42 protein-coding genes and 3 pseudogenes (2 of these 45 running past the window's edge) are annotated in these 57,671 nt (G+C 59.8%); 12 read left to right on the top strand and 33 right to left on the bottom strand.

What is annotated here, in order from left to right; genetic code table 11:
- The 6 genes from selB to fdnG all read right to left on the bottom strand — a co-directional run.
- Positions 1-132, bottom strand: the start of a protein-coding gene (selB, locus tag QMK55_RS27015; protein ID WP_320330229.1) for a selenocysteine-specific translation elongation factor. It extends 1,785 nt beyond the left edge of the window; 132 of the gene's 1,917 nt are visible here — the first part of the coding sequence; its start codon is at positions 130-132; its stop codon lies off the left edge, out of view.
- Positions 129-1,541: an L-seryl-tRNA(Sec) selenium transferase gene (selA, locus tag QMK55_RS27010; RefSeq protein ID WP_320328180.1), complete on the bottom strand. Its 1,413-nt coding sequence runs from the start codon at positions 1,539-1,541 to the stop codon at positions 129-131. Before selA ends, selB begins: the two co-directional genes overlap by 4 nt.
- A 112-nt stretch (positions 1,542-1,653) precedes the next feature.
- Positions 1,654-2,580, bottom strand: coding sequence for a formate dehydrogenase accessory protein FdhE (gene fdhE / locus QMK55_RS27005; protein WP_320328179.1), 927 nt, complete (start codon positions 2,578-2,580; stop codon positions 1,654-1,656).
- Between the two features lie 3 nt (positions 2,581-2,583).
- A complete protein-coding gene (locus QMK55_RS27000; RefSeq protein ID WP_320328178.1) occupies positions 2,584-3,249 on the bottom strand; it encodes a formate dehydrogenase subunit gamma in 666 nt (221 codons plus the stop codon).
- On the bottom strand, positions 3,246-4,181 hold the full coding sequence (gene fdxH / locus QMK55_RS26995) for a formate dehydrogenase subunit beta (RefSeq protein WP_320328177.1): 936 nt from the start codon (positions 4,179-4,181) through the stop codon (positions 3,246-3,248). The genes QMK55_RS27000 and fdxH overlap by 4 nt, the downstream gene beginning before the upstream one ends.
- Positions 4,182-7,247 carry a formate dehydrogenase-N subunit alpha gene (fdnG, locus tag QMK55_RS26990; RefSeq protein ID WP_320328176.1) on the bottom strand — a complete coding sequence of 1,022 codons (3,066 nt, stop codon included), beginning with the start codon at positions 7,245-7,247 and terminating at the stop codon, positions 4,182-4,184. It lies immediately after the preceding gene.
- 325 nt (positions 7,248-7,572) lie between these two features.
- On the opposite strand from fdnG, the gene QMK55_RS26985 reads away from it, so the two are divergent.
- The 6 genes and pseudogenes from QMK55_RS26985 to QMK55_RS26960 all read left to right on the top strand — a co-directional run bounded on the left by QMK55_RS26985 (position 7,573) and on the right by QMK55_RS26960 (position 12,464).
- Positions 7,573-8,727, top strand: a complete 1,155-nt coding sequence (locus QMK55_RS26985) for a PatB family C-S lyase (protein ID WP_320328175.1) — start codon at positions 7,573-7,575, stop codon at positions 8,725-8,727.
- A 155-nt stretch (positions 8,728-8,882) separates the two neighbouring features.
- Positions 8,883-9,008 (top strand): annotated as a pseudogene (locus QMK55_RS26980) (aminotransferase); the annotation flags it as partial.
- A 155-nt stretch (positions 9,009-9,163) separates the two neighbouring features.
- Positions 9,164-9,289 (top strand): annotated as a pseudogene (locus tag QMK55_RS26975) (aminotransferase); the annotation flags it as partial.
- A 484-nt stretch (positions 9,290-9,773) separates the two neighbouring features.
- A complete protein-coding gene (locus tag QMK55_RS26970) occupies positions 9,774-10,631 on the top strand; it encodes a glucose 1-dehydrogenase (RefSeq protein WP_320328174.1) in 858 nt (285 codons plus the stop codon).
- A gap of 6 nt (positions 10,632-10,637) precedes the next feature.
- A complete protein-coding gene (locus QMK55_RS26965; RefSeq protein ID WP_102356196.1) occupies positions 10,638-11,981 on the top strand; it encodes a cation:proton antiporter in 1,344 nt (447 codons plus the stop codon).
- A gap of 186 nt (positions 11,982-12,167) precedes the next feature.
- Positions 12,168-12,464, top strand: coding sequence for a hypothetical protein (locus QMK55_RS26960; RefSeq protein ID WP_102356195.1), 297 nt, complete (start codon positions 12,168-12,170; stop codon positions 12,462-12,464).
- A gap of 53 nt (positions 12,465-12,517) precedes the next feature.
- Here the strand turns inward: QMK55_RS26960 and QMK55_RS26955 are convergent, their stop codons facing one another.
- From QMK55_RS26955 to QMK55_RS26935, 5 genes are all read right to left on the bottom strand, one after another.
- Positions 12,518-13,054 (bottom strand): hypothetical protein, encoded by a 537-nt coding sequence (locus QMK55_RS26955; RefSeq protein ID WP_320328173.1) that lies wholly within the window; start codon positions 13,052-13,054, stop codon positions 12,518-12,520.
- Between the two features lie 77 nt (positions 13,055-13,131).
- The gene (locus tag QMK55_RS26950) at positions 13,132-15,054 is read right to left on the bottom strand and encodes a PAS domain S-box protein (protein WP_320328172.1); all 1,923 of its coding nucleotides are present in this window, start codon (positions 15,052-15,054) and stop codon (positions 13,132-13,134) included.
- Positions 15,055-15,150: 96 nt separating this feature from the next.
- A complete protein-coding gene (locus QMK55_RS26945) occupies positions 15,151-16,059 on the bottom strand; it encodes a zeta toxin family protein (protein WP_320328171.1) in 909 nt (302 codons plus the stop codon).
- Positions 16,060-16,247: 188 nt separating this feature from the next.
- Entirely contained in the window at positions 16,248-18,533 is a 2,286-nt protein-coding gene (locus tag QMK55_RS26940) for an ATP-dependent DNA helicase (protein WP_320328170.1), read from the bottom strand.
- Positions 18,530-20,182: a VRR-NUC domain-containing protein gene (locus QMK55_RS26935; protein WP_320328169.1), complete on the bottom strand. Its 1,653-nt coding sequence runs from the start codon at positions 20,180-20,182 to the stop codon at positions 18,530-18,532. Before QMK55_RS26935 ends, QMK55_RS26940 begins: the two co-directional genes overlap by 4 nt.
- A 205-nt stretch (positions 20,183-20,387) precedes the next feature.
- Here QMK55_RS26935 and QMK55_RS26930 point away from each other — a divergent pair, with 205 nt between their 5' ends.
- The gene (locus QMK55_RS26930; RefSeq protein WP_320328168.1) at positions 20,388-20,612 is read left to right on the top strand and encodes a YgdI/YgdR family lipoprotein; all 225 of its coding nucleotides are present in this window, start codon (positions 20,388-20,390) and stop codon (positions 20,610-20,612) included.
- A 46-nt stretch (positions 20,613-20,658) separates the two neighbouring features.
- Here the strand turns inward: QMK55_RS26930 and QMK55_RS26925 are convergent, their stop codons facing one another.
- From QMK55_RS26925 to QMK55_RS26860, 14 genes are all read right to left on the bottom strand, one after another.
- A complete protein-coding gene (locus tag QMK55_RS26925) occupies positions 20,659-21,033 on the bottom strand; it encodes a hypothetical protein (protein ID WP_102356189.1) in 375 nt (124 codons plus the stop codon).
- 239 nt (positions 21,034-21,272) lie between these two features.
- Positions 21,273-23,126: a polyurethanase gene (locus QMK55_RS26920; RefSeq protein ID WP_320330228.1), complete on the bottom strand. Its 1,854-nt coding sequence runs from the start codon at positions 23,124-23,126 to the stop codon at positions 21,273-21,275.
- Positions 23,127-23,328: 202 nt separating this feature from the next.
- Complete coding sequence (locus tag QMK55_RS26915; protein ID WP_320328167.1) at positions 23,329-25,017, bottom strand: polyurethanase; 1,689 nt, start codon at positions 25,015-25,017, stop codon at positions 23,329-23,331.
- A gap of 57 nt (positions 25,018-25,074) precedes the next feature.
- On the bottom strand, positions 25,075-28,161 hold the full coding sequence (locus tag QMK55_RS26910; protein ID WP_102356186.1) for an autotransporter serine protease: 3,087 nt from the start codon (positions 28,159-28,161) through the stop codon (positions 25,075-25,077).
- Between the two features lie 237 nt (positions 28,162-28,398).
- Entirely contained in the window at positions 28,399-31,350 is a 2,952-nt protein-coding gene (locus QMK55_RS26905) for an autotransporter domain-containing protein (protein ID WP_320328166.1), read from the bottom strand.
- 116 nt (positions 31,351-31,466) lie between these two features.
- Positions 31,467-32,840: a TolC family outer membrane protein gene (locus tag QMK55_RS26900; RefSeq protein WP_102356184.1), complete on the bottom strand. Its 1,374-nt coding sequence runs from the start codon at positions 32,838-32,840 to the stop codon at positions 31,467-31,469.
- A gap of 2 nt (positions 32,841-32,842) precedes the next feature.
- Entirely contained in the window at positions 32,843-34,192 is a 1,350-nt protein-coding gene (locus QMK55_RS26895; RefSeq protein WP_102356183.1) for an HlyD family type I secretion periplasmic adaptor subunit, read from the bottom strand.
- Positions 34,189-35,964 (bottom strand): type I secretion system permease/ATPase, encoded by a 1,776-nt coding sequence (locus QMK55_RS26890; protein ID WP_102356182.1) that lies wholly within the window; start codon positions 35,962-35,964, stop codon positions 34,189-34,191. Before QMK55_RS26890 ends, QMK55_RS26895 begins: the two co-directional genes overlap by 4 nt.
- A 205-nt stretch (positions 35,965-36,169) precedes the next feature.
- On the bottom strand, positions 36,170-36,598 hold the full coding sequence (locus QMK55_RS26885) for an AprI/Inh family metalloprotease inhibitor (RefSeq protein ID WP_320330227.1): 429 nt from the start codon (positions 36,596-36,598) through the stop codon (positions 36,170-36,172).
- Positions 36,599-36,691: 93 nt separating this feature from the next.
- Entirely contained in the window at positions 36,692-38,155 is a 1,464-nt protein-coding gene (locus QMK55_RS26880) for a serralysin family metalloprotease (protein ID WP_320328165.1), read from the bottom strand.
- A 477-nt stretch (positions 38,156-38,632) separates the two neighbouring features.
- Entirely contained in the window at positions 38,633-39,718 is a 1,086-nt protein-coding gene (locus tag QMK55_RS26875) for a polyamine ABC transporter substrate-binding protein (protein ID WP_320328164.1), read from the bottom strand.
- A 55-nt stretch (positions 39,719-39,773) separates the two neighbouring features.
- The gene (locus QMK55_RS26870; protein WP_102356178.1) at positions 39,774-40,118 is read right to left on the bottom strand and encodes a cupin domain-containing protein; all 345 of its coding nucleotides are present in this window, start codon (positions 40,116-40,118) and stop codon (positions 39,774-39,776) included.
- 31 nt (positions 40,119-40,149) lie between these two features.
- Positions 40,150-41,556: an FAD-dependent oxidoreductase gene (locus QMK55_RS26865; RefSeq protein WP_320328163.1), complete on the bottom strand. Its 1,407-nt coding sequence runs from the start codon at positions 41,554-41,556 to the stop codon at positions 40,150-40,152.
- Between the two features lie 52 nt (positions 41,557-41,608).
- Positions 41,609-42,424, bottom strand: a complete 816-nt coding sequence (locus QMK55_RS26860) for a helix-turn-helix domain-containing protein (RefSeq protein ID WP_102356176.1) — start codon at positions 42,422-42,424, stop codon at positions 41,609-41,611.
- A gap of 263 nt (positions 42,425-42,687) precedes the next feature.
- Here QMK55_RS26860 and QMK55_RS26855 point away from each other — a divergent pair, with 263 nt between their 5' ends.
- Positions 42,688-42,960 (top strand): DUF1652 domain-containing protein, encoded by a 273-nt coding sequence (locus QMK55_RS26855; protein WP_102356175.1) that lies wholly within the window; start codon positions 42,688-42,690, stop codon positions 42,958-42,960.
- A 59-nt stretch (positions 42,961-43,019) separates the two neighbouring features.
- On the opposite strand, the gene QMK55_RS26850 is transcribed toward QMK55_RS26855, so the two are convergent.
- Entirely contained in the window at positions 43,020-45,494 is a 2,475-nt protein-coding gene (locus QMK55_RS26850; protein ID WP_320328162.1) for a UvrD-helicase domain-containing protein, read from the bottom strand.
- Positions 45,495-45,772: 278 nt separating this feature from the next.
- Here QMK55_RS26850 and QMK55_RS26845 point away from each other — a divergent pair, with 278 nt between their 5' ends.
- A complete protein-coding gene (locus QMK55_RS26845) occupies positions 45,773-46,468 on the top strand; it encodes a pirin family protein (RefSeq protein WP_320328161.1) in 696 nt (231 codons plus the stop codon).
- Positions 46,469-46,654: 186 nt separating this feature from the next.
- Here the strand turns inward: QMK55_RS26845 and pgm are convergent, their stop codons facing one another.
- From pgm to QMK55_RS26825, 4 genes are all read right to left on the bottom strand, one after another.
- Positions 46,655-48,301 carry a phosphoglucomutase (alpha-D-glucose-1,6-bisphosphate-dependent) gene (gene pgm / locus QMK55_RS26840; protein WP_320328160.1) on the bottom strand — a complete coding sequence of 549 codons (1,647 nt, stop codon included), beginning with the start codon at positions 48,299-48,301 and terminating at the stop codon, positions 46,655-46,657.
- Positions 48,302-48,397: 96 nt separating this feature from the next.
- Entirely contained in the window at positions 48,398-49,798 is a 1,401-nt protein-coding gene (locus QMK55_RS26835; protein WP_102356171.1) for a PLP-dependent aminotransferase family protein, read from the bottom strand.
- 48 nt (positions 49,799-49,846) lie between these two features.
- Positions 49,847-51,322, bottom strand: a complete 1,476-nt coding sequence (locus QMK55_RS26830; RefSeq protein WP_320328159.1) for a hypothetical protein — start codon at positions 51,320-51,322, stop codon at positions 49,847-49,849.
- 546 nt (positions 51,323-51,868) lie between these two features.
- Positions 51,869-52,891 (bottom strand): zinc-dependent alcohol dehydrogenase family protein, encoded by a 1,023-nt coding sequence (locus QMK55_RS26825; RefSeq protein WP_102356169.1) that lies wholly within the window; start codon positions 52,889-52,891, stop codon positions 51,869-51,871.
- A gap of 270 nt (positions 52,892-53,161) precedes the next feature.
- Here QMK55_RS26825 and QMK55_RS26820 point away from each other — a divergent pair, with 270 nt between their 5' ends.
- Both QMK55_RS26820 and QMK55_RS26815 read left to right on the top strand, forming a co-directional pair.
- A complete protein-coding gene (locus QMK55_RS26820) occupies positions 53,162-54,076 on the top strand; it encodes a LysR family transcriptional regulator (protein WP_320328158.1) in 915 nt (304 codons plus the stop codon).
- Positions 54,077-54,362: 286 nt separating this feature from the next.
- The gene (locus QMK55_RS26815; RefSeq protein WP_156422789.1) at positions 54,363-54,521 is read left to right on the top strand and encodes a hypothetical protein; all 159 of its coding nucleotides are present in this window, start codon (positions 54,363-54,365) and stop codon (positions 54,519-54,521) included.
- Between the two features lie 3 nt (positions 54,522-54,524).
- Here the strand turns inward: QMK55_RS26815 and QMK55_RS26810 are convergent, their stop codons facing one another.
- From QMK55_RS26810 to QMK55_RS26800, 3 genes and pseudogenes are all read right to left on the bottom strand, one after another.
- Positions 54,525-55,478, bottom strand: coding sequence for a hypothetical protein (locus QMK55_RS26810; protein WP_320328157.1), 954 nt, complete (start codon positions 55,476-55,478; stop codon positions 54,525-54,527).
- A 389-nt stretch (positions 55,479-55,867) separates the two neighbouring features.
- Positions 55,868-56,170 (bottom strand): annotated as a pseudogene (locus tag QMK55_RS26805) (IS66 family transposase zinc-finger binding domain-containing protein); the annotation flags it as partial.
- 105 nt (positions 56,171-56,275) lie between these two features.
- Positions 56,276-57,259, bottom strand: coding sequence for a 5'-nucleotidase (locus tag QMK55_RS26800; protein ID WP_320330226.1), 984 nt, complete (start codon positions 57,257-57,259; stop codon positions 56,276-56,278).
- 302 nt (positions 57,260-57,561) lie between these two features.
- Between QMK55_RS26800 and QMK55_RS26795 the strand changes: the two genes are divergently transcribed.
- On the top strand, positions 57,562-57,671 hold the beginning of the coding sequence (locus tag QMK55_RS26795; protein ID WP_060549957.1) for a type II toxin-antitoxin system ParD family antitoxin. It continues 181 nt past the right edge of the window; the window shows 110 of its 291 coding nt (coding positions 1-110); the start codon lies at positions 57,562-57,564; its stop codon lies beyond the right edge, outside the window.

The raw sequence follows: 57,671 nt of genomic DNA, 5'->3' as shown, positions 1-57,671 counted from the left end.
ATACAGATAACCGAGGTCGATGGTCATCCCGCGTTCGCGTTCCTGCGGGCGGCGGTCGCCGGATTGTCCGGTCAGGGCCTGCAGCAGCGAGGTTTTGCCGTGATCGATGTGCCCCGCAGTGCCGACAATCACGGGTCGACCTGCAACTGCGGCAATTGCGCGAGCCATGCGGGTTCATCGTCGAGTTGGCGCAGATCCAGCCACAGTGCGTCGTCATCGATGCGCCCGAGCACTGGAATTGGCAGTGCGCGCAACGCCGCCTCCAGATTGAGCAGACAGCGCCCGCGCAAGCGTTTCGACACTTGCGGGCGCAGGCACAACGCGGCACTCGGCAGACGCGCCACCGGTTGGCTGCCGCTGCCGATCATGCCCAAGGCTTTCACCGCGCTGACATGCCAAGGCTCGCCGATGACGTGTGCCAGCGCCGGTTGCAGGCGCTCGGCCTGGGCGAAAATGTCCGCTTGCGGACGAGTCAACAAACGCAGACTCGGCAGGCGCTCGGCGAGGCGATCCGGATCGCGATACAGGCCGAGCACCGCTTCCAGCGCCGCCAGGGTCAACTTGTCCACCCGCAGCGCGCGTTTCAGCGGATTTTTCTTGATCTTCGCGATCAATTCTTTGCGTCCGACAATCAACCCGGCCTGCGGCCCGCCAAGCAATTTATCGCCGCTGAAGGTGACGATATCCGCGCCGTCGAGCAGCGCCTGCCGCACCGTCGGCTCGGCCGGCAAGCCCCAGCGGGTCAGGTCCAGCAGGCTGCCGCTGCCCAGGTCCTCCAGCAATGGCAAGCCATGGCGATGAGCCAACTCGGCCAGCTCGGCGGTCGGCACCCGGGCGGTAAAGCCTTCGATGCTGTAGTTGCTCGCATGCACGCGCATGATCAAGCCGCTGCGCGGGTTGATCGCCGCTTCGTAGTCTTTGGCATGGGTGCGATTGGTCGTGCCGACTTCATGCAGACGCACCCCGGCGCGGGCCATGATGTCGGGGATGCGGAACGCGCCGCCGATTTCGATCAGCTCGCCGCGTGAGATGATGCCTTCCTTGCGCGCGCCGAGGCTGTTGAGCGTCAGCAGCACCGCAGCGGCATTGTTGTTGACCACGGTGACCGCGTCGGCGCCGGTCAACTCGCGGATCAGGCCTTCGATCAAATCATCGCGATCACCACGCTTGCCGCTGGCCAGATCGAACTCGAGATTGAGCGGATAACGTGCGGCCATCTGCACCGCGTCGATGGCTTCTTCAGGCAACAAGGCGCGGCCGAGGTTGGTGTGCAGCACCGTGCCGGTCAGGTTGAATACCCGGCGTACGTTGCTGCGCTGTTGCTGGGCCAGACGCTCGCCGACGCGGCCGGCGAGCACTTCGGGGCTGATTTCAATCGCCGACAATTGCCCGTTCAACACGTCTGCACGCAGTTCATCCAGCAACTGGCGCAAACGGCTCAGCAACGCCTCACGACCGTAACGCTCAAGCAGCGGCACACAGGCCGGATGACGCAACAAACCATCAATGGACGGTAAACGCGGGGCAACACTTGCGGACATCAGCCACTCCCGAAAACAAAAGTCTTTCCGGCATGACCTGACGCAACGCGTCTAAACACAGCACACCGGCCCCCCAATTGTGGGATGTTTTTCAGGAGTGTAGACGCTCTGGTCATTCGTCTCCCGGCGCCAGCAACAGATTCGGTGCCAGACGCTGATAACCATCCTGCGCAAGACGCATGTCGAGCAACAGGCTGGTGAGATCCGCTGACAGCGCTTCGCCTTCGGCATCGTTTTCCAAATAGACCAGTTTCAAATAGCTGTTGCAGCCCGGGCAGACCTCCGCCCGAATCGGCGCCTGATTGGCCGCATGGCGATCGTCTTCAAGGCTCAGGTAATCCAGGCCTTTGCTCGACTCGCAATACACGCACTTGACCCGCACCACATGCCATTCGCAGGCACACAGCGAGCACACCAGATAACGCAGACCGTTATGTTTACCGCGATGGCGGATCACCCCGGCCATCGCCGGTGAACCGCAACCCGGGCACTGGCTGAGGCTGTCGCCGGGTTTCAGTTGCAGGTTGGGTGCGCTGAGCAGCCAGTGGCTCCATGCCGCTTGCAGCCCGGCGCCGAGAAACGGCACCAGTTGCGCCGGCACCATCGAGTACTGGCCGCTGACCAAGGCCACGGCCCACGCGCGCAACTGGCCCGAACTTGCGCCCTGCAGAGCATTGACCGCCTCAACAACGGCGGGCTGTTCAACCGGCTCATAGCGTTTTAGCAGGGCGCCGAGATACGCCTGCCAACCCTCTTCGCGCACCAGCGTGTCGGCAGCGAACGGCGGCAAACCGTGTTGCTGACAGGCTTCAATCCTTTGCTGATCAAACGGTGCCGTCAGCGGTGGATCGTCGAAAACCTGCTGCTGAGCCCGGCACAACCCGGCGATCAGACGCAGGTACTCGACCAGCGGATGCCCTTCGGCCAGGTGTTCCAGGCGTTGCGCGCGCAAGGTGAACAGATTGTGCGGTGGCAGGTGCAGAAACGGCGGCGAACTGGCCGCCGCTTCGATTTCCCCGGGTTCAAGAATGGTTGCCAAAGGTCAGCCCTTTTTGGTGATCGGTCGCTCCGGCACGTCCGGACGATGTTCATCGCTGGTGATGTCGCGGTACCAGAGTTCGTGGTGTTTCTTCGCCCAGGCGCGGCTGACCCAACCATGCAGCATCGCGTCCACCGAACCCTTGATCCACAGACCGGCGTAGATGTGAATGATGATGCTCAGGATCAGCACAAACCCGGCCAGCGCATGCAGGAGCATCGCCCAGCGGATCACGGTGATGCCGAAATATGCGCTGAAATACACGCGCCAGATCACCAGCCCGGTGAACAGCAAACCGAGCATGCACAGCAGTAAAGTCCAGAACAGCATCTTCTGCCCGGCGTTGTACTTGCCCACCGGTGGCACGCTTTCTTCATCGTTGACCAACACCCGATCAATGCGGCGCATCCATTTCCAGTCATTGTCGATAAAGAAGTTCGCACGCCAGAAACGAAACACCAGGCCGAGGAACAACACAAACATCGCCACACCCATGAACGGATGCAGAATCCGCGTCCACGGCCCGCCGCCGAACAGGTTGCTCAGCCAGAAGAGCGACGGATGAAACAACGCCAGTCCGGACAGCCCGGCCATGAAAAACAGAATCGCCACCAGCCAGTGATTGGTGCGCTGGTTGGCGGTGTAGCGCAGGATCGTCTTGTTGCTCATGGCCGGTCCTCCCCGCGTGGATCGAAGGTGTGCACCGCCGGGTCAACGACATGCACCGAAGTGTCCGGTGGCGTCGGCTGCTCATCCTCTTCGGTGCGGTTCGGCCCGATACGCACGTAGTGGAAGAACCCGGCCAGCACCGCCACACCCATCGCCAGCAGGCCTAGCGGTTTGCTGATGCCTTTCCACAGGCCCACGAGCGGACTGATGGCCGGCGCATCCGGCAACCCGGCGTAGATCTTTGGCGTATCGGCGTGGTGCAACACGTACATCACATGAGTCCCGCCGACGCCTGCCGGGTCGTACAGACCGGCGTTGTCGAAGCCACGGCTTTTCAAATCGACGATGCGCTCGGCGGCGTGTTCCTTCATGTCTTCCTTGCTGCCGAAGACGATCGCGCCGGTCGGGCAGGTTTTCACGCAGGCCGGTTCCAGCCCCACCGCTACCCGGTCCGAACACAAGGTGCATTTGTAGGCCTTGTGGTCCTTCTGCGAAATCCGCGGAATATTGAACGGACAACCGGTGATGCAATAGCCGCAGCCGATGCAGTGGTCCTGATCGAAATCGACGATGCCGTTGGCATGCTTGATGATCGCCCCGGGACTCGGGCAGGCCGCCAGGCACCCCGGTTCGGCGCAGTGCATGCAGCCGTCCTTGCGGATCAGCCATTCAAGGTTGCCGGCGTCGGTTTCGTGTTCGGTGAAGCGCATCAAGGTCCAGGTTTCTGCGCTGAGGTCCTGCGGGTTGTCGTAGGTGCCGTGGTTGTGGCCGACCTCGTCGCGCAGCTCGTTCCATTCCGAGCAGGCGACCTGGCAGGCCTTGCAGCCTATGCATTTGGTGGTGTCGATCAGCTTGGCGACTTCCTGCTGATTCCTCACCGAGGGCGGCACCGTGGTGGTGGCCGAGCGGGCAATGATGTCTTGGCTGGCCATTTATAGTTTCTCCACGTTGACCAGGAATGACTTGGATTCCGGGGTCTGTGTGTTGCCGTCGCCGAGGAACGGCACCAGGGTGTTGGTCAGGTAACCGTGACGCGTCTGACCGGTGAAACCCCAGTGCAGCGGGATGCCGATCTGATGCACCACCTGGCCGTTGACCTGCAGCGGCCGGATCCGTTTGGTCACCACCGCAACCGCCTCGATGAACCCGCGTTTGCAGCTGACCCGCACCCGATCCCCGGCGGCGATGCCCTTCTCCTTCGCCAGCACTTCGCCGATTTCGACGAACTGCTCGGGCTGGGCAATCGCATTCAACTTGCAATGCTTGCTCCAGAAATGGAAGTGCTCGGTGAGCCGGTAACTGGTGCCGGCGTACGGAAAGTCCTTGGCTTCGCCGAGGCTTTCCCAGACCGAGTCGAAGATCCGCGCCGCCGGGTTGCTGGTGGCTTTCTTGTTTTGCGGGTGCAGCGGGTTGATGCCGATCGGCGTTTCGAACGGCTCGTAGTGCTCGGGGAATGGCCCTTCGTTCATCTTGTCGACGGCGAAGAACCGCGCCACGCCTTCGGGGTTCATGATGAACGGGTTCATCCCGGCTTCCGGCGGCACATCGGCCTTGTAGTCCGGCACGTCGGTGCCGCCCCAGGCCTTGCCGTTCCACCATACGAGGCGTTTTTTCGGATCCCACGGTTTGCCCGAGACATCCGCCGATGCACGGTTGTAGAGGATCCGCCGATTGGCCGGCCACGCCCAGGCCCAGCCCAGATGCTGGTGCATGCCATACGGGTCGGCATTGTCGCGCCGGGCCATCTGGTTACCGGCCTCGGTCCAGCTGCCGGCGAAGATCCAGCAACCGGACGCGGTGCTGCCATCGTCCTTGAGCTGAGCGAACGCCGCCAGTTGCGAGCCGGCCTTGACCATCGCGCCACTGGCATCGGTGAAGTCGACCATGGCGCTGCCGTTGATTTCCTTCGCCAGTTCCTCCGGCGATGGCTCGTCGGGGATCTTGTACGGCCACGACAGTTTCAGCAGCGGATCGGCGAATTTGCCGCCCTCGGCCTGATAACGCTTGCGCAGGCGCAGGAACAGTTCGCTCATGATACGAATATCGGTCTGCGCTTCGCCAGGGCCGTCGGCGCCTTTCCAGTGCCATTGCAGCCAGCGACTGCTGTTGACCAGCGAACCGTCCTCCTCGGCAAAGCAGGTGGTCGGCAGGCGAATGACTTCGGTCTGGATCTCGGCGCTTTTCACGTCGTTGTACGGCCCGACGTTTTGCCAGAACTCCGAGGTTTCGGTCGCCAGCGGGTCCATCACCACCAGCCACTTGAGCTTGGCCAGCGCGCCCATCACCCGGTTCTTGTCCGGCAGCGCGGCGATGGGGTTGAAGCCTTGGCACATGTAGCCGTTGACCTTGCCCTGGCTCATCAGGTCGAACATCTTCAGGACGTCGTAGTTGGGAATGTCGAGTTTCGGCAGATAGTCGTAATTCCAGTTGTTCTCGACGGTGGCGTTGGCGCCGTACCACGACTTCATCAGGCTGACGTGGAATTTGCTGTAGTTCTGCCAGTAGGACAACTGACCCGGACGCAGCGGCATTTGCGTGCGTTTTTTGATGAAGGCGGTGTACTCCTGTTCGGCATCGCCACCCAGGGTCAGATAGCCCGGCAACGAGTTGGACAACAACCCGAGGTCGGTCAGGCCCTGAATGTTCGAGTGTCCGCGCAGAGCATTGACGCCCCCGCCCGGCATGCCGACGTTGCCCAGCAGCAATTGCACCATCGCCGCACTGCGGATGATCTGCGCGCCAATCGAGTGCTGCGTCCAGCCGAGCGCATAGAGAATGGTCATGGTCTTGCCCGGCGTGGAGCACGTGGCAATCTCATCCCAGATTTTCTGCATGGCATCGACCGGCATCCCGCAGATCTGGCTCGCGAGGTCGATGTTGTAACGGCTGTAATGCTGCTTCATCAGTTGATAGACGCAGCGCGGATCCTGCAGGGTCGGGTCGACCTTGGCAAACCCATCCTCACCCAGCTCGTAACCCCAGCCGGACTTGTCGGTATAAGTGCGCTTGGCCACGTCGTAACCGCTGAAGATACCGTCTTCAAAGCCATAGCCTTCTTTGACGATAAACGAGACGTCGGTGTAGTTGCGCACGTATTCGTGCTGGATCTTGTCCTCGGACAGCAGGTAATTGATCAGCCCGCCCATGAAGGCGATGTCGGTGCCGGTGCGGATCGGCGCGTAATAGTCGGCCACGGACGCGGTACGGGTAAAACGCGGATCGACCACGATCAGCCGGGCGGCGTTGTGCGCCTTGGCCTCGGTCACCCATTTGAAGCCGCACGGATGCGCTTCTGCTGCGTTGCCACCCATCACCAGGATCAGATTCGCGTTAGCGATATCGGTCCAGGTATTGGTCATGGCACCACGGCCGTACGTCGGGGCAAGACTTGCCACCGTCGGGCCGTGTCAGACACGCGCCTGGTTATCGAACCCCAGCATGCCGAGACTGCGAATCACCTTCTGGGTGATGTAGCCCGCCTCGTTGGACGCTGCCGACGCGGCGAGGAACCCGGTGGTGAGCCAGCGGTTCACCGTTTGCCCGGTGGCATTCTTCTCGATGAAGTTGGCGTCACGGTCGGTCTTCATCAGATCGGCGATGCGATCCAGCGCTTCATCCCAACTGACGCGGGTCCATTCGCTGCTGCCGGGCTTGCGCACCTGCGGGTATTGCAGGCGGCCCGGGCTATGAATGAAGTCCAGCAGGCCCGCGCCTTTTGGACACAGGGTGCCGCGGTTGACCGGGTGATCGGCGTCGCCCTCGATGTGAATGATATTTTGCGCGACGTTCTTCGCGGCATCGCCCTGGCTGTACATGATCAACCCGCAACCGACCGAGCAATACGGACAGGTGTTGCGGGTTTCATGGGTGTGGGCAAGCTTGAAGTGGCGCACCTGCTCGGCGAAGGCCAGCGTCGGGGCCATGCCCAACGCGCCCAGGCTAGAGCCTGCAAGGCCGATACCGGCGACCTTGAAGAATTGACGACGGCTGAGATCCATCGTGCACTCCTGATCAGGTGGAACCCGGTACTGGTGCCGGGTTTTATCTGGACAATCACGGTTGCGGCAGAATGGCTGCCGACTTTTTCACTGTAGACAAAGACCACACACTCTGTGTGAAAACCGACCGTCGGCGACAATCGGTCATGCGCTGAGAAACCTGTGGGAGCGAGCCTGCTCGCGAAGAGGCCCTGTCAGTTGAGACAAATATTGACTGACACACCGCCTTCGCGAGCAGGCTCGCTCCCACAGGTTTTGTGTGCTCCCACCGGGCCATGGGCTTAGAATGCCCGGCAGGACCCATCCCGCCTTCACGAGACCGCGCATGACTTTCGATTTTGATCAGGTATTCGACCGCCACAACACCGGCAGCACCAAGTGGAGCCGCTACCCGGCCGATGTTTTGCCGATGTGGGTCGCTGATATGGATTTCGCCGCGCCGCCGGTGATCATCGAGGCCTTGCAACAGCGTCTGCTGCATCCGCTGGTGGGTTACAGCGTGGCCCAGGACAACCTGCGTGAAGCCATCGTCGCCGACCTGTGGAACAAGTTCGCCTGGAAGGTCAAACCGCAGGAGCTGATCTTCCTGCCGGGCGTTGAGTCCGGCTTCAACATGGCTTTGAAAGCCTTGGTGCAACCGCAACAGAACGTCGTGGTGCAAGTGCCGAACTACCCGCCGCTGCGGCATGCGCCGGGCCATTGGGGGCTGAACAAGGTCGAACTGGAATTCGTCGCCCAGGCTGACGGCACCTACGCCACCCCGCTCGACACCTTGCGTGACGCGCTGAACGGTGGCGGCGCCCTGCTCCTGAGCAACCCGCACAACCCGATCGGCAAGGTGTTCGGCCGTGAAGAGCTGCAAGCCGTGGCCGATATCTGCGCGGCACAGGACGCCTGGATCATCTCCGACGAGATCCATGCCGAGCTGTGCTTCGATGGCCGCGTGCACATTCCGACCGCCTCCCTGAGCCCGAAAATCGCCGGCCGCACCATCACCCTGATGTCGGCCAGCAAGGCTTACAACATCGCCGGCCTCAAGACATCGTTCATGATCATCCAGGACACAGCCCTGCGCGAACGCGTCAACCACGCCCGCTGCGGCATGGTCGACAGCGTCAACCCGCTGGGCATGGAAGCGACCCGCGTCGCCTACAGCGAAGGCGCACCGTGGCTCGCCGAATTGAAAACCTACCTGCAAGCCAACCGTGACTGGCTGGTGGACGCCGTGCGCAGCCGCTTGCCGGGCCTGACCATTAATGTGCCGCAAGGCACATACCTGGCGTGGCTCGATTGTTCGGCGCTGGGGCTGGACAATCCGCAGCAGTTCTTCCTTGAGCAAGCCAAGGTCGGCCTCAGCGCCGGTGTGGATTTCGGCGATCAGCACCAACAGTTCGTACGCCTGAACTTCGGCTGCCCGCGCTCGCTGCTCGAAGAAGGCATCGCCCGCATGGAGCGCGCCCTGACTAACCGCAATTCCTGAAGCCACAGCAGCTCCCCTGTGGGAGCGGGCTTGCTCGCGAAGGCGGTGTGTCAGCGACATGAATACTGACTGACACTCCGCCTTCGCGAGCAAGCCCGCTCCCACGTTGGTTTCGCGTTGTCATCGCAAGAAATGCCTCCAACATCCGATCAAACTCGCCCGGTCTCGACTTCGGTGATCAACACCAGCAATACGTACGCCTGAACTTCGGCTGCCCGCGCTCGCTGCTCGAAGAAGGCATCGCCCGCATGGAGCGCGCCCTGACTTACCGCAATTCCTGAACCCACAGCAGCTCCCCTGTGGGAGCGGGCTTGCTCGCGAAGGCGGTGTGTCAGCGACATGAATACTGACTGACACTCCGCCTTCGCGAGCAAGCCCGCTCCCACATTGGTTTCGCGTTGTCATCGCAAGAAACGCCTCCAACATCCGATCAAACTCGCCCGGTCTCGACTTCGGTGATCAACACCCGCAATACGTGCGCCTGAACTTCGGCTGCCCGCGCTCGCTGCTCGAAGAAGGCATCGCCCGCATGCAGCGCGCCCTGACTAACCGCAATTCCTGAAGCCACAGCAGCTCCCCTGTGGGAGCGGGCTTGCTCGCGAAAGCGGTGTGTCAGCGACATGAATACTGACTGACACTCCGCCTTCGCGAGCAAGCCCGCTCCCACGTTGGTTTCGCGTTGTCATCGCAAGAAACGCCTCCAACATCCGATCAAACTCGCCCGGTCTCGATTTCGGCGATCAGCACCAACAGTTCGTACGCCTGAACTTCGGCTGCCCGCGCTCGCTGCTCGAAGAAGGCAGGAGCGCGCCCTGACTAACCGCAATTCCTGAAGCCACAGCAGATCCCCTGTGGGACGGGCTTGCTCGCGAAGGCGGTGTGTCAGCGACATGAATACTGACTGACACTCCGCCTTCGCGAGCAAGCCCGCTCCCACGTTGGTTTTGCATTGCCATGGCAAGAAATGCGCCGCAAATCCGATCGAACTCACGGCAAACCGTCCGGGTCAACCATCCATACCCGCCATGAGACCCCGGAGATTTGTGATGACCGACTACCCAAAACCACCCTTTCCCGCCCAAGCCCAAGCCGTTCCCGGTGCGCAACGAAAAATGGAGCCGTACCCCGATTGTGGTGAACAAAGCTACGTCGGTTCCGGACGACTGACCGGCAAGATTGCACTGATCACCGGCGCCGACAGCGGCATCGGTCGCGCCGTGGCGATTGCCTTCGCCCGTGAAGGCGCGGACGTTGCCGTGGCCTACCTTGATGAACATGACGACGCCAAAGAGACCGCGCGCTGGGTCGAACAGGCCGGTCGTCAGTGCCTGCTGCTGCCCGGCGACATCGCGCAAAAAGCTCATTGCCAGGCGCTGGTGGACAAGACCGTCGAACGCTTCGGGCGCATCGACGTGTTGGTCAATAACGCCGCGTTCCAGATGACCCACGAAACCTTTGAAGAAATCCCCGACGAAGAATGGGTGATGACCTTCGACGTCAACATCACGGCGATTTTCCGTCTGTGCCAGGCGGCGATCAAACACATGCGCCCCGGTGCGTCGATCATCAACACCAGCTCGGTCAACTCCGACCTGCCCAAGCCGACCCTGCTGGCCTATGCGACCACCAAAGGCGCGATTGCCAACTTCACCGGCGGCCTCGCACAGATGCTCGGCCCAAAGGAAATCCGCGTGAACTGCGTCGCCCCCGGCCCGATCTGGACACCGCTGATCGTCTCGACCATGCCGGATGACGAAGTGCAGAACTTCGGTGGCAATACCCCGCTAGGCCGCCCCGGGCAACCGGTGGAAGTGGCGCCGATCTATGTGCTGTTGGCCTCGGATGAAGCCAGTTACATCACCGGTCAGCGCTATGGCGTGACGGGCGGCAAGCCGATGCTGTAAGCATTCATGAGCTTTGTCATCTGGATCGCGGTGCTCGGTGCCGTTTTGCTGACCCTCGCGCTGACCTCTTCGTATCTGCGCTGGATGCCGGTCACCACGTCGGCCGTGTGCCTCTTGTTGGGCATCGGCATTGGTCCGAGCGGCCTCGGCCTGTTGAAGCTGTCGGTGGAAAACGCCTCGGTCTGGATGGAACACCTGACGGAAGTCGCGGTATTGTTTTCGCTGTTTGTTTGCGGACTGAAGCTGCGTCTGCCGTTGCACGGCAAGCGCTGGCGGATCGCATTCGGGCTGGCGGGACCGGTGATGGTATTGACCATCGCCGGGGTCAGCCTGTTGCTGCATTGGGGTTTGCAATTGGCTTGGGGATCGTCGCTGCTGATCGGCGCGATCCTGGCACCGACCGATCCGGTGCTCGCCGCGCTGGTGCAGGTCAACGATGCGCGGGATGTCGACAGTGTGCGTTTTGGCCTTTCCGGTGAGGCTGGATTGAACGACGGGATTGCCTTTCCGTTCGTGATTCTCGGGCTGCTGCTGATTCATGGCGAAGGCAGTTCCGGCGAGTGGCAGGACTGGTTGTTGCGCAGTCTGTTATGGGCGGTTCCCGCAGGACTGCTGACCGGGTACTGGATGGGGCGCGGCATTGGGCGGGTGACACTTTCGCTACGCATCCGTAACGACGACAGTACGCTGAGCCCGAATGATTACCTGGCGCTGTCGCTGATAGCGCTGGCTTACGTCGGCGCAGACGCCATCGGCGGTTATGGTTTTCTGGCGGTGTTCGCCGCTGGCCTGGGCTTGCGTCAGGAAGAAGTGAAATCCACTGGCGCCAGCCAGCCACCCGCTGAACACCTGGTGCAGCCGGTGGTCGGTCATCAGAACATCGAGCCGCAACATGCGGTGCACGGCAATACCGAACGGTTGGAGAGCAGTCAGGTCGCCGCCGGGATCATGATGGGCGACATGCTGTCGTTTGGCAGCCTGGTGGAACGGGCAATGGAAGTGTTTCTGGTGACCCTGCTCGGCGTGGTGTTGGTGGCACATTGGGACTGGCGGGCGCTGCTGGTGGGCGCGGTGCTGTTCTGCGTAGTGCGTCCAGCCTGCGTGGCGCTGATGCCGTGGGGCGCATTGCTCGACGCGCGTCAGCGGCTCTTGATCGGCTGGTTCGGCATTCGCGGGATCGGCAGCCTGTTCTACCTGTTTTATGCCTTGAACCATGGCCTCAGCGCCCCGCTCACCACACTGTGCACCGACATTACGCTGTCGGTGGTGGCACTGAGCATTTTGCTGCACGGCATCAGTACTCAGCCGCTCCTCGCCCGCTACGAACAACGGCAAAAACGAAAAGCCTGATTTTTCCGCGCGTGTTCTCGGGTTAATCCATCGAACTTTCTTCTAAAAATAAATGGATCCGCCTGCAGATCCTGGCAGTCACAACCATAACCCCTCGCTGGATGCACTCGGCGGGGTCCGGCAGGTTCGGTTCCCCTGCGGCTCGCAGCCCATGAAAAGGAATCTTTGAATAACAAGGTTACGGTCATGAAAGAATGCTCGACTCCTGCACAAATCAAGGCTTGCAGGGCTTTGGCCCTGGAACGCAATCGTCAATTGTTCGAAGACGCCCACGCCCTCAACCGAACGGCTCACGAGCTGCTGGAAGCGGACAACCTGGATATCGAACAATTTGAGCGTTATCGAGCATTGCGCCGCAAAGCCGATGCGAAGTTCGAGGAAGCCATCGACCATTTGTGTGTCCTCAACGAGGACTTTCCACCGATTCCGATGTCGCCGCATCACTCGCAGGAACTGCGGCGGCAGCTTGAAACCGTCGAATAAACCGCACAAAAAAAGCCCGGCTGTGAAGTCCGGGCTTTTTCTTTGGGCGGCGATCAGGTCCCGGGATTGGTCACCTGAATAAACACCGCATAAGTCCCCAGCAGCATCCAGAACGTGGCAAAAATCCACGGTGTGCGCACCGAAAACAACAGCGACTTGCGATAGCCCTTGTGGCTCGACTCCATTTCACTGAACAGCGGCGACTCGTCGTAGGCCAGGCCCATGATCGGCTCGCTGCGCAACAACTCGCTTTGTTTGTAGTGCCAGTGGTCGATGATGTCGTAAGCAGCACGAATGCCGGGCCAGGCGTTGAGCGAACTGAGCAACCCGAGCAGCGCCAGAAACGGCGGCACCACCAGGGTGAACAGCTTGCCCCATTCCGGGTTGAGATTGGCCATGCACGACGCAAAAGCAATCACCAGAAATGATTGCGCCGCCAGATAGGCATCGGTGCGATTGGCGAGGATGCTGGTTTCGTACTGGATTTCCTTGCGATAAAAATCCAGCCGTTCCTTGGGGGAACCGAACATTTTCGCGTTGTGTTCGGTCAGCACTTCTTCGGCGGTGGGCTGGGTCAGTATGCGAGGCAAGGGACGCACGCTCCGGGGCAGGGAAAGTGTTTAGAAGCGCCCCCTCACGCACTAGTTCAGCCGGATCTGTCGCCCGGTCATTTCATCGACTGGGCAATGATTTCCACAAGATTGAGTTGGGTGAACGGCTTGGGCAGACGCGGCAGTTGAGCCGCAAAGCCTTCCAGGCGTTCGGCGTATCCGGTGGCCAGAATGATCGGCAGGTCCGGTTTGAGCAGACGCACCGCATGGGCCAGTTGCGCACCACTCATCTGCGGCATGGCCATGTCAGTGATCAGCAGGTCGATGACTTCTCCCTGATCGAACAGCATCAGCGCATTGGCTCCAGAGGTGGCACTGACCACGCGATGCCCGAGGTCTTCGAGCAGCAACGTGGTGCTGGTCAACACCAGCGAGTCATCGTCCACCACCAGCACACTGAGTCGCGGCACCGCCGCCGGTTCAGTGCCCGGATACACCGATGACCTGGTTACGCCGCCCGCCGCGACCGGCAGCCAGAGTTCCGCCACCGTGCCGTGCCCCTTCTGGCTCTTGAGAATGAAGCAGCCACCGAGCTGTTCGATGAATCCGTGCACCATCGACAACCCCAGCCCGGTGCCCTTGCCCAGGCCCTTGGTGGTGAAAAACGGGTCCCGGGCCGACGCCAGCGTGTGCTCGTCCATGCCTTCACCGGTGTCGACCAGACTCAGGCAGACATAACGCCCCGCGGCCAGGCTGGAATGGTTTTGTTCAAGGACGACTTCCGGTCGTGCACTGATCACCACGCTGCCGCCATCGGGCATGGCATCCCGGGCATTGGTCGCCAGATTGAGCACCGCCAGTTCCAGTTGGTTGGTATCGGCCAGCACCGGCTCCAGCCCTTCGGGCAGCGACGTTTCGATGCTGATCCCCGGGCCCAGCGAACTGCGCAACAGCCCGGTGATGCCTTGTACCAGTTGTGCGACGTCGACCGGCTCGGTCTTGAGTTCCTGACGCCGGGCAAAGGCCAGCATGCGCTGGGTCAGCGACACGCCGCGCAATGCACCCTGGGTGGCGTTTTCCAGCAGACGGTTGATTTTCGGGTCATCACCGACGCGCTTGCGCAGGATCTCGAGGTTGCCGAGGATCACGGTCAGCAGGTTGTTGAAGTCATGGGCGATGCCGCCACTGAGTTGGCCGATGGCCTGCATCTTCTGTGCCTGGAACAATGCTTCACGAGTTTTTTCCAGCGCCTGCTGCGACTGATGTACCTCCGTCACGTCGCGGGTAATCTTGGCGAAGCCGAGCAGCGTCCCGGTATCGCCGCGGATGGCATCGACCACTACATGCGCGAAAAACCGGCTGCCATCCTTGCGCACCCGCCAGCTCTTGTTTTCGAAACGCCCTTCCCGCGCTGCGGTCTCCAGCGCCCGTTGCGGCTCGCCGTGCTCACGGTCCTCAGCGGTGTAGAAAATCGAAAAATGCTCGCCGATGATCTCTTCCGGCCGATAGCCCTTGATCCGCTGCGCGCCCTGATTCCAGTTCGACACCCGACCGTCAGGGCTGAGCATGTACAGCGCGTAGTCGGTCACCCCCTGCACCAGCAGACGGAACTGCTGCTCGCTTCGCTTGAGGGTTTCTTCGGCCATCTTGCGGTCGGTCAGATCGCGGGTGATCTTGGCAAAGCCCAGCAGCGTCCCGTCCGGATCGATGATCGGATCGATCACCACATGGCACCAGAAGTGTGTGCCGTCCTTGCGTACCCGCCAGCCCTCGCCTTCGAATCGCCCTTCGCGGATCGCCGTGTCCAGTGCGCGTTGCGGTAAGCCGGCAGCGCGATCCGGCGCGGTGTAGAAACGAGAGAAGTGCTCGCCGAGAATCTCTTCCTTTTCGTAGCCCTTGAAGCGTTTGGCGCCGGAGTTCCAGCTGGTGATGATGCCGTCCGGGTCGATCATGTAAATCGCATAATCAACCACCGCATCGATCAGCAGACGAAAACGCATCTCCTCGATCGCGGCGGTTTTGCTCGGGTTCTCACTCATCAGGTTCACCGCTGGTTTTTGTTAGCCCAAGTATGCGGTAAAGCGACACCTTGGGAAGTGCAAACACGCTTCAATCGATGGCCACGGGTTCGATCTTCAACGATTTACGTATTTGACAATGCGAGAGTACAAGGCGTTGTAAACAAATTCGGGAATCTGCTCGGCATATTGAGCGGTTTTTTGCAGGGCCAGATGGCACTCCTTGATCATCTCGTCACGCTCGGCAAGGCTGTTGACGGTGTTGCTCGCAATGCTTTCATAAGTATCGTAGCTGTACGGTTGTCCGGTCGAAGTCAGCTCCAGAGCACCCTGCGCGTTTCGTGTGCAGGTGCTGTGCCCGCGCAGCACGCGTTCCTTCAACGCACCCAGTCCGCGCTCATAGAGGTAGATCTGCGATCCCTCAACGGTTTTTGCCGCGTCCTCGAGTTGGCAGATCACTGCATGGGCGTTGTTCATGCTGGTTTTCAGATCCGAAGACCTGACAAACCGTTCCAGTTCCGACTTCTCCAGGCTTTTCAACCCGCGCTTGACATTCGACAGAAAAGCAAAGGCATGCCCGCACGCAACAATGTGAGCTTCCAGCTGATAACCGCTTGCCGTGGCAGCGCTCGGCAGCACGGCAAATTCGATGCTGTCGAAGGCACACTCGATGATGATGTCGAGTTTGCGCCGGAAAGCTTCCTCGAAAAGTTTGCCGCACACCTCTCTCACAAAGTCCTCACTGTGTTCATAGGCATGCAGTTTGCCCAGCTTGACCATTTGCGCGTATTGAGGGTGCTCTTCGCGATATTCCGGTTTGTACAGGCGCACATAGTTGGCGTATTGGCCCGACGTCAGCAGACTCTTTTCCAGCAGATAGGTTTTGCCTGAGGCCTGGACGCCAGCGGTAATCAGCATTCGCGGGATGGTCTCGGCGGTTTTGCCGGAGAACAGTGTGGCGCTGATCTTGTTGAAGGCCTGGATGACGTCGGCGGGGCTGTAGGTGTAAGCGGTGGTGACGGTCATGTTTTGATGTCCTTATCAAAATATCGAGGGCAGATTCAGGTCTGCCTTCTCAATAAAGCCTGATTGCGGACGTTGCGCAAAGAGCGTATCACGACAAGATATGTCACTGATTTTATGATGAGTTTTCCTACGCCAGCATCGAAAAAGACCCACCTCTCCTGGGCTATAAACGGACAGAATGTACCGCTTCATCCTGCCTGGATCGTTGCGTTTTCGTCTGTGCCGAGGGACCACCAGCGTGGCAACAGTTGCTGAATACGCGGTTCGGCAAAGCGGTCGTCGATCAGCATCACCACGCCGCGATCCTGTCGCGTGCGGATTACCCGTCCGGCGGCCTGCACCACTTTCTGCACGCCGGGATACAAATAGGTGTAGTCGTAACCGGCACCGAAAATCGCCGCCATGCGCCGCTTCAACTGCTCGTTGACCGGGTTGAGCTGGGCCAGACCCAACGTCGCAATGAACGCTCCGATCAGACGGGCCCCGGGCAAATCGATGCCCTCGCCGAATGCACCACCCAACACGGCGAAGCCGACGCCCTGGCTCTCGGCGGTGAATTGGTCGAGAAACGCCTGTCGCTGCCCTTCCGCCATGCCCCGCGACTGCTGCCACAGATTGATCTGCGGATGGCGTTCGGCGAGCAGCGTCAGCACCTGTTGCAGGTAATCGAAGCTGCTGAAGAACGCCAGATAATTGCCCGGGCGCTCACTGAACTGGCGGGCGATCAGTTCGACAATCGGTTCCAGCGACGCCTGACGGTGGTTGAAGCGCGTGGAGATCCGGCTGACGATCTGCACCTGTAATTGTTCAGCGCTGAAAGGTGATTCCACGTCGATCCATACCGTGTCGGCAGGTGTACCCAGCAAATCGGCGTAATAGTGCCGTGGGCTCAGCGTCGCCGAGAACAGCACGCTGCTGCGCGCCGCTTTCAGCCGTGGACCGATGAACGCGGCCGGCACCACATTGCGCAGGTACAGCTGCGACAGCGGCCGTTTGCGCTCGAGGTCGCGCTTGCTGATGTCGAACAGGTAATGCTCGTCGAACAGTTCCGCCACCCGACCGAACTGCAACATGTCGAAATAGAAGGCCTGCAGGGCGCTGTCGAGTCCCTGCGGATGATCGTTGAGGTAATCGCCAATGGCAGCGCTGCACAGGGACACCGCTTGCAGCAGTTTCTCCGGAGCCTTGTCGTAAGCCTGGTACGGCGCCAGTTGCGGCTGATGCAGCGCGTTCCATTCACGGTTGAGCCGTTGCAGGGATTTCTTCAAGGCTTCAGGGGCAGACTTGCGCACGCTGGCCAGCGCGGCCTGATCGAGACTGGCGCTGTACATCGACCGCCCGCGTTCGACCAGGTTGTGCGCCTCATCGGCCAGGACCGCGACTTTCCATTGATTGAGCTGGGCGAGGCCGAACAGCAGCGCGCTGAAATCGAAGTAGTAGTTGTAGTCCGCCACCACCACGTCGGCCCAGCGGGCCATTTCCTGGCTCAAGTAATACGGGCACACCGTGTGCTGGCGGGCCACTTCGCGCATCGCCGCCTGATCGAGCAGATTGATCCGGCTCGCCGCTTCACGGGCGGCGGGCAGGCGATCATAAAAGCCCTGGGCCAACGGGCAGGACTCGCCGTGACAGGCCTTGTCCGGGTGTTCGCAGGCCTTGTCCCGGGCGACCATCTCCAGCACTCGCAAGGGCAGGCTTTCACCCTGTTCGAACAACACCTGACTGGCATCCAGTGCCAGTTTGCGCCCCGGGGTCTTGGCGGTCAGGAAGAACACCTTGTCCAGTTGCTGCGGCGCCAGCGCCTTGAGCATCGGGAACAGCGTACCGAGGGTCTTGCCGATTCCGGTGGGCGCCTGAGCCATCAGGCAGCGGCCGGTGCTGACCGCTTTGAACACCGATTCGGCCAAATGCCGCTGGCCGGGGCGAAAGTCCGCGTGGGGAAAGGCCAACGCCTGCGCCGCCCGATTCCGCGCTTCGCGATGGGCCATTTCCTGCTCGGCCCAGTCGAGGAACAACCGGCACTGCGCCTCGAAAAAAACCTGCAAGTCTGAGGCGCTGAAAGCCTCGACCAGGCAGGTTTCCTTCTCGCTGACGATGTCGAAATACACCAGCGCCAGATTGATCTGCTCAAGCGCGAGCTTGCGACACATCAGCCAGCCGTAGATTCTCGCCTGCGCCCAGTGCAGCAGGCGATGGTTGGCCGGTTGCTTGCTCAGGTCGCCGCGATAGGTTTTGACTTCTTCCAGGCAGTTTTGCGCCGGGTCATAGCCGTCTGCCCTGCCCTTGACCTTCAGTTGCAGAAACTCGCCTTCGAGCGCCACTTCGCTCTGGTATTTGTCGCTACGCCGCGAGGCCACAGTGCGGTGCCCGAGCATGCCTTCGAGCGCTGTCGGCGACGGGGTAAAACGCAGGTCAAGGTCGCCGGTCTTGGCAGTGAACTCACACAACGCGCGCACCGCAATGTTGTAGCTCAAACGCTCTGCTCCGCCCATTGCACGTAACACACGGCGACCGGCATCTGGTGTTCGTGGCAGAACTCCAGCCAGCGCAGTTGATTGTCCTGCAAGCGGTCACCGGGACCTTTGACTTCAATCATCCGGTAGGTCCTGTGCTGCGGCCAGAACTGGATCAGGTCCGGCATGCCGGCGCGGTTGGCCTTGATGTCGAGCAGCAGGCGATTGAACCAGTGCTTGAGGTGTTCGGCCGGCAGACAGGCCAGCGCTTGCTCAAGCAGCTCTTCATTCAAAGCGCCCCAGAACACGAACGGCGACTGCACGCCCCATTTGGTCACGAAGCGCTCGCGAATGGTCGCGGCATACCGGCCGTCGTCGAGCTCGTCCAGACAGGCCTGGAACAGTTCGGCGCGGCGTTGCTGGAAGTCTTCATTGAGCAGGTCCACCGGCCCGCGTTGAAACGGATGAAAGAACGCCCCCGGCAGCGGCGCAAAGATCGCCGGCCAGCACAACAGGCCAAACAGCGAGTTGATCAGACTGTTTTCGACGTAATGCACCGGGCCGGCGTCTTCGTGCAGGTGCGCCTGAACGTAGCACTCCACCGACAGTGCCGGGTCGGTGCGCGGCAATTGCAGGTCGAGGCGTTCAACCGGTCGTGGCGCTTGTCGTTTAAGCGGTGGCCCGCCGAGTTTGCGCCGCAGTCGCGGCAGCATCCGTTGCAGGCTCTGCTGTTCGGCGGCGCTTTCCGGCGCCTGTTCGGCGAAGGTGGCGAGCTCCAGCGCCAGTGCGTATTCGCCGCTGCGCTCCAGCACCCGGATCACTCGCTGGCGGGCACCGGGGTACGCGCACTCGCGGTAAATACTCAGGGCCAGGGCAAACTCGCTGATGCGCTCGCAGTACTGGCCGATCTGGAAGAGCAGCTTGCCGCGCCGGCGTTGCAGCCACGGGTTGGCAAACTGCAGCGCGCTGACCTGTTCAACAATGGTTTGCAGCGGCTCACCGGCTTCGAAGCGCAGCTGGCAGTGATGCAGGAACAGGCAGGCATCGACGTCTTCACGGCTGCGCAGGCCGCGGAAGTCGGCGCAGAACTCGACTTTTTCGTAGGTGAAGATGCCGAGGTCGGCAAGGACGAATTCCGACCAGTCCTGATAAAGATTGCCGAAGAACATCAGGCGCAGGCGGTCGCACAGGTCCATGATGGTCAGGCTGAGCAAACGTTCGGCGAGCGTCGGCGCCCAGTCGGACAGACTGCGCGATTCAGTGAACTGCTCGGCCAGCGTCGGCAGCCAGTCGTCCTTGCGGCCCTTGGGTTGCTCGATGAAACTGCCGAACGTCTGCAGGAGTTCGGCCTTGAGCAACACGTCGAACACCTCCGTCACCGTCAACCGAGCCTGATCGTCGAGCCAGCCGTGACTCAGCAATGGTTGCGCGGCGTCGCTGATGTCACCGATTTCTGTGTAGTTGAGTTTGCCGAGGCGAAAATGCACACCCTTGCGCATGACCATCCGCACCAGCAAACCCTGCGAGGCACGGGGCAGTGACTTGAAGTCGCGGATAAATCCGTGCTCGGATTCACTCATCACGTCGGCATAGCGAAGTTCAAGCCAATCAAGCACTTGCCGGAAGTTGTTGAGGTAATAGAACGGATCGTCGAGGGGGTTGGCTGTCACGGGAATTCTGGGCCATGGCGGGCGAATACTGGTTATGCGTACAGATACCAGCTCTGCCCTGTGGCGTGCAAACGGAAATAGATCAATGGCGGCGGCAATCGGGATTTTTTCAGGGTGCCATCGAACTTTTCGCGGCTTGATGGCACCAACCGCGTTAGAGACCGACAACGGTCAATTGATATGGAATGAGGTATTAGAGGTGGGTATGAACATCAAGACTCTGGGTCTTCCCCTGGTGGCAGTGGCCCTGCTGGCATTGGCCGGCTGCTCGACACCGACCGTGGTGACCTTGCAGAACGGCACTCAGTATTTGACCAAGGACATGCCGAAAACCAAAAACAAGGACGGCTTCTATGAGTTCGAGGATATTTCCGGGGCCAAGGTGAAGGTGCGCTCCGATGAAGTGGCCACGGTGCGCAAGGAAGACTGACCGGTGCGTGTGGAGCTGCCGCCATGGCAGCTCCTGAATCCGGTGTTTACTCGGGCATCGTCAGGCCCAAAATGCTGTTATCGCAGCTGAAATACTGTTCACCCCGGCGCGCCAGTTCGGCTTGCAGGCGTCGGCAGCGTTCCAGATCCCGTTGGGTCATGCGGTCAATGCTCAGGTTACCGGTGGCTTGCGCTTGTTTGCTGTCACCCTGCCGAAACGTCACGAACGGCTGTTCGGGCTGAATCTGAAACAAACTTTTCTCTTCGACCGGTTCGACCGCTTCGGTCTTCGCAGGCTTGGGCAGTTGATCGGTACTGACCCCGTAACGGCTGAGAATCGAGGTTGGCGGCAGATCGGCCCAGGCATTGGCCGATAACAGCGCCAATCCGATAATCGCGACATACCCCTTGAACCTTCTCACGTGTGCATCTCCTGTACTCAATGGCGGCTAGCTATAGAACGTGTGTGCACGTGCTGGCTTTAGGCCGCTTTTACTGTTTGCAGAGCTTTTGAGTCAGGGTGTGGCTATCGAGTCACTTCCAATACCGAGTTAAATCCTTCGCGAGCAGGCTCGCTCCCACAAGGTCTATGTAAACGACACAGATCCAGTGTGGGAGCGAGCCTGCTCGCGAAGAGGCCCTTACCGGCGCCACCTCAACCTCAGGCGATCACAATGCCATCGGCGTGCAGACTGTTGAGCGCCACCCCGACCAGCGTCACCGAGTCATTGCCAAACGTCAGCACCGTGTCCTGCCCCACCGTCGTGGCATGGGCGCGGAAGTCGTCGGCGGGCAATACACCCTGCACGCCAAGGAACACCAGTTTGTCGTTGGACGTAAAACCGACCACCCGGTCCTGACCAAACGCGCCGTTGAAGAGGAACGTGTCCGCACCGCCCCCCGACTCCATCAGGTCATTGCCGGCGCCACCGACAAACACATCGTTGCCGGCACCGCCGATCAGGTGGTCATTGCCGTCCAGACCGAACAGCCAGTCACCCGTGGCATGCGCCTTGAGCGTGTCGGCGCCGCTGGTGCCTTTGACGCTGGATTCATACTGGGTGACGTTGTTGCCGACCTTCAGGCCGCTGGCCGTGACGCTGTGGGTTACGTCATCCTTGAACAGGCCCCAGAGAAAGCCCGGCTCCTTGGTGACGATGCTGCCGATGTCGCGGGTGATGCTGATTCCGCCGTTGGCGTCGCGGATGTACAGGTTACCGGCGCCGTCGTTGGCGAAGTCGAACTTGTTCACCGATTGCTGCAAGTCGAGGGTGTTGTTGCCGGCGCCGCCGAGGATGACGTTGTAGCCGCCACCATCACGGAAGGTGTCGTTGCCGGCGCGACCTTCGAGGTAGTCGTTGCCGCTGCCGCCCTGGATCAGGTCGTTGCTGTCGCTGCCGATGATGAAGGTGCTGCCCTTGTGGGTTTCGGCGTTGCGGTTCAAGTCCTGCACCCAGGTGTTGGCCCGCGCCGGGTCCGACAGGTTGGCGACGATGATCGTCGAGTCCTTGCTGGTCAGGTCGTAGAACTTCGACTCGATGATCCGGTTCATGCCGTCGCCGTACGCAGTCGGCAGGTGCGAGATCCAGGTCGGGATGTTGAGGATGGAGAACGGCAGCAGATTCCACGCGGTCGAGGCGTAATGATCGTTGAAGCTGACAATGTTGTCGGTGGCCGATTCCTTGGGCGCATCGTGCACGCCGACCGAGGCGCCGGTGAAGGTCGAGCCGTCGAGGGCGCGGAATACCGGATCGTTTTCGTAACCGACGTTGAGCACCTTGTCAGTGCTGCTCTGGGTCGGCGAGGCGTAGGCGATGTAGTTGGAGTCGGCGAAGAACCCGCCCCACTTGCCGCCGCTCAGGTCGGCCATGCTGTTGACTGCCAGCCCGCCAAGGCTGTGGCCGCTGACCAGCACGTCCTTGCCGGTGAGGCCGTTGGCCTTGGCGAACGCCACCACATCGTTGAGCAGATTGCCGAACGCTTCGCCGACGTAGTTCTTGGCGTAATCCTTGGGACCGAAGGCCGCCAGCAGGTCGTTGATCACGTCGCCGATGGAGTCGAGGATCAGGTTTTCCCGCGGGCCGCTGGTGCCGCGAAAGGCCACGCCGATTTCCGTGAGATGGCCCTGAGCGTCGTACTTGCCGAGGATCTCGACCTGCGCCGTGGTGTAACCGGCCTTTTCGCCGAAGAAGGTTCCCCGGGCGTCAGTCTTGCCGTCGTAACCCAGCTGCGAAGCAGTGATGGGTGTCCAGCCCGCCTTTTTCACCGCGTCGAGGGCGAGTTTTTCCGAGTCGGGGTTCCACGGAATGCCGGGAATCACCCCTTGCGAATCGGTGCCGCCGAGCAGCGCCGTGACCAGAGTGGCGGGCAGACCGAGACCGAAGCCATTGTGCTGATAGCCGGCGGCAAAGCCATTATCGAGGTTGTGGTAGGAATACAGCGTGATCGCCATGGCATCGCTGAACAACGCCTTGGAATCGGCTGTGCCGAAGTTCTTGTAGTCATACACACCCATTGCCATTGCCTCTCTTTTGTTGGAATTGTCAGAGATAGCTCACAGCCAGGGCGCCCCTCACGGGCACGCCCCGGAGCATTTCAGTACTACTTGTTGCAGATCTTCCCCTGTGGGAGCGGGCTTGCTCGCGAAAGCGGCGTATCAGCGACAGCAATGTTGACTGACACGCCCCTTCGCGAGCAAGCCCGCTCCCACTTTGGAGCTAGGCGAAGACGAACGCCGAGTCCGACAGGTTAGCCACTCCAACCCCGACCAGGGTCACGGCATATTCGCCAATCTTCAGCACCGTATCAGCGCCAGACTGCGCAGCATGCTGCTTGTAGTCGTAACCCTGCCCCGCGCCTTCGACGCCCATGAACACCAGTTTGTCGCTGCCCTGGTAGCCATTGATCGCGTCGAAACCGAACGCGCCGCTGAACAGGAAGGTGTTGTTGCCACCCACCGCCGTCATCACGTCGTTGCCGGCACCACCGACGAAGGTCACGTGGCCCTTGTCGCTGATCAGTTGGTCATCGCCACCCAGACCGAACAGCCAGTCACCGTCGGCGCTGGCGTGCAGCGCGTTGCCGTAAGCATCGCCGTTGAGCGAATGGCTGTACTGGGTCAGTTCGCTGCCATTGGTCAGTCCCTTGGCCGTCACGCCCCAGGTGATCTCCTTGCTGCCCCACCACGATCCCGACTCCTTGCTCACCAGCGCGCCGATGTCGCGGGTCATGCTGATGCCGCCATAGGCATCGCGTACGTACAGGGTGCCGTCACCGTCGTTGGCGAAGCTGAAGTTCTGCAATGGTTTCTGCAGTTCCAAGGTGTTGTGGCCCTGGCCACCGAGGAGGATGTTAAAACCACCGTCATCGCGGAAACGGTCATCGCCGCCCAGCCCTTCGAGGAAGTCGTTGCCCGCCCCGCCCTTGAGCCAGTCGTTGCTCTGGGTGCCGATGATGAAGGTGCTGCCGGTGTGCGGCTCGCCGCTGCGCCCCAGATCCTCGACCCAGGTCTTGCCCCGGGACGCTTGCTCCAGGTTGGAGACGATGATGGTCGAGTCCTTGTGCGTCAGGTGGTAGAACGTCGAGTCGATCACCCGGTTCAAGCCATCGGCATACCCCAGCGAGCCATGGGCCGACCAGTTCAGCGGATTGACGATACTGAACGGCACCAGGTTCTGCGCGGTGGACGCGTAGTTGTCGTTGAAGTTGACGATGTTGTCGGTGGTCGACTCATGCGGCCCGTCGTGTTTGCCCAGCGACCCGCTGCTGAACGTGGTGCCGTCCAGGGCGCGGAACACCGGATCGTTTTCGTAACCGATGTTCAGCACGTTGTTGCCGGTGCTGCTCTGGGTCGGCGAAGCGAATGCAATGTAGTTGGCGTCCTTGAAGAACCCGCCCCAGTTGCTGGTGCTCAACTCAGCCACGCTGTTGACCCCGAGACCGCCGAGGCTGTGGCCGCTGAACAGCACGTCCTTGGCCGCAATACCATTGGCAATGGCGAACGCAGCGACAGCCTTGAGCAGGTTGTCGAAGGCGTTTTTCGCGTATTGACTCGCGTAATCCGATGGCCCGATGGCGGCTAGCAGGTTGTTCTTCATGTCGCCGAAAGTGTCGCTGTAACCCAGCCCGCCGGTGCCACGAAAGGCCACGCCGATACCGACCAGCTTGCCGGCCGCATCGTACTTGCCGAGCACTTCGGCCTCGGCGCTGGTGAAGCCGTCCTTCTCGCCGAAGAACGTGCCTTGCGCCCCGACCTTGCCCTGATAACCCAGCGCCGTCGCGAAAACCGGCTTCCAGGCGGTGGCCGGCAAAGGCTGACCGGTCGGGGTGTAGGCATACAGCGTCAGCGCGATGGCGTCGCTGTACAACGCTTTGCCATCGGCATTTTTGTAATCGAACAATCCCATGTTGTGCTCTCTCTTCCTTCAAAAACGGCAGTCCCCTGCGGGACTGCCAGTACTCCTTCAGAACTGCCAGTCGAGGGTCAGACCCACACCGTGGTCCTTCTCGTTGTTACCGATCAGTCCGTTGTAATCCAGGTTGACCCGGACATCGCGATTGAGCGCCAGACCGGCACGCACGCCGACCACTGCGGCATCACGATCCATCGACACACTCTGCACAGTGAACGCGCTGTTGCCATTGGCGAACGCCAGGTGGCTGTCAGCATCGACGCTGCTCAGGTTGTGCTGCCAGCCGAGGGTTGCGCCCAATTCCAGCTGATGTTTCTCCGACAGCGCGAAGGTGCGCTTGGCGCGCACACCAAGGGTCGACAGCACCACATCGCGATTGTCTTCGCCGCCCTTGAGCGCCGCGGCATCACCCTTCTCGGTGAAGCTTTCGGTGTTCAGGTGCACGTACGACAGATTGGCGAACGGCTCCAGGTTCATCGGTTGCAGGCGCAGATCGTAAGCCGCTTCAGTGAACAGTTGGGTGGTTGCGGCATCGTGCTTGGTTTTCTCTTTGCCACTGACGCCAGCGAACTGCAGATCACGTTTCACGTCCACGCGATGCCAGCTGTAAGCCGCACCGGCAGTCAGACGCAGTGCATCGATCTGGTGCCCCAGGTACGCACCGAGGTGGTAGCTGTCGACCGAGGCCGACGAATGCGTGCCGCCCCCCATGTTCAACGAACTGTCGCTATAACCAGTAACGAAACCCAGACGGGTATCTTCAGCAATCAAGCCGTCGACACCGGCCAGCAAGCCGCCGATAGAGCTGTTGGAATCGGCGTTTTCATGCCCGCCATCGCTTTTGCCCCACGAACCGAGGACCTTGACCCAGGCATTGCTGCGATCGTCGGTCGGTGCATTGGCATTGAACAGATCACGCTCGCGCAGACGCTCACCCACCGCTTCACGCAGGTAACGGCTGTCGTTGATCAGCATCGTGCCAATCGCCGGGTGAATTTCCCCGGACAGTTGCTGGAACGCCTGTTGCGCCGAGGCCGCGTTCGGCGACAGCAGCAGAGTTTCGAACAGTGCATTGCCCGCGCCCAGACGCTCGGCAGCCGCACCGACTGCACGCTGGTTCGGCGTCAGGCCGACACTGGCGAACGACGCACCGTTGCGCCCGACGTCCAGTTGCACGCCGTTCGCCGAGTACGCCAGGGTGCCACCGAGGAACGCGTAGTTCGGTAGCACTTGCCCGAACTGGCCTTGAATGCCACCGGCCGCTTGCAGAATGTTGAACTGGGCGCCCTGCAGGCTTTTCACTTCGGCGGTGGTCAGCAGCGTCGGGCTGTTTTCCAGCGACAGACTGACGGTAGCGCCATCAATCAGCGCTTTGCCACCGGCGACGATCTTGTCACTGCTGGTCGGCGACACTTCCACCGCGTAGGTCGAACCGCGCTCGAAGGTCACGTCACCGGCCACGTTCAGCGTGCCGATGGAGTTGCCCGGCGCGACGGTACCGCCGCTTTTCGCGGTCAACGCGCCGATGTGGCCGTTACCGCCGAGGATGCCGTTCTCATTCACGGTGACCGCCGACGCCAGCGAACCGTTGATCGCCAGACGCCCCTGATTGACCAGGGTCGGGCCGCTGTAGGTGTTGTTGCCGGTCAGCACCAGCGTGCCGATGCCCTGTTTGGTCAGGCCACCGTGACCGGAAATGTCGTTGCGCCAGGTGTCGAGGCCGCAGGTGATGTCGTTGCACACACGCTCGGTCGGCTTGCCCTTGTCGATGATCGCGCCGATGCCCGGCAGGTCTGCAACAAACTGGCCTGAGCCGTAAGCCCCCTGGATGCGGAACTCTTCGGGAATGTCCTGCTCGGTGACGAACATCGCCGGGCCATCGATGCCCTTGCGCAGGTTGATCATGCCCCAGCCGTACAGGGCGTCGATGCCCGGTGCGCCGAGGTCGGTGGCGGTGGTGCGCAGTACCGTGGCGACCTGATCGCCGGTCATGTACGGGAAGCGCTCCATCAGCACCGCCATGGAACCGGCCACATGCGGCGCGGCCATCGAGGTGCCGTTGTAGTTTTTATAGCCGGTGGTCAGGTTGTCGGCGTTGGTGCCCTCAATGATCGAGCTGTAGATTTTCGTGCCCGGCGCCGAGACGCAGAAGCTCGCGGTGTAGCCACAGCGCGAGGAGAACGTACTCATGATGTACGGGTTGGCGCTGGCCTGGTCCGGGTTCTTCTGCAACGCGGCGACGGTGATCCAGTTCGGCGCGATGTCCGGCACGAAGTAGCCGAGGCCGGCGATCGCGTCGGGGTTGTTCAGGTTGTAATCGTTACCGGCGGCGAAAATCGTCACGATCCCGCTGCGGGCGGCAGCGATGGCGCCGTCGTAGGCACCGCCGGGCTTGGTGCCGAGCAGCGTGCGAATTTCATTGAACTGCAATTGCGCGTCGTTGACGGTGAAGTGCGGATACGCCGGGTCGCGGCCACCGAGGTCGAAACGGTCGGTGATGCCGATGCCCCAGCTGTTGTTGATGATCCGCGCACCGCTGGCGATCAGCGCATCCCAACCGGCCTTGTACACCGCGCCATCGTTGCCACGGACGATGCCGTCTTCCGGACCCGGGTCACCGTTGTCGGCACTGATGATCTGCGCACCGAACGCCACACCGTGCATCGGTCCGCCGTCACGGCTGCCGGCGGCAATACCGCCGACGTGGGTGCCGTGAGCACCGAGCTTGCCGTCGGAACCGACCGAGGGCGAACCGTCATAGCGGAACGCATCGCCGGCTTTGACCGGGATGTACGGGTCGGTGTATTCGCGGATCCCGCTGGTGACCAGCGTCACGACTTTATTGGTGCCGGAAAACTCCGGGTGCGCGGCGTACACCGGCTGGTCGAAAATCCCCAGCTTCACACCCTTGCCGGTGTAACCGGCAGCGTAAGCGTGATCGGCACCAATGGCGCCCAGGCCCCATTCCGCCTGGAACTCGGCACTGCGCCAACTGGCGGGATCGCCTGTGCGTCCACTTTCCACGTAAGGCGCCGCGTGGGCGGTGCCCCAGGTGGCCAGTGCGCAGAGCACGGCGCAATTAAGGGTTTTCATGGCGAAGCGACCACCCGTTTGCGCGGGGGTATTATTCTTATTCATCCAGCGACCTTCCTTAGTGTTGTTGCGAAAAATCCGTTTACCAGCCCCACACCTGGGCCTGGGAGTTAACGCTTGTGTTGAGGGGATTTAGCGAAACGTCGCACCCCCGATGGTTGCGAAGCGGCCCCGAACAGTCTCTTCCGTAAACCGAGTCGTCTGGGTGTGCGACTGCTGCGCAGTCGATCGGGGATAAATCCCCTCACCACAAGTGTGTGTGTTCATCTGACCTGCAGGCGCTCAGAACTGCCAGTTCAGGCTCAACCCCACGCCATGGCTCTTCTCGCGGTTGGCCAGTTGGCCGTTGTAATCGAGGTTGACCCGTACGTCCTTGCTCACCGCCAGGCTGGCTTGCACGCCGACCAGCGCCGCATCGCGCACCAGTGCCGAACTCTCGACCGCGTACGGTGTGCTGCCACTGGCAAAACGCAGATGCTGTTCGGCGTCGATATCGCTCAAGCTGTGCTGCCAGCCAAGGTGGCCGCTGACATCGAGTGATTGTTGAGCCGACAGATTGAACGTCTTGACCGCGCGCACACCGAGGGTGCTGAGCACCGCATCACGCTGCTCGCCGGAGCTTTTCAGCGCCGCCGCGTCGCCCTTTTCGGTGAAGCCTTCAGTATCCAGATGCACGTAAGCGAGGTTGGCGAACGGCTCCAGCGCAACCGGTTGCAGGTTCAGGCGATAAGCCGCTTCACCGAAGACCTGAGTGGTGGCCGCGTCGACCTTGGTTTTCTGTTTGGCGCTGACGTCGCCGTACTGCAGATCGCGTTTGACGTCGGCGCGGTGCCAGCTGTAGGCCGCGCCCGTACTCAGGCGCCAGGCGCCGATGTCGTGACCGGCGTAAGCGCCCAAGTGATAGCTGTCGACTGAAGCCTGTGAATGCGTGCCCGAGCCCATGTTCAGCGAACTGTCGCTGTACCCGGTGACCAGACCGATGCGGGTCTGCTCGTCCAGCGCGCCGTCGACGCCGGCCAGCAAGCCACCGATCGAGGTGCTGTAGCGCGAGGTGTCACGACCGGAGTCAGTCGTGCCCCAGGCGCCGAGTGCCTTGATCCAGCCGTTGCTTTGCGTGGCGCTTGCATCGCGCAGACGTTCGCCGACGGCGTCGCGCAACTGGCGGCTGTCATTGATCAGCATAGAGCCGAGCGCGGGGTAGATTTCCCCGCTCAGCTGCTGGAATGCCTGTTGCGCGGAAGCGGCGTCTGCCGACAGCAGCAGGCTTTCGTACACCGAGTTGCCGGCGCCCAGCCCTTCGACGGCCGCCGCCACCGCGCGCTGATTCGGGGTTTGTCCGACGCTGGCGAACGAGGTGGCGTTGCGCTGGATGTCGAGCTGAATGGCGTTGGCCGCGTAGTCGAGGCTGCCACCGATGAACAGGTACTCCGGCAACACCGCGCCGAACTGGCCCTGAATACCACCGGCCGCTTGCAGTATGTCGTACGAATGACCGAGCAGGCTGCGGGTTTCAGTGGTGCTGAGCAAGGTCGGGCTGTTTTCCAGCGACAGGCTGACGGTGGCGCCGCTGATGCTCGCGGCACCGCCGGCGACGATGCGGTCGCTGCTGCTCGGCGACAGCTCGACCGCGTAGGTCGAGCCCGGGGCAAAGGTCACGTCACCGGCCACATTCAAGGTGCCGATGGAATTGCCCGGCGCCACGCGGCCGCCGCTGTTGGCGGTCAGCGAGCCGATCCGCCCGGACCCGCCCACGGTGCCGCTGTCATTGACGGTCACCGCCGAGGCCAGCGAACCGTTGACGCTGAGCACGCCGCCATTGACCGTGGTCGGCCCACGGAAGGTGTTGTCGCCGCTCAGCAGCAAGCGCCCTGCTCCGGACTTGATCAGGCTGCCCTGATAGACCCGCGTCGCCGCGGCGGCATCACGGGCCATGCCCACCGCGTAGTCGGTCTGATCCTGTTGGCTGGCACCGGGCGCAATACCGTTCTGCCAGCCCTTGTCCTGCAGGGTTTGCTGCCAGGCGCTGTGCTCGACGAGGTCTTCGCCCTGACGCTGAAGCAAGGCCTTGTCGGAGATGTCATTGCTCCAGACATCGCTTTGCCCGGCGGCCAGATTGGCATTGAATGCCCCCAACAATTGTCCCGGCCCGTGCATCGCCCGGTTCAGGTTGGCCACGCCCCAGCCGACCCGCTCGGTCGGTGCATCGGTGACCGAGCCGTCGAGTTGCGTGGCGGTGGTCAGCAGCACTTCGAGCGCCTGCTGATTGTTCATGTACGGATAACGTTGCATCACCAGCGCCAGTGCCCCGGTGGCGTGCGGCGCGGCCATCGAAGTGCCGGACTTGATCGCGTACCCGGCCCCCGGAATGGTGCTATCAATCCTCGCCCCAGGCGTGGTGATGCACCAATACTTGGCGATGCCGCACTGGTTGTACTTCTGCTGATTGCTTTGGTCGAGCCCGGAGACCGCCAGCCAGTGCCCCTCGAGATCCGGCTGAAAGTACGGCAACGCCGAGCGCACGCTGGCGTTCGGGTAGCCGCTGTTGCCGGCGCTGAACACGTTGATCACGCCGCGGCGCGAGACGTCCGCTGCCGCGTCGAGCCAGGTGCCCTGATTCCAGTGCTGGGCGTACGCTGCGTGCAGATCAGCCAGGGTGCGATAGCTGACATCCGGCGGCTGGCTGCCCCAACTGTTGTTGATTGCGCGCACGCCGGCATCGGCCAGGGCGTCGTACGCCGCTTTGAAATAACGCGGATCGGGTTTGGGGCCGAACAGGAAGCTGTCGTTCTTGTTGGTGTTGCCGACGAAGATCTGCGCGTTGTACGCCACGCCGTGCATGCCGTTGCCGTCACGGCTCGCGCCCATGGTGCCGACCACGTGAGTGCCGTGGGAGTCGTTGTTGGGGTTGAGGGTGCCGTTGACGCTGAACAGCGAACCGTCGACGTAACTGCCTGACGCCAGCACCGGGTGATAGCGGTCGGTGGCGAACTCGGGGTGGGTGGCATCGAAGCCGGAGTCGAGGGCGCCGATCTCCACGCCTTTGCCGGTGATCCCGGCGGCGTAGGCCTGATCGGCCTGCATCCGCGCAAGGCCCCAGTCGCGCTGGAATTCGGCACTGCGCCAACTGGCCGGATCGCCGGGTTTGCCGGTTTCAAGGTACTGCGCATTGGCTTGCGCGATGGAAACTGCGAGCAACAGGGTGCCGACCGCTGCCGGCTTGATGCGTACTTCCATGTTCACCACTCACTTTCTTTGTTTTTTTAGAGTTGTTATGCCGATCACCCAGCAATCAACACGATTGCTGTGGCGACGTTTCGCTGAATCCCCTCACCACAGGTCAGTGCAAGACCTTAGTTCGTGTTGCTTTTCGGGCCTTGTCCGAAGGCCTCATCCACCCGCGCCAGATCCTGTTCGTTCAATGTCCCTGCGTAGTAATGCAGCTTGGTCCAGGCCATCAAGTAGTCGTAGCGTGCCTGAGCCAGATCGCGGCGGGTGGTAAATAGTTGTTGTTCGGCGTTCAGCGCATCCAGATTGGTTCGCTCACCGCCAAGAATGCTTTGCTTGGTCGACACCACCAGCGCTTCGGCCGAAGACAGTGCCTTCTGGTAGGCGCGCAGTTTGTTGACGCCCGACAGGCAGGCGCTGAACTGACGACGCAGCTCGATCAATGTCTCGCGAGTCTTGCCGTCGAGTTCGTATTCGGCCTGCTCCATGGTGCGGCTGGCCTGACGGGTCGAGGCCGACACCCCGCCCCCGGCGTACAACGGCACGCTGACTTCGAAACCGATGGTGTTGGTCTCGTAGCGCTGGTTATAGGTGTTGCCGCTCTCGGATTCGTTCTGGCGCATCGAGGCATAGGCGTTGACCTTGGGCAGATGCCCGGCGCGATTGCGCTCGACTTCATATTTCGCCACTTCCACCGCCTGCCGCTGCGACGCCAGGTTAGGGTTGTTGCTGATTGCCAGCTCATGCCAGGTGTCATAGTTGGCCGGCATCAGGGCGAACGTCTGGAAATTCTGATCCAGCGGCACCAGATCGCCGATGTCCACCGCCGGTACGCCGATCAACGCGCCCAGCTCACGCAGGGCGGCGTCTTGCTCGTTGCGCGCCTCGATCTCTTCGGCGGTCGCCAGTTCATAGCGCGATTCGGCTTCAAGGATGTCGGTGCGCGTGCCCTCGCCCTGCTTGAACATGTGCTCGTTCTGCTGGAACTGCTGCTCGTAGGCCTTCTTTTTGGCCTGGGCGATGTCGATCTGATCCTGGGCGAACAAGGCCTTGGTGTAGTTGTCCAGCACCCGCACCAGCAGCTCCTGGCTCTTGCCGCGAAACGCCTCGTCAGCAAACAGCGACTGCGCCACGCCTTTGCGATACGCCGCGTAGGCTTCGTAGTCGAGCAGCGGTTGCTGCACCGTCAGGGTCGAACCGTAGCTGTTGTAGTTGCGGTCCTCGGTGCGATTGCGCGCACGCTCGTCAAGTGAAGTGGCCTTCGACGAGTTGCGGCCCTTGTTGTAGTTGTAACCGACCTTGGGCAACAGTCCTGCGCGGCCGATGATGCGGTTTTCCAGACCCGCGTCGCGCTCCTTGATCGCACCGAGGAACACCGGGTCGTTGCGCAATGCCTGTTCGTAGACCTCGAATGGCCCCATGGCCGCCAGCGCGCTGTTTCCTGCGAGCAGCGCGAACGCTGCTCCCAACATCGAAAGCTTATTCATACAGCCGAACATCCTTATTCTTCGGTCAACGCGGAGCCGGCCCGATCGAGCAGCGGTTTGAACAGGTAGTTGAGCAGTGAACGTTCGCCAGTGCGCACGAACATTTCCGCCGGCATACCGGGCTTGATGACCAGGCCATGGAGTTTCTCCATCGCCTGATCACTGACGCTGCTGCGCAACACGTAGTACGGCACACCGGTTTTCTCATCGACCATCTGGTCGGCGGAAATCAGGCTGACCTCACCCGGCACCCGCGGGGTCTTGCTCTGGTTGAACGCGGTAAAGAGGATGTCCACCGGCAAATGTGTGCCGACCTTGTCGATCAGGTTGATCGGCAAGTGCCCTTCCACTTCCAGCGTGGTGCCTTGCGGGACGATCTCCAGCAGGGTTTCGCCCTGCCGCACCACGGCGCCTTCGGTGTGCACGCCAAGGTTGACCGCCACGCCGTCGGCGGTGGCGAGAATCTCGCTGTGCTGCAGGTCGAAACCGGCCGAGGTCAGTTGCTCGGACAGAGTCACGCTTTTGAGCTGCGCGTCCGCCAGTTGCGTGCGCACCTCCTTCTGATATTCCTCGCCATGCTGTTGCAGCTTCAGGCGCGATTCGAGGATGCCCTGCTCCACGCGGCCGCTTTCACCGGTGTTCTCGGCCAGTTGCTGTTGCACTTGCGACAGCTGACGCTGGTATTCCATCAAGCGATTGCGCGGGATGTAGCCGTTGTCCGCCAGCGGCTGCAGGTTGCTCAATTGCTGTTGCAGGGAATCGGCCTGGGCATTGAGGTCGGTGCGGGCACGACGCATGCCGGCCAGTTGCGACGTGGCGCCTTCGATGCTTGCGCGCAAGCCGGCCTGTTCGCGGTAGAACGCTTCGCGGCGGCTGCTGAACAGTTGCCGCTGGCCTTCAAGCACCAGCGCCAGGCGCGGGTCCGGATCGTTGCTCAGCTCGGCGGGAAAGGTTATCTCTTTGAGGTTGTCACGCTCGGCCTGCCAACGCGCGAGGCTGGCCCAGGCCATGCGGTATTGCGCCTGCAGCGATTGCACATCGGCAGCGACTTGCGTCTGGTCGAGACGGAACAGCGGTTGGCCCTGTTTGACGATCTCGCCTTCGCGCACGAGGATCCGGCTGACCACGCCGCTGCTCATCGACTGCACGGCCTTGCGTTTGCCCGAGACCACCACGGTGCCCTGCACTGGAATGCCTTGATCCAGCGGCGCCAGTGCGGCCCAGGTGAAAAAGCTGCCGGCGCCGACAATGGCCAGAATCCAGCCCATGCGTGCGAAAAATTTCGCATCGCGCTCCGGGCGCTCGGTGATGTAGGTGTGTTCCATGCTCGCTTCGTTTTCAGTGTTCATGCTGGCGCTGCTCATACACCCGAATTCCTTGTCGTGGGCTGGTACTGCCGGCTCATGCTGAGCCCGCCCGGTGCCTGCGCAGATTTTTCCCGTTGTTGTTCCTGGGCGCCGGACAGCGCCTTGAGGACTTCCTGACTGGCGCCAAACGCCTGCAAGCGACCGTCGTTGAGCACCAGCAACTTGTCCGCCTGGGCCAATACCGAAGAGCGATGCGTCACCAGCACCACCGTGGTGCCTTGGGCCTTGAGCTGGGCGATGGCACTGGCCAGCGCGGCTTCACCGACGGTGTCGAGGTTGGAGTTCGGCTCATCGAGCACGACCAGGCTCGGCTCGCCATACATTGCACGGGCCAGGGCCACGCGCTGCTTCTGACCACCGGACAGGCCACTGCCGTCCTCGCCCAGTTGCGTGTCGTAACCTTGTGGCAGGCGCAGGATCATCTCGTGTACGCCGGCCTGTTGCGCGGCGGCCACGACTTTTTCCGGGTTGGCCTCGCTGAAACGGGCGATGTTCTCGGCGATGCTGCCGCTGAACAGCTCGATGTCTTGCGGCAGATAGCCAATGTACGGGCCGAGTTCGTCGCGGTTCCAGCGATGGATGTCGGCACCGTCCAGGCGCACCGTGCCACCGAGGGTCGGCCACACGCCGACCAGCACCCGGGCCAGGGTCGACTTGCCAGAACCGGAGGCACCGAGCACACCGAGCACTTCGCCCGCGCCCAGATTGAAATTGATCATCTGCAAAGTCGCCGCGCGTTGCCCCGGAGGGCCGGCACTGACTTGCTCGAAGGTGATCTGGCCTTTCGGCGCCGGCAGCGCCATGGCGTCGTCACTCGGCGGGAACGCCTGCAGCAGCGAGTCCAGACGACGGTAGGCCAGCTTCGCCCCGCTCCACTGTTTCCACACTGCGATCAACTGGTCGATCGGGCTCAGCACGCGGCCCATCAGGATCGAACCCGCGATCATCATCCCGGCGGTCATGTCGCCCTTGATCACCAGCAAGGCACCGAGGCCCAGCACCAGCGATTGCAGGCACAGACGCAGGGTTTTACTGATCGAACTGATCACCGCACCGGTGTCGCTGGCCTGGTTCTGCAGGCCGAGGAAGCGCGAATGTACGCCAAACCAACGCTTGCGCAGCGCACCGAGCATGCCCATCGCTTGAATGGTTTCGGCGTTATGCAGGTGGCTGGTCGCCAGTTGGCTGGACTTCTGCGAGAAACCGGCGGCTTCGCCCAACGGCTTCTTGGTCATGTATTCGTTGAGGCACGCCAGCGCAATCAGCAGCAGCGCGCCGGCGGTGGCCAGCACGCCCAGCCAGACGTTGAACAGATAGATAACGAACAGATAGACCGGAAACCACGGCGCATCGAAGAACGCGAACAGTGCCGGCCCGGTGACGAACTGACGAATGTGGGTCAGATCGCCCAGCGACTGCCCGGCATTGCCCTCGCCCTTGAACAGGTTACGTTCGAACGCCGCCTGATACACCCGCAGGTTGAAGCGGCGCTCCAGTTGGCTGCCGATGCGAATCACGATGAAGCTGCGGATCACTTCCAGCATGCCGATGAACGCAAAGAACCCGACGACCATCAACGACAGCATCGCCAAGGTGGTTTCGTTCTGCGAAGACAGCACGCGGTCGTAGACCTGCAGCATATAAATGGAGGGCACCAGCATCAGCACGTTAATCAGCGCGGTAAAGCAGCCGACGCTGATCAGAATGCTTTTATAGTCACCCAAAGCCTTGAACAAGGGAGCGGTGGCTGGGGCCTTCGCCATCTTCATTGATTATTCCTGAAATAATTTCCCCGCCATTCTTTGGCGAGACGTCTCTGTTAATTATCCGTGCGCATGCCGGAATACTTCTTGCAACTTTGCACTGACACTTCAATCACAACTTCCGTCATACAACCGGTCATTCGTTGTATTGGCGTGACGCTTATAACTGCGACGTGGCACCTTATATTCAACTGTCAGTCGTTACTGATACTCACGGCTGTAGCGCGTTGCGCTTGAGTGTAATCACCAGACCCGACTTCAAAGTACTCAGATAAAGCCCATCACGTTGTCGGCTGAAAAACTGGATTCTTGAACCTTCCTTGCCGGTAATCGACAGGCCGTCCGGCTCGGGAAACCAGCCGATCGGCGTCTGCTCAAGCCACGCACCCAGGCAGTCGGCACCCTTGCCCAGCGTCTGGTCGGGTTCAAGATCGATCAGGCAGGTGTTCGATGGTTTGTCCTGCAACGCCTGCGCCTCTGGGGCGTCATCAGGTGCGGTCAGAATGGCTTGCCACTGTCCGGCGAAAACGGATGGATCTTCGAGTCTGAGGCTGCTTGCCATGGTTGTTTCTCCAGAAATCATGATGAACGCCGCCGAAAGCCACGCCACTGCCTTGTAGGTAAAAGCTTTACAGATCATGAGAAAATTCGCTCCGGCCCGTAGCCTTGCCCAGTGGTCGAATGGATGCAAGTAAAGAAAACGGCGCATCACGCGCCGCTTTCCCGTTTCACATCACGCCACGATGTCGCTGGTCGCTGCCTGGCCAACGGTGCTGACCTGGAAGTCCGCCACGCCGTGCCCGGAGAAGTCCACCGACAACAGGCTGTTGCCGCCCGACGACGTCAGGATCGCGTCGCCGGCTGCACCGGTGAAGCTGTTGACGAAGTGCAGGCCTGCGCCGTTGGTGATGGCGCTCAGATCGATTTTGTCCAGACCGCTGACGAAATCGAGGATCTGATCGATCGCACCCGGCTTGGAGTCGGAACTGGCTGCGAACACAAACGTGTCCGAACCCGAGCCGCCCCACAGTTTGTCCGCACCACCGGCGCCGTAGATGATGTCGTTGCCGGCACCGCCTTTCAGCTCGTTGGACGCACTGTTGCCGATCAGCAGGTCGTTACCCGAACCACCGATGGCGTTCTCGATGGTGACGCCCTTGGCAATGGAAACGTTGCCGATCATGCCGCCGACGTCGGAGAACGAGGCCTCATTGAGGTTGATCTTCTGGTTCTGGGTGAAACCCGAGAAGTCGAAGGTATCCTTGCCGCCCGCATCCCACACCGAAAACACCAGCTTGTCGCTCGACGACGAGGCGCTGAGGAAATCGCGACCGGCGTTGGAGTTGAAGCCGTAGGTGGTGTCACCGGTACGGGTGTTCATGTTGGCGCCGTAGAGTTTCTGGATCGCCGCAATATCATCCATCAGCGGGCCGGAGGAATAGGCTTCCACGCCGCCTTTGCTGAAGTTCTGGGCGGTGTTGCTTTCGCTCCAGTAACTCATGAGGCTGTAACCACGGGTGTCTTGCCCGTAGGAAGCATCCTTGTAGGTCGGGTTGCCTTCGCCGGCGTTGTAGTCGCCAGGGTGAGACAGGCCCAGGGTGTGACCGATTTCGTGCGTCAGGGTTTGACGCCCGTAATTGCTCAGCCCCGGGGTTTTATTGACGTCATAGCCACTGCCGGTCAGGTACCAGGACTGACCGTCATAGCCTGGCTCGGTGCCTGGCAGGAACGCAAACGCCGCTGCGCCTTCCTGGCCGCCGCTATAGTTACCGAACGTCATGTGACCATCGCCGCCACGGGCAGCTTCGGTGAACGTAACGTTGGCGACATCCGCCCAGGATTGCATGGCGAGCACGGACTGGGCTTTTTGCAGGGCACTGAACTGACTGAAACCGGTGACACCCAGGCCGCTGAAGTTAGCGGTTTTGGCGGTCAGAAAGGTGTAGGTCAGTTCGATCTTGCCGCTGTTGTCGAGGTCGTGCCAGGAGGCACCGTCTCGCAGCAGTTGTGTGGCGGCTTGATCCACCGAGAAGGAGGGTTTGCCATTGACCGTGAGGTTGCCGCCACGGTCGTACTGATGACTGAAGCTATTGATCTGGTTCCAGGCGGAACTGGTTGCAGCCAGAGACTGCACTGCGCCTACAGGCACAAATGTCTCGGCGGCGGTATCAATAGCGTTAGCTTTAACTTTCGACATAAACACACTTCCTTGTTTAGCAATGGAACAGTTTTTGTCAGATAGCGACAATCCCTGGCGAGATCGTCCTATCACTCGCCCAATGAAGGCATCAGAAACCTGACACAATTTGAAATCTGTCGTCTAGCGTTTTTTTTAGATCAAATTGAACTGTTCCGGCAAACTGCCGTAAACAAAGCCTGTGGGATCGGAAGAATGTTTTAGCGGGTCACGCCAGGTGCAACTGTCTGACGATTTTCTATTTAAATATTAAATATCGGTAAGTTGTTTTTTGTTAGACGCGTCTCACTTTCCTGCACTCTATTAGTGCAATGCCAGTGTATTGATATCAATCAATTAAAGTAATTTCGGACGACTGCATGACTCATGTGGGAGCGAGCCTGTTCGCGAAGACGTCCGCCCAGACAACAATCTGTTGAATGACTAAACGCTTCGCGAGCAGGCTCGCTCCCACAGGTTTTGTGTGTGTTGGAAATTTCAGCTACCGGTGCGGATCTTGTTCCACACCCGCGTACGAATCCGGTCAATGTTCAGTGGCATCGCCTCCAGCGCAAACAGCTTGCCCATCATCTCCGGGCTCGGATAGACCTTGGTGTCGCCCTTGATCGCCGGGTCGATCAGACCGTCAGCTTGTTGGTTGCCGTTGGCGTAGTGCACGTAATTGCTGATGCCGGCCATCACGTCCGGGCGCAGCAGGTTGTTCATGAACGCGTAACCGGCCTTCTCGTCCGGCGCATCGGCTGGCATGGCGACCATGTCGAACCAGATTGCCGCGCCTTCTTTGGGAATCGCGTAACCGATGTCGATGCCGTTCTTCGCTTCCTTGGCGCGATTTTCCGCCTGCAGGATGTCGCCGGAAAAACCGACCGCCACGCAGATATCGCCATTGGCCAGGTCGCTGGTGTACTTCGAGGAATGGAAGTAACTGACGTAGGGCCGCACTTTCATCAGCAGCGCTTCAGCCTTCTTGTAGTCCTCGGGATTCTTGCTGTGCGGCGGCAAGCCCAGATAGTTGAGCGCCGCCGGCAGCAATTCCGGGCCATTGTCGAGGATCGCTACGCCGCATTTCTGCAGTTTTTCCATGTACTCGGGTTTGAAGATCAGGTCCCAGGAGTCCACCGGCGCGTTGTCGCCCAGCACCGCTTTGACCTTGGCGATGTTGTAGCCGATCCCGGTGCTGCCCCACAGGTACGGGAAGCCGTGTTCGTTGTTCGGGTCGTTGACCTGCAAGGCCTTGAGCAACACCGGGTTGAGGTTCTTCCAGTTCGGCAACTGGCCCTTGTCGAGCTTTTTCAGCGCCCCGCCCTGGATTTGCCGGGCCATGAAGTGGTTGGACGGGAACACCACGTCATAACCGGATTTGCCGGTCATCAACTTGCCGTCGAGGGTTTCGTTGCTGTCGTAGACGTCATAGGTGACGCCGATGCCGGTGTCTTTTTCGAAGTTTTTCGTGGTGTCCGGCGCGATGTAGTCGGACCAGTTGTAAACCTTGACCGTTTCGGCGGCATGGCTGATCGAGGCGGCCAGCAGCAGCGGCGCCAGGGCGAGGGTTTTCTGGATCATGAGGTGATTCCTGTAGTGGCTATTTTTGTTGGCAGGCAATCAAAGGATCAAACAATCAGAAAATCAGCACGTAGGTCTTGCGCACGGTCTCCTGGATATCCCAGATGCCGAGCGTGTTGGCCGGCAACATCAATGCGTCGCCACCTTGTATGTGCAGGGTTTCGCCGCCATTGTCCGGGGTGAATGTGCAACGGCCGGAGATGAAGTGGCAGAACTCCTGCGCGGTGATCTGCCGGCGCCAGCGCCCCGGGGTGCATTCCCAGACGCCGGTTTCGACGCCGTCGTCGCGCTCGACGCTGGTGGTCGAGGCAATGGCGATCGGCTCGCCAAGTGGCACGGCGACCGGGCTGGATTCGTCCAGTGGCAGGGTGGCGGTGTGTTTGAACTGCGTAATGCTCATGGTGGGACCTGTCTTTTGAGGAAAACGGCGGTTAGTGCATGAAACCTTCCATGAAGCCCGCCACCTGACTGGCAAGCTTGCGCCGCCACGGTGCGGTGGCCGGATTGGCCAGGGTCTGGTCTTCGTGGACGAAGCTTTTGATGATCGCGTTGTAGCCAAGCCAACGGCACGGCTCCGGCTCCCAGGCGCGCAGCGCATGAATCCCGCCGTCCGGCAGTACCCACGGCTGGTGCACCAGCTCGGTATCACGCTCCAGAATCAGATCGGCCAGTGTGCGACCGCCCAGGTTGCTGGCACCTACACCCTCCCCGCCATAACCACCGGACAATGCAATACCGTTGGCGCGATCGCAGAGCATGTGCGGCTTGAAGTGTCGGGACATGCCGAGGTTGCCGCCCCAGGCGTGGGTGATCTGTACGTTTTTCAACTGTGGGAACAGTTCACCGAACAGATAGCGGCGCAGCTCGACTTCATCGCGGGTCAGATCGAAGTTGTGGCGCAACTTGCCGGCGAACTGATAACCGCCGCGAGCGCCGAAGATCAACCGGTTGTCAGCACTGCGCTGACCGTAGGTGACCTGACGACTGAACTCGCTGAACGCCTGGCCGCGATTGAGGCCGATTTCATCCCAGGTGGCGGCCGACAATGGCTCGGTGGCAACAATCAGGCTTTGCACCGGCAACTGATAGCGACCCAGCGGCGGCAATGTGACCGAATACCCTTCGACGGCCGGCACGATCCAGCGACTGCGCACGCTGGCCTTGGCCGTGCGCAAGCTGCCGGACTGCCAGTGCGTGACCGGGCTGTTTTCGTAGATTTTCACGCCCATGTTTTGCACGGTACGCGCCAGACCGCGCACCAGCTTCGCCGGGTGAATGGTTGCCACGTGCGGCGCATAGATGCCGCCATAAGGCTTGGCGACGCGAATCTGTTGCGCCAATTGCTCGGGGCTCAGCCAGCGGTAATCGTCGTCGGTCAGGCCTTGGGCGTGCAATTTGTCGAGGTATTCGCGCAGGCTGGCTTCCTGCTCCGGGTAGCGGGCAGCGCAATACAACACCCCGCCTTTGCGGTAATCGCAGTGGATGCCTTCACGTTCGAGGACGACTTCCACTTCATCGGGGATGCTGTGCAGCAGATCAAACGAAGTGCGGCGCTGTTGTGGCGACAGGCCGGCGAGCAGCCGATCCTCGCCCAGCAGGTTGCCCATCAGCCAGCCGCCATTGCGCCCGGACGCACCGAAACCGGCGGTTTGCGCCTCGACGATGGCGATATCCAGACCCGGTGCGTTTTTTTTCAGGTAGTACGCGGTCCACAGCCCGGTATAACCGGCGCCGATGATCGCCACGTCGACATCCAGATCCTGCTCCAGCGCCGGCCGCGCAATCAGCGGCTCGTCGAGTTGATCCATCCACAAACTGATAGTGCGCCACGCCGGCATGCAAGACTCCGCCACTGAAAACCTTCGATGGCGTCGATCCTAGTGCGTGACTTCAATCACTGTCTTGCGCGCGTGCCCGCAAAGAAATTTGTTTGGCGTAGGCCTTCGGTGACTGGCCGGTGTGCTGGCGGAAACAGCTGTAGAACGCCGACAACGAGTTGAAGCCAGCGGCAAACGCCAGTTCGTCGATGCGCAGCGGTGGCGTGGCGTGGTCCAGCGAGTTAAGTAAATGTTGCAGGCGCGCCTGGTTGACGTAACGGTAGAAGCTCTGCCCCAGCACCTGGTTGAGCAGGTAGGAAATCTGATTGCGGCTGTACCCGCACTCCTTTGCCACCCGCTGCAGGTCCAGCTCCGGATCGAGGTACGGCTGCTGCCGTTCGAAGTATTGCTGCAGGTCTTGGGCCATGAAGCTCAACTGGCGCGGCGACAAGCCCAGACGACTGACAGCCGGTCGCTGACTGGGCGCGGCGGCGCTTTGGGATTGCGCACGCACCAGCGAGGCGTATTCATTCACCCGCCAGATCAAGCCGTCCTTGACCGTGATCGCTTCGCTGGATCGGAACGACACCAGCCCGTCGCCACCGCGCAAAGTCACTTCGTATTGAATGAACGCGGTGTTGCCATCCACGCGAATCCGGTCGCAATGCTCGAGCGCTTCGTCGGATTCTCGCGGCATGCTCACGCGCACGTACTCGCGCAATTCGTCGAGGCCGAGGACGCGGTTCTGGAAAAAATCGTTGTACTGGACGTCCGGGTGATACAGCGCCATGACGCTGTCCAGATCGCGGTGTTTCCAGCTCAGGTGATAGCGCATGACCGTGGCGGCCGTGGCCGGAGTCTGTTCCGGGCCGTCATCGTCGGCTTGCATAAAGGGCTCGCTGCAAAAGAATCGAGCTTGCCCAAGTTCGGCACAGCGATCAACGGCTAAACCCTGATGGCCTCTTGGCGATGATTGATCCTGACGTGACTTACATCAAAAAATGCGCAGCAATCGCAAAATGAACTGAAAAATCTCACGGAAAATTCACATCCAGATGCTACTTTTAACGTCACTGACCGGTTGAGCCATTGAAGGCTCTTCCCACCTAACATGAGCAAAAGGAAGCGCTCGATGAAGAAGGCGGGCAACACATGAATAAAGGTTCCAGTAAAGTCACGTTCCCCAACGCGTGCCAACTGATGCGCTGGCACTTTCATCCCATGGGTTTCGAGGCGACGATGGACGCACCGGGCAGCATGATTGCCCGCCTGTTCGATCGTGCCAGCGGTGAAACCGTGATCGCCATTGCCGGCATTCCTTGTGCCACGGTGATGAACGCGGCCGATGTCGAACGAATTATCGAGGCCGTGGAAGACGAACTGGAGGCTTTCATTCCTCCAGAATCTCTCAAGAGTTATGCCTGAGCTTTTGTTTTGTTTAAAAAATGCCCGCCAATGATGGCGGGCTTTTTTGTGCCTGACTGTTACGCGGTTGTCACCTTGGTGCGGTGATCGGCAAAGAACGCCTTGCCTTGGGCAACCCGGTCGGACGCCCTCGGCATGTTCACGGCCTGGGTGTCCTGCGGTTCGACGTACCAGTAACAATGGCTGACGGCACGTGTAATGCCGACGTACGCCAGCCGCAGGATCTCGTCTTTTTGCGCCGTGTCATAAGGCTCGCTGTCGCCAGCCTTGCCCAGGCCGGCCATGCGATACACCTGATTCTTGTAAGGTGAACTGGTCAGATGCTGGCAATCGCCAAGCAGGAAAACCGCGTCCGCCTGCAGGCCCTTGGCGCTGTGGTAAGTCAGCTGTTTCAAGCGTCGCGCTTCGTACGGCAAGCTAGAATCAACATTAAGTATAGGCTGAATATGCTGTTCTATCAATGATTTATCACTGCTTTTTCGATAAAGCATCAAGATTGAATCACCACGATTGTAATGTTCGGCCAAGCGCTGCCCCATGGCTTGATCATCGCGCTCCAGCACATTGACCGGCTGCACCGGCTTGGGTGCGCCGCTGGCCTTGGCCTTCTTGCCCGCAATTGCCGGCGCGGCACGGACGATGTGCTCGGCAGCATCGATGATGTGCTGATGACTGCGGTAGTTGTCGCTGAGCATCACCCGCGTGGTGCTCGGCGACGGGAATTCCTTGTTGAATTCCATGAAGTAACTCGGCGAACTGCCGCGCCAGCCGTAGATCGACTGCCAGTCGTCGCCCACACACAGCAGCGATGAACGCTGGGCACCCCGCCCGACATGCATGGCCGGGCCACGGCTGCGGATTTCCACGAGACTGGCGCGGATCCACGAGACAATCTGCGGTGATACGTCTTGAAACTCATCGATCATCAAGTGCGACATCGGCCGTAGCAGCTCATCGCCCAACAACTTGAGGTTCTCCGGTGAATGCTCGCTGAACAGCGCGAACATTCGGTTGTAGGTCATCACCGGTGGTTTCTGATCGAGCAGATGATCTTCCAATGCGCGCCAGAACAGGCTCAACGCCTCGAAGAAGAATCGGTCCGGGTCGTCCTTGGCAAAACTCATACGGCCGACCGCGTCCGGCACATCCAGCCCGAGGTTTTCGATGAAGCCGGCCGCCGCGACAAAACAGTCCAGCAGCGGTGCCGATGTGAGCTCACCTTTGACCTTGTAATCGAAGCCTGGACCGGCGCTCGCATCCGCCGCCAGCGTCGCCAGAACTCGCTTCGATGACTCGTAACTATCAATCCAAATCAATGGCTTACGACAGAAAGCTTGAAACAATGTGCGCTTTACAGCCCACTCGGCGCGCACGCTGAGCCTGGCGTTTGGCCGGCAAACCTGCGGGTTTTCCCGGGGATCGAAACCGAGCACCACCCAGGCATCAAGGCTGGGGATGTAACCATGGCAATGGAAGGTCGAACCGTTGATCTCGAAGGTCTGCCGGCTGGGCTCAATGCCCTTGATCGGCCATGCGCCGGCGCGAAACCAAAGATCTTCGATGGCATCACACAGTTCTTCATCGCGCTTAGCCGCCAACTCGGTCACTGCCATACGCTTTTGCACGTCCGGGTGATCGCGCTCCAGCTCCTTGAGCTGCAAACCGGCCTTGGCCAACGGCTGAATCAACTGACGGAAACGTTCGTCTTCGGTAAACAAACGGTGGTAACAGGCGTTGAGTTGCCGGCGCTGGGCGTCGTTGATCCGCAGATCGAACGGACTGCTGTCGACCTCTTCGTCAGCGCCTTGTGGCCGGTCGCCGAGATTCTCGAACGCCTGCAAGCGCTCGAATCCCGGCAGGCTGCGAACCATGGGCAGAATGCGCGAGTGAAAGGTGCGCACCAGTTCTCGTGCCTGTTTGAGGCTCAATGCCTGACCCCAGAGCGCGAACAACTCGATCAGCTTGTTGATGAAGTCCTTGCGTGACTCGCGGGTGAAGGTCACCACGGTCATCGAGTCGAGTTCAAACCCCAGGTAGTGCGTGAGCAATAGAATACGCAGCACCAGCGTCGTCGACTTGCCGGCACCGGCACCGGCAATCACCGACGTTGAAGGTGTATCACTGAAGATCATTTTCCATTGCGCCGCACTTGGCTGAGCGTGCTCGGGCAGCAGGCGCGCCACATCGGCCTTCATGCGTTTCTTCAGCTCGGCACTGAGCGGCAGTCGCCAGTCGTCGAACAGATGATTGTCGACATTCGGCGGACGATGCTCGGTGCTGCGGCTGTCACGGATCAACAGAACCTGTCGGCCTTCCTCCAGTCCCTCAAGCTTCCCTTCTTTGAAACCGTACTCCACACCTGCAGTGTGACCGCTGCGAAAGCCATCGGCCTGGCCGTGTAGCCAAGAGGCACGGTGCTGCGCGCGCAAGCGTGTCAGGCCATGGCCGAAAAAACGCGCAGCCAGGCGCTTGAACCATGGCATCTCGGCCAGAGGACGGAGTTCGGGAGGAAGATCGGGAGTGTGTTGCGCCACGCTGAGGGGCTCCAGTGTGTGAGGCTGTTGCGGCTATGGTGGCCGTATTTGCCCATGAGTTCTAGCGAAATGCTTACAGGTCATTGGTTTAGGCGATGAACTGAAAGTCGGACGGGAGCGTTTCGAGCCTGCTTACCATCAACTGATTCGATGAGAATGCCGCACTTTTTACGCTTTTTTCCGATTGTTGACTGACGGATGATGCCCGTCATTAACCGACGGTCTCGCTTCGTGGCTCAGGCGTTGCGCCCCATGACGAGCCTTTTGAGGAGACGATCATGCTTGAACTCAGACCTTTCAACACGCTGGGCGGCGCTCATCACGGCTGGCTGGATGCCCATCACCACTTTTCGTTCGCCGAGTACTACGATCCGCAGCGCATGAACTGGGGCAATCTGCGGGTCTGGAACGATGACGTGATTGCTGCAGGCACCGGGTTCCCGCAGCACCCGCACCGAGACATGGAAATCATCACTTACGTGCGTGAGGGCGCGATTACCCATCAGGACAATCTGGGCAACAAGGGCCGCACCGAGGCTGGCGATGTGCAGGTCATGAGCGCTGGTACGGGTATCGCGCACAGCGAGTACAACCTGGAAGCACAGGAAACCCGGATCTTTCAGATCTGGATTCTGCCGACTGAAACCGGCGCGCCGCCATCCTGGGGTGCAAAACCATTCCCCAAAGGTCAGCGCGAAGGTTTCGTGACCCTGGCCAGCGGCAAGGACGGCGATGACCAGAGCCTGCGCATTCGCGCCGATGCGCGGTTGGTGGCGGCGAATATCAGGGCTGAGGAAACGGCGGAGTATCGTCTGGATGCAGGGCGACGTGCGTACCTGGTGCCTGCCACCGGGGTGATTGAAGTCAATGGCTTGCGTGCACAAGCTCGAGACGGTGTTGCGGTGGAGCATGAGGCGGTACTGAGTGTGACCGCACTCGAAGACAGCGAAATCGTGCTGGTGGATCTGGCTTGATGGCTTGAATTGCTGGCAAAAAATGGGCGACCATAGTGGTCGCCCCCTTTTTTTGTAATCTTGTAGTGAGGGAATTCATCCCCGATTGGCCGCGAAGCGGCCATTATTTACCGTTGAACGGACTGCTACACAGTCCATCGGGGATGAATCCCCTCACCACAGAAAGCCCCCTCACTTACCTGAAAGTCACTTGGTGGAGATAGCGCCATCCACCAGAGTTTGCGCTTCAGCCACCAGTTGCTTGAGGTGGTCGTCGCCAATGAAGCTTTCGGCGTAGATCTTGTAGATGTCTTCGGTGCCCGAAGGACGCGCAGCGAACCAGCCGTTTTCGGTCATCACTTTCAAGCCGCCAATGGCCTGATCGTTGCCCGGGGCATGGCTGAGAATGCTCTGAATCTTCTCGCCCGCCAGTTCGGTCGATGTCACTTGCGCCGGCGACAGCTTGCTCAGCAGGGCCTTCTGCTCAGGGTTGGCCTTGGCATCGACGCGTACCGAGAACGGTTCGCCCAGCTCATCGGTCAGTGCGCGATAAGCTTGGCTTGGGTCGCGGCCGGTACGGGCGGTCATTTCAGCCGCCAGCAGGGCTGGAATCAAGCCGTCCTTGTCGGTGCTCCACACGCCACCGTCCTTGCGCAGGAACGAGGCACCAGCACTCTCCTCGCCACCAAAACCCAGCGATCCGTCGAACAGACCATCGGCAAACCATTTGAAGCCCACTGGCACTTCGTACAGACGACGACCCAGGCGCTTGGCCACACGATCAATCAGGCCGCTGCTGACCACGGTTTTACCCACGGCAGCATCAGCGCGCCATTGCGCACGATTCTGGAACAGATAGTCGATCGACACCGCCAGGTAGTTGTTCGGCGCCAGCAGACCGCCCGAAGGCGTCACGATACCGTGACGGTCATGGTCCGGATCGCAAGCGAAAGCCACGTCGTAACGTTCCTTGAGGCCGATCAAACCCTGCATCGCGTGGCTGGACGATGGGTCCATGCGAATCTGACCGTCCCAGTCGACCGTCATGAAACGGAACGTCGAATCGACTTGCTTATTCACCACGTCCAGGTCCAGACGATAGTGCTCGGCAATGGCCGACCAGTAGCGCACCCCTGCTCCGCCGAGCGGATCGACACCCAGACGCAGTTTGGCGTCACGAATGGCATCGAAGTCGATCACGTTGATCAGGTCGGCAACGTAGGTGTTGAGGTAGTCATGACGGTGTGTGGTGTTGGCCTTGAGCGCCTGCTCATAGCTGATGCGTTTGACGCCCGCCAGTTTGTTGAGCAGCAGTTCGTTGGCCTTGGCTTCGATCCACTTGGTGATGTGGGTATCGGCCGGACCGCCGTTGGTAGGGTTGTATTTGTAGCCACCGCTTTGCGGCGGGTTGTGCGACGGCGTGATGACGATGCCATCGGCCAGTCCCGAAGTGCGGCCACGGTTGTAGCAGAGGATGGCATGCGAGATCGCCGGCGTCGGCGTGTACTCGTCACCTTCGGCGATCATCACGGTCACGCCATTGGCCGCCAGCACTTCCAGCGCACTTGCTCCGGCCGGAGTCGACAGCGCATGGGTATCGATGCCGACGAACAGCGGGCCAGTGATGCCCTGTGCTTCGCGGTACAGGCAGATCGCCTGGCTGATCGCCAGTACGTGCCATTCATTGAAACTCAAGTCGAAGGAGCTGCCGCGGTGCCCGGACGTACCAAACGCCACGCGCTGGGTGGAAATCGAAGCATCCGGTTGGCCAGTGTAATAAGCCGTTACCAGTCGCGGGATGTCGACCAACAATTCTGCCGGTGCCGGTTTGCCCGCAAAAGGACTGATAGTCATGCAAAACCTCTGAAATAGAGTGGTTCAGGAAATACAGCGCAGTTTACTGGCAGTTTGACCACAGCGCGACGGGATCTATCCGACAGTTTTCAACGTTCATTCCAGAGGTGCCAGCCGCAACGCATCACCCAACATTCCGATTATCCCGACCAGGCCGTGTTCACCCTGCTCCAGCAGGCTCAAACGCAGATGATGGCCGTGTAATCCCTGCAGGCTGAACAGTTCACCCGGCGCAATCAGGACCTGCTGCCTGAGCATGCGCTGAAACACATCGCGCATGTCCACCGGACGCACTGAACGCACCCAGACAGTCGCCCCGCCTTGCGGTTCGACAACCTGCAACGCATCGCCCAAACGCTCGCGCAGCAAGTGGATCATTGGCGTTCGCCGCTCCTTGAGAAGCCGACGAAGCACATGCAGATGCTGGTCGATCCGACCGTTTCGATACAGTCGGGCAATGGCCTTCTGGCGGATGGGCGACAGTCGGAATGATCGCATCAGAAAATGCCGCAGCATCTCGTTCTTCCATTGTCGCGACAAGACGAAACCGTAAGGCGCTTCAATGCCAATGATTTTCTCGAATGTGGAGAAAACCAACAGCCGGTCGGGGTCGAGCCGATCACGCAAGCGCTCGCCATCCGTTGTTTCGCCAAGTTCGCCGTAACAATCGTTTTCCAGAACCCAAGTGCCATGCTCGTGAAGCAGTCTGGCGATGGCGTTGCGGTTATCTGCCGGAACCTGCGTACCGCGCGGCATGCACAGGCCCGAAGACAGGAGCACCAGCCGCACATTCCCGATGTTGAGCTGTGTTTCCAGCCATTGCGGCTCCAGCCCGCCACAGGCCTGCAACGGCAGTTCGATCACGCGCACCTCTGCAGCCTGCAGCATCCGCAATATCACCCAGTCGCAGGGCGACTCGACCAGAACGGTTGCATGCTTGAGCTGTAGAACGGCAACCAGGATTTCCAGCACCCCACGCAAGTCCGCACCGATGTAGACATCTTCGGCGTGCCAGCATTGACTTGGCGAGGTGGTGTAGCGCGCCGCCAGTACAGCGCGCAATTCCAGTTCACCGCAGGGTTGGTCGAGCAACGCTGGCTGGCGGGGGTACTGACGCAACAATTCCCGCTCCAGCAACAACAAAGGGCTGTCCAGCGATTGCACCGAAACCGGATCTTCGGCGCTCAATAATCGCATGCCCGGGCGCCGCGCATTGACGTAGACCGTTTCGAGCAGATCATTGCCAACGGCTGGAGGCGCCAGCGCCACAACCGCCCGGACGTAGTACCCGGACTTGGCGACTGAATAGATCCGCCCTTCCTTCTCCAGCAACGAATAAGCGTATTGAATGGTCGAGATCGATACGTTCAGACGATCTGCCAGCTGGCGCAACGACGGCAGCCTTACATTGCCATCACCGGCCGGTTCTGCAATCAATCGCATCAAGTAGCGATAGACCGCCTGGTAAGCAAACCCCGGTTCCTTTACAGCCTTCATGAACCGGCGACCATGGATACAGATGCACCGAAGGATGGATCACTCACCTCAGCGTTCCGCTGACCGGTCACCCGCGCCGGCATCGAGGCCATCGAGACCCGCCGTGTCGAGTGCAGTTTCCAATACATGCAGGGCAGTCCGACGCATTGGCAAGGGCTCCATGGCATAGAGACGGCTTATCAGCCTGACCGGCAACCCACTGACATCCATCATCCATTGCAGCACTTGTTCCGGGCCGTGCAGCCCCTGCATGGCCCGATGCAATTCGGGCATCGCCACCAGCATGCCAGGATGACAGCTGCGCAGAAAACGCTCCAGACCAGCGCCCCGCTCAATGAACGGCGTGAACAACAGACAGACCCATTGCGCTTCATTGAGACCGTAAGTCTTCTGCAGGCAACTGGCCGCCGTTTCGCGCAGTACTTCGAGCCTCTGTTGATCCCCCAGCCTTGCAATCATTTGTTCGCAAACCGGGTCCGGCACGCGTTTTTGCTGCATGTTCGCCAGCACGCGCTGAACATGTTCCGAGAACCCGGTGTCATAGCTGCGACCGTCAATGAACTCAGCCTCAAGGCCACGTAAATGGGCCTCGACCAAAGGGTCGGCGTATTCACCTTCACCCTGATGGAATGCCCATTCCTCTGCCTGAAACCCAAGAAACTCGCTGAGCAGCGGCCAGCGCTCTTCCAGCTTGCCCACAGCCATGTCGTGGATGTCGACAAACGTCGTGCGACGGCACGCTTCGAACCCGCCTTCCGGGCGCCAGCACAGCCATTCGCATTCGGCATAGAAACCGCGATACAAATCCCCTCCCAACTCATCGAGCAAAGCAAACAACTCGTCAAAGGTCCCGGCATTGGCCGGCAGCGCGCCCAAACCAGCTTTCTGCACGGCCCGATCAAGGTCGTCGATGAATTGTTGCTGGCGACGCGGCGACTCGCTGGCCACCCAGGCATCGACCCCATTGCCCCAGCGTGCAATCTGGCCGCAAAACTCGGCCCAGGCCAGACAGGCGTCAGCCGACAACGCGAGCTTCTCGTCCCCGATCCTTCGATGCCCCATCATCAGAAGGTTGGTGCGATTGGCATCTGCGCTGTCCTTGTCGAGGGGTGCCAGATGATTGAACGGCAATACTTGACGATGATCCACCATCAGCAACTCGACCCTGGGGTCATCGTAAAGAAACAGGGCGCCGAAGCTGCGATGCAGGTTGTCCAGCGCCGCCGACCCCGTCCCGCTCCAGCGCAATGTGGCGACACGCAACTGGAAGGTAGCAGGTGCGCGACCGGCAATACTCAGCTGCGCGGCTCGCAGCAACGCCAGCGTATAGCAACTGTCACGGGTGCCGGACGGTGTCACCATTACCTTGTAGTCACCGATGCGCTCCATTCCCCCGGCGGCGACCACCAGCCGCTGAATCAGCAACTGCAGCGCCGTGCGCTCGGCTCTGGAAAAGAAACTCAGCAATCGCTGCAACACTTGCTGGTAGACATAGTTCATTGCCTGATCATGGATCGTGCTCATCAGTACTTTACCCGGCGTAAAAAATTCATATCGCGCTCCAGCGGTGAGGCAGGCGCAATAAATTCATCAATAAGTAATAGACGCTCAAATACTAACACTTATGTTTTTGAAGTTATTTGAAACACATGATGCGACGAAGCCGCCAATCCCACCACAAAATACAACACAACACATTGTATTCATTGGTTTTTTTCTTGTTGAAAAATATCTGAGGAAACTTCTTACAACGTCCCACGAATATTGAGTACAAGAAAAGCAGAACGAGAATAGGAAACCCCCTACAACTCTTAAACAGAAATAGTTGTTCCGTTCATTGAAGGTTTCTTTAAACAGCGCTAAAAAAATAGAATGCACAGACATGGCTCATTCCTTGAGATGAAAGTAATCATTCAATTATCAGGGCTTATAGGGCGATTAGAAGATACAGATAGCGGGCAAAAACCGGTTCAGATGCACACGGGCCAGGCGCCGGGTCTGGCATGTCTCGTGATTCGCAGGGAGTACAACACAAGAGTCCGTGGGGCCACGGACTCTGATGGGAGGGAGTTACGCGGGTTCGACCTGAAGGGCGACCCGTTCGCGGCACGGGCATTCGTCCATGTAGCGATGTGCTTCAACGAACTCGCTGAACGCAAAGACGCGCGTCTTGAGTGGCAGCAACACGCGGTCGGCAGTCAGCTGGTTGATGTCACGCAGTGCACGTTGCAGCGCGACGTGGTCTTGAGTAATGCCCAGCTCGGGCTTGCCAGTGAAATTGCCGATGCAATGCACAAAGAACTGGATATTCTTCTGGAACGCCGCGCAGGCCGGGAACGGTGTCTGGTTGCCCCCCTGAAGTCCGTACAGGACCAGGCTGCCACGCGGTGCGAGCACATCGCCGAGCAATGACATCTGTGGGCCGCCAAGACCGTCGAACACCACGTCGACGCCACGGTTGTCAGTGATCTTGTTGATGCGCATCAACAGATCTTCTTCCTCGGTGACGATGACTTTCTCCGCCCCCAGGGACAGCAGGTATTCACGCTCATCGGCGGTTTTCGTCGCCGCAATCACCCGCACGCCCATGGCCTTGCCCAACTGGACAAAGGACGGACCAGCGCAATGGCTGGCATCCGTGACCAGGGCAAACTGCCCGGGTTTGACCCGTGCCAGATCGGCGTAGGCAAAATAAGCGATCAACAACGGTGTGTAATGCACGCTGGCTTCGATCGGGCTGAGCACATCTGGATAACGGGTCAACGCGGTACGTGGCAGAACGATTTGCTCGCCATACACCGGATAGTCGTTCGGGCTCTGGGCCGGAAAACTGGCGACTTTGTCGCCAACCGACAGATCGTCGACGCCTTCGCCGACGGCGGTCACCACACCAGCCATTTCATGGCCGAGGCCGGAAGGCAGACGTGCCTGCGACGAGGCCAGATTCTGACGCCAGAGAATGTCGTACCAGCTGATGCCGATCGCTTCGACACGCACCTGCACTTCGCCAGGACCTGGCTGAGCGGCCGCATGCTCTTCGCATTTGAGCACCTCGGCCGGACCAAACTTGTGAAAACGGATCGTGCGGGACATCGCAAACCTCGTCAAAGTAACCTCTAATGCCCTGAACTCTATCTGGGCTTTTGACCCAAGACTATCAGTGGCTATTAATAGTCGACATGCCTGTCATTGATTCCGCAGTATGGGCGGCATCGGCAAAATCCATGAAAAAATCGCGGTAAACGGCTGGCTAAAGCTGAATTTACCGGTGCAGAGTACCAGCCTTTCCCCGTAATATTCATGCCGGCCATTGTTCTCATATGGCCGCTCTCGTCAAGCTTGATGACTCTGCCAGGACTCCAGATGAATCGTAATGACCTGCGTCGTGTCGACCTGAACCTGCTGATCGTGTTCGAAACATTGATGCACGAACGCAGCGTGACCCGCGCCGCCGAGAAACTGTTTCTCGGCCAACCGGCGATCAGTGCGGCGCTCTCGCGCCTGCGCGGCCTGTTCGATGACCCCCTGTTCGTGCGCACCGGACGCAGCATGGAACCGTCCGCCCGAGCGGTGGAAATCTTCGCCCTGCTCTCGCCTGCCCTCGACTCCATTTCCACGGCGGTCAGCCGTGCGGCGGAGTTCGACCCGGCCACCAGCACTTCGGTGTTCCGCATCGGCCTGTCCGACGACGTCGAATTCGCCCTGCTGCCGATGCTGCTCAAACGCCTGCGCGCCGAGGCACCGGGCATCGTCCTGGTGGTGCGCCGCGTCAACTACATATTGATGCCGGGCCTGCTGGCTTCGGGGGAAATCTCCATCGGCGTCAGCTACACCACCGACCTGCCGGCCAACGCCAAACGCAAGGTGCTGCGTCGCAGCCAACCGAAACTGCTGCGCGCCGACACTGTACCCGGCCCGCTCAGCCTGGATGACTATTGTGCGCGTCCGCATGCGCTGGTGTCGTTCGCCGGCGACCTCAGTGGCTTCATCGATGAAGAGCTGGAAAAACTCGGGCGCAAGCGCCACGTGGTGCTGGCCGTGCCGCAGTTCAATGGCTTGAGTACGTTGCTCGCAGGCACCGATATCGTCGCGACCGTGCCGGATTACACCGCTGACGCGTTGACGGCTGCGGGCGGCGTGCGGGCGGAGGATCCACCGTTGCCGACGCGCACGTTTGAGCTGCACATGGCGTGGCGTGGGTCGCAGGATAATGATCCGGGGGAGCGTTGGTTGCGGTCGCGGATTCAGATGTTCTTTGGGGACCCTGAGAGTCTCTAAGCGTCTTCTGGCAGGGTTTTCATCTCATCATTTCTGCCTTTCCACAAACCATGGAACTCCATTCACTTACGGTGCATCGCTACATTGGGGGCATATCTGAGGGCATGCTTTGGATGGTTTGAAAAGGATGCCCCCAGCCCTATACCCAAGAATCCGCTCATGAAATCACTCCAGCCCAAGCCAAAGAGTGGCCTCCGTCCACGCTCCAACCGTCTCAAGATCTTCCAAGGTTTCCAGCAGAATCTTTTCCAAACTCAATGCACAGCATCCTGGCAGGCCAAAAGTCGTGGATATTTCAACCCCACTCGGCATTTGCAATTACCAGAGCCATATTTTGAATATCAGCTTGTCTACCCCGCAGCCGATCGACGCCGTCGCGACGTGTTACGCCGGCCCGTCGATAGTGCCGGCAGACAAGATCCGCACCGGCTTTAATGCCGTCTAACAGTCAGCCGGGCCGTCCGTGCCTGGGCAACGTAGTTAAATAGTCATCCATGCGTTGGATAAGTGGATCGGTCAGCTGTTTCATCGAAGGGATGGGAGTGATGACAGGGTGACTTTGCGGATGCTCAAAGTCTTCAATCTGTTTTTTCACTTCGATTTCAATACTCTTATCAGCCAATTCCTTGGCTATGGCAACAAAACCGTTATCTAACGGATGGGCACGTTCACCCGCTTGCACGCCGGGATAGTTAACGGCAGGCTGAAAATCACTGAGGACAGCTATCAATCTGACCGAGGAGTAAATCCACGGCCGAGCATCAGAAACGAGCGCTCCATATAAATTAATCAGAATGACTCCGCTCAACAGTGCGCCTACCGAATGCCCCTGTGCATCGATAAAGCTGAGCCTGGCTGGCGCAACTTTGCTCCATGCTTTGCGCAGGTACGGCAGCAGATTGAAAATATTCAACAGGTTTGCGATAACAGACAGAGGGATTAAAAGTAATGCTCCTAGCCCGACGCCGATTAAAAGTAGGAACCCCAGCAGGGTAAACACGAAGGCTCCCAAGAGCAGCCATGCAGGAATATAAAAGACAAGTACTAGAAATCCAACCGTAATGTCAAATGACTGCGGTGGCAGCCCCAAGGCTTCAGCCACAACCCATCTTGAAATGGCTGTCGATATCAGCAACACCAACAAGTGCAGCAGGATAATAGGGGTTTTACCAAACGGCTTGTCCCATACAGAGATAAACCAGCGATAGATGCGTAAACATACAAACATGAAGCCAACAACAAACCCTAGAGAAGCAATCAAGATAGCACTATTTAATATTGCAATACCCATTAGCGCTGACAAGAACATCCCAAGCACTGTAACAGCGACAGAAAAACTATAAAAACGCCCCGACCAACTCATGGCTTTTAACTTAACCTTCAACTTCCCGAACTCAAACATCATTCCTCCCGACTATTAATTAACTTTATATCAACCCATTGACGCTTCGCATATGCTCAACCGCTTTACGCACTACTATCCATCTTTATCACAAGTAGGACAGGTACCAAGCGTTCCCGGAGGAGGCTCCAAGCGCTGGAGTGGAGAACAACATAATCGTCGAGGCACTGCTCTCCTCTATCAGGCAGTGTGATACACCAGTACTGAAGCCACCCTGTAGCCCCTTGGTACTATGTCAGAAACCGTATTTGCGATTGCTCGCGCTGGGCGGTCATCCAGGTATGAAACGCATCCATCAGCGGCGCTGCTTTTTCCTGACGTATTCGTCGTCGGACGTCCGGTTCTAAATCACAGACTTCGCGTTCAACTTCACATGAGGCCGCGATGTAGTGATCGGCGTATTTCGCGACTATCCCCTGGGCCAACAAGCCTGCCGTTGGGATACCTTTGTCGATGACCTGGGCTGGCACCGGTGCCTGGGTCAGTGTTTCGCACTCATCGCAAACCCACTTACCCCGAACGTGCCGTTCAACGCTGAACACGCCAGGCGTGTAGTCGAGTTTCTCGCTGACATCCTCGCCGATGCGCTTGAGGGCGCAGCCGCATTGGCATTGAGTGTTTTCAGGTTCGTGATGAATCAGCGTGCGCGGAAATTCGGCAGGCAAGGCGATACGTTTGGGTTGCTGACGGACTGACGATTGCAAGGGCTTCGGTGCCAGGTATAGGCCGTGTTATCGGTTTTTCGCAGCACAGGACCGATACGAATTCCTGTGGTACTACGCGCTCAAGCCACCGTTTTACACCACCTGCTGGACCTGATCCGCTTCAGGCTCTATCGCATCCACAGTAGAGACATGGTTGGTGATGCCGAAAGGAATGTGCACGGATGGAGCAACTGCGCTAGTCGATTTAAGGTGCCCTGATTGGTCATCGAAGAAGATGTGTGGTTTCAATACACCTAAAATTTTTCCTTTCTCGATACCACCTAAGAAGAATGCGTCATTGGCCATGACCCCCCAACTCTTGAGTGTATTCATCGCACGCTCATGAGACGGAGCATTGCGGGCTGTGACGATCGAGACGCGTATGCGGTTTTCGTATTTAGGATTGAGCTTTTTGTGCTTCTCCTCGACCGACTGGATTTTGGATATCCGCACCATGAATTCCTTCAGCGGCCCGGGGTTATGGGGCTGCATGACGTTCTTCACTTCGTGCGCATGGAACTCAGACAATCCAGAGGCCTGCATGATTGTTTCGGACTCATCGCCGGCGAGTACGCCGTCAAAGTCGAATGCGATGCGTAGGGTTTTATCAGTCTCGTCGTCTTCAAATTTTGAATCGAGCACCTGGCCAGCCGGGTACCCGGCCCTGATAGCCGCTTCCACGTCTTTTTTGTCACCCGACAAAAATAAAGCGATATTCAGTGCTGGTATGTATTCATAAGGAGATTTTCCCTGCATGAAAATCGCCCTTGTCATCCCAAGCTCGTAGTGCTCGATAGTCTTCAGTACACGCAGCCCAGTGTCGGGATCATTGCGCGAAAGAAGTATTACCTCGACGAGCGGATCCGTAGGATCGACGCTAAGGTCATTCACTGACAGTAAGCGCTTGATGAAGGGGAACGCTATCCCCTTAGGAAGCGGGACGTGAAGATTTTTTTGCTGAAACTTGCGGTATTCCTCCTCCCCCTGACTCTGAAACACTGCGTCCGATGCCAACAAATCAAACACAGCGCTGGAAGCGACGCCGATCACCAGGCGATTTTCTAACTCGTAGGGCATTGGAACCTCTCTTGATGCCTCTAAACGCAAATATTGATGGGTATCGAACATGCCGATCGATTTCAGGGCGGATCGAGGAGCACACATCGCGCGCCTCCTCCCACGCACAGTCAGGCATATCAATCTTCAAATCAATCTGCAGGTTGCTTTATTATGGACGGATGACTTTGAACCTTGCTGATTGGCGCCGAGTCAGCCATCACCTGATCGCCGGATGTCGGCCCCAAGCTATTCTCCTAAGCTAAAATGGCATAATATGCCAACAATCAAAAGTACCTGTTTGCATAGAACTGGAGCTAGTTATGGCGACGCGAAACGTTGTGCTCACCCCTCACCAGGAACAGGTTATCCATGACTTGGTGCAGTCCGGCCGTTATCAGAATGCCAGCGAAGTGATGCGAGAAGGTTTACG

This window comes from Pseudomonas sp. P8_229 (genome assembly GCF_034008635.1).
GTDB lineage: Bacteria > Pseudomonadota > Gammaproteobacteria > Pseudomonadales > Pseudomonadaceae > Aquipseudomonas.
The sequence above is the reverse complement of the archived record's forward strand: the minus strand, read 5'-3'. Positions and strand labels throughout refer to the sequence as shown.

Coding starts and splice junctions, on each gene's coding strand:
- selA (WP_320328180.1), bottom strand. CDS start 1,541: ATGTCCGCAAGTGTTGCCCCGCGTTTACCGTCCATTGATGGTTTGTTG.
- QMK55_RS27000 (WP_320328178.1), bottom strand. CDS start 3,249: ATGAGCAACAAGACGATCCTGCGCTACACCGCCAACCAGCGCACCAAT.
- fdxH (WP_320328177.1), bottom strand. CDS start 4,181: ATGGCCAGCCAAGACATCATTGCCCGCTCGGCCACCACCACGGTGCCG.
- QMK55_RS26985 (WP_320328175.1), top strand. CDS start 7,573: ATGACTTTCGATTTTGATCAGGTATTCGACCGCCACAACACCGGCAGC.
- QMK55_RS26970 (WP_320328174.1), top strand. CDS start 9,774: ATGACCGACTACCCAAAACCACCCTTTCCCGCCCAAGCCCAAGCCGTT.
- QMK55_RS26965 (WP_102356196.1), top strand. CDS start 10,638: ATGAGCTTTGTCATCTGGATCGCGGTGCTCGGTGCCGTTTTGCTGACC.
- QMK55_RS26960 (WP_102356195.1), top strand. CDS start 12,168: ATGAAAGAATGCTCGACTCCTGCACAAATCAAGGCTTGCAGGGCTTTG.
- QMK55_RS26950 (WP_320328172.1), bottom strand. CDS start 15,054: ATGAGTGAGAACCCGAGCAAAACCGCCGCGATCGAGGAGATGCGTTTT.
- QMK55_RS26945 (WP_320328171.1), bottom strand. CDS start 16,059: ATGACCGTCACCACCGCTTACACCTACAGCCCCGCCGACGTCATCCAG.
- QMK55_RS26930 (WP_320328168.1), top strand. CDS start 20,388: ATGAACATCAAGACTCTGGGTCTTCCCCTGGTGGCAGTGGCCCTGCTG.
- QMK55_RS26920 (WP_320330228.1), bottom strand. CDS start 23,126: ATGGGTGTGTATGACTACAAGAACTTCGGCACAGCCGATTCCAAGGCG.
- QMK55_RS26915 (WP_320328167.1), bottom strand. CDS start 25,017: ATGGGATTGTTCGATTACAAAAATGCCGATGGCAAAGCGTTGTACAGC.
- QMK55_RS26910 (WP_102356186.1), bottom strand. CDS start 28,161: ATGAATAAGAATAATACCCCCGCGCAAACGGGTGGTCGCTTCGCCATG.
- QMK55_RS26905 (WP_320328166.1), bottom strand. CDS start 31,350: ATGGAAGTACGCATCAAGCCGGCAGCGGTCGGCACCCTGTTGCTCGCA.
- QMK55_RS26900 (WP_102356184.1), bottom strand. CDS start 32,840: ATGTTCGGCTGTATGAATAAGCTTTCGATGTTGGGAGCAGCGTTCGCG.
- QMK55_RS26895 (WP_102356183.1), bottom strand. CDS start 34,192: ATGAGCAGCGCCAGCATGAACACTGAAAACGAAGCGAGCATGGAACAC.
- QMK55_RS26890 (WP_102356182.1), bottom strand. CDS start 35,964: ATGAAGATGGCGAAGGCCCCAGCCACCGCTCCCTTGTTCAAGGCTTTG.
- QMK55_RS26885 (WP_320330227.1), bottom strand. CDS start 36,598: ATGATCTGTAAAGCTTTTACCTACAAGGCAGTGGCGTGGCTTTCGGCG.
- QMK55_RS26880 (WP_320328165.1), bottom strand. CDS start 38,155: ATGTCGAAAGTTAAAGCTAACGCTATTGATACCGCCGCCGAGACATTT.
- QMK55_RS26875 (WP_320328164.1), bottom strand. CDS start 39,718: ATGATCCAGAAAACCCTCGCCCTGGCGCCGCTGCTGCTGGCCGCCTCG.
- QMK55_RS26870 (WP_102356178.1), bottom strand. CDS start 40,118: ATGAGCATTACGCAGTTCAAACACACCGCCACCCTGCCACTGGACGAA.
- QMK55_RS26865 (WP_320328163.1), bottom strand. CDS start 41,556: ATGCCGGCGTGGCGCACTATCAGTTTGTGGATGGATCAACTCGACGAG.
- QMK55_RS26860 (WP_102356176.1), bottom strand. CDS start 42,424: ATGCAAGCCGACGATGACGGCCCGGAACAGACTCCGGCCACGGCCGCC.
- QMK55_RS26855 (WP_102356175.1), top strand. CDS start 42,688: ATGAATAAAGGTTCCAGTAAAGTCACGTTCCCCAACGCGTGCCAACTG.
- QMK55_RS26845 (WP_320328161.1), top strand. CDS start 45,773: ATGCTTGAACTCAGACCTTTCAACACGCTGGGCGGCGCTCATCACGGC.
- pgm (WP_320328160.1), bottom strand. CDS start 48,301: ATGACTATCAGTCCTTTTGCGGGCAAACCGGCACCGGCAGAATTGTTG.
- QMK55_RS26835 (WP_102356171.1), bottom strand. CDS start 49,798: ATGAAGGCTGTAAAGGAACCGGGGTTTGCTTACCAGGCGGTCTATCGC.
- QMK55_RS26830 (WP_320328159.1), bottom strand. CDS start 51,322: ATGAGCACGATCCATGATCAGGCAATGAACTATGTCTACCAGCAAGTG.
- QMK55_RS26825 (WP_102356169.1), bottom strand. CDS start 52,891: ATGTCCCGCACGATCCGTTTTCACAAGTTTGGTCCGGCCGAGGTGCTC.
- QMK55_RS26820 (WP_320328158.1), top strand. CDS start 53,162: ATGAATCGTAATGACCTGCGTCGTGTCGACCTGAACCTGCTGATCGTG.
- QMK55_RS26810 (WP_320328157.1), bottom strand. CDS start 55,478: ATGTTTGAGTTCGGGAAGTTGAAGGTTAAGTTAAAAGCCATGAGTTGG.
- QMK55_RS26800 (WP_320330226.1), bottom strand. CDS start 57,259: ATGCCCTACGAGTTAGAAAATCGCCTGGTGATCGGCGTCGCTTCCAGC.